Consider the following 57,531-nt stretch of genomic DNA (forward strand, 5'->3'; position numbering starts at 1 on the left):
ATGCCCTCGCCCCCCACCGCCAGACCCTCCCGGCCTGACGCCGGCAACGCCTTCGGCGGGTGGCCGGGCGGAGTTCGGGGGCTTCGCGCGGCGTGCGGCCTTTGGGCGGGGGATGCCTCCGGCGGGGGCTGCGGAGTTCGGGGCCATGCCCTCGCCCCCCACCGCCAGACCCTCCCGGCCTGACAACCGGCAACGCCGGGGGCCGTTGCAGGACGGCTTTGCCGGGGTCGGGTGGGTGGGGTGGCTGGCGGTCCGGTGGGCGCCGGTGGTTGCGGCAGCCGTCAGCGCTTGGCCGAGGAGGCTGATTGGGCGGCGAAGGCGCCGGCCAGGACGAGGGTGCCGCCGGCGAGTTGGGGGACGCCGAGGTGTTCGCCGAGCAGGACCCAGGCGAGGACGGTGGCGACCACGGCTTCGAGGTTGGCGATGACGCCGGCGACGGGTGGGGAGAGGTGCTGCACCGAGGCGATGCCGGTGAGGTAGGCGAGGACGGTGGCGATCAGGATCATCCAGAGGGCGGGGACGAGCGCGGGGAGCTGGTGGCCGTTCATGGTGACGGAGCGGGTGAGCAGTGACCAGTCGGCGGTCCAGGGGCGGGTGAAGGCGGTGAGCAGGATCGCGCCGATCAGCAGGCCGTACGCGGAGACGGCCAGGGGGTCGACGGGGCCCTCGCCGTCGCGGCCGGCGTCGGCGAGGACGAAGTAGCCGACCTGGCAGCAGGCCGCGCCGAGGGCGAAGAGGACGCCGAGCGGGTTGAAGGAGAGGCCGTGCCAGACCTCGACGACGCAGGCGAGGCCCGCCACCGCGACGCCCGCGCCGGCCATCTCCCGGCGGGAGACGGAGCGGCGCTGCACGAATCGGACGTAGGCGAGCAGCAGCGGCGGGCCCAGGTATTCGATCAGCATGGCCACGCTGATCGGGATGCGGGAGATCGCCGCGAAGTAGCAGGCCTGGACGCCGGCGACGGCGAGCAGGCCGAAGCCGATCAGCAGGCCGGGTCGGCGCCGCACCGCGTCGCGGTGCTTCCAGGCGAGGGGCAGCAGCACCAGGGCCGCTCCGGCGACCCGCAGCCAGACCGTGTGGGTGGGGGACAGCCCGGCTTCGATCAGCGGTTTGGCCGCTGTCCCGGACCCGCCGAAGGCGACCGCGGAGACCAGTGCCAGCACCAGGCCCAGCTTGGCGGTGCGGCGGGTCGGGGTGGGGGAGGAGCGGTGTTCGGTCAGGGGGAGATCGGGCGCCGGGCGCGGGTCGAGCGACATGGCGGAGGGGTCCGAGCTGCTGTGCATCGCCGCATTGTGTCAGCCCGGACCCCTCCGCCGTAAGGTGCTATCCCGCAGGTTGGTCCTGAGTCCCGAGCAGTCCGCCGGTGCCGCCGGTGCCCGGGGAACTGCTCGGCGCGGGCGGCGAGCTGGGGCCCCCGCTGGGCTTGGCCGACGGGCTGCGGCTGGGCCGCGGCTGGCCGCCGTTGCCGTTGCCGGTGCCGTCGGTGGGCGGCGAGCTCGGGCTGCCGTTGCCGTCGCCGGTGCTCCCGCCGGCGGACGGGGACGGCGCCGAGCTCACGCCGTCCGAGGTGGACGGGCTCTGGCTGGGCGAGGCGGACCCGGACGGCGCGGACGGGACGGTGGTGGACGGCGTCCGGGCCGGGCCGGAGAAGGAGCTGACCGGCTGCCCGGCCAGCGCGGACTTCATGTAGGCCGTCCAGATCTGCGCCGGGAACTTGCCGCCGGCCGCGCTGCCCGCGCCGCCGACCCCGTCCAGGGTGACCTGCTTGCCGGTGGTCGGGTCCTGGCCGAACAGGCCGACCACGGTGGTCAGTTCGGGCGTGTAGCCGGCGAACCAGACCGACTTGGAGTCGTCGGTGGTGCCGGTCTTGCCGGCCGCCGGGCGGCCCAGCGCGGCGGCCCGGTAGCCGGTGCCGCCCTGGTCGTCGATGACGCCCTGGAGGATCGCGGTGGTGCTGCGGGCGGCGTTCTTGGAGATCGCCTGGGTGGCCTTGTGCTCGGGCAGCGAGACCTGCTCGCCGCCGGACTCCAGCGACTTCACCAGCCACGGGGTGATCTGCTGGCCGTCGTTGTCGAGCGCGGCGTACACACCGGCGAGTTCCAGCACGCTGGGGCTGGCCGAGCCCAGCGGGATCGACGGGACGGCCTTCAGGCCCGGGGTGTCGGCGGGCAGGCCGAGCGCCACCGCGGTGGAGCGGACCTTCTCCAGCCCGGTGTCCTGGGCGAGCTGCGCGAACACCGAGTTCACCGACCAGTCGGTGGCCTGCTGAAGGCTTATCTGACCGTACGAGCGCTCACCCTCGTTCGGCGGCGCGTAGGGCACGCCCTTGGCGCCGCGCACGGCCCGCCGGTTGGTGCCGTCGTAGATGGTGTCGGCGCTGATCCGGTCGCCGTACTGGGTGCGCGCCCCGGAGTCCAGGGCGGCGGCCAGCGCGATCGCCTTGAAGGTGGAGCCGGCCTGGTAGTCGGTGCGGGTGGCGTTGTCGATCCAGTGCTTGGTGGCGTCGGTGCCGCCGTACAGCGCCACCACCTGACCGGTCTTCGGGTCGACCGACACCGCGCCGGCCTGCGCGGCCGCGTCCACCTTGCGGCTGTCCGGCTTCAGGTTGTCGATGAGCTGGGCCTGCACCGCGTCCTGCAGCTGCTGCTGCTTCTTGGAGTCCACGGTCAGCGTGATGGTGTAGCCGCCCTGGGCGAGCTGGGCGTCACTGACGATGTTGTTGTCGGTCAGGTACGAGGTGGCGGCGGCCACCAGGTAGCCGGCCTGCCCCGACAGGCCCGGCGCGGACTTCGGCGACTGCACTTCCGGGAAGGTCAGCTGCTTGCGCTCCTCGGCGCCCAGCCAGTTCTTCGTCACCATGCCGTCGAGCACGTAGTTCCAGCGCGCCATCGCCTTCTGCTTGCCGTTCTCGGTGGCCGAGGACACGTCGTACGCGCTGGGCGCGTTCAGCAGGGTCGCCAGGTACGCGCCCTGGGCGGCGTTCAGCTGGCTGGCGTCCACCCCGAAGTAGGCCTGTGCGGCGGCCTGGATGCCGTACGCGCCGCGCCCGTAGTACGAGGTGTTCAGGTAGGAGGAGAGGATCTCGTCCTTGCTCTGGGTGGCGTCCACCTTGAACGCGATGAAGACTTCCTTCACCTTGCGGCTGATGGTCTGCTTCTGGTTCAGGTACGCGTTCTTCACGTACTGCTGGGTGATCGTCGAACCACCCTGGGTGGCGCCCCCGGAGGCGGTGTTGAAGGCGGCGCGGGCCATGCCCTTGAAGTTGACCGCGCCCTCCGAGTAGAAGTTGCGGTCCTCGGCGGCCAGCGCGGCGTGCTGCGCGTCCTTGGAGACCTTGTCCAGTGGCACGTTCTGCCGGTTGGTCTGCCCGGTGCGGGCCAGCAGCGAGCCGTCGGAGTACAGCCAGGTGTTCGACTGGGCGGTGGCCTGGGCGTGCGCGTCCGGCACCTTGACCAGGGCGACCCCCAGGGCGAACAGGCCGATCCCCAGCAGCACCGAGGCCGCCAGGCCGACCAGCGTCATCCGCCAGGTGGGTATCAGCCGGCGCCAGCCGGTTCGTTTCGTGCGTTCACGGGGCTTTCGAGGCAACGGAGACCTTCCCGCAGGCCCCGGACGGGCTGCTCGCTCGGGCGATGACATGAACCTCGCCAGCTTGATCGATCGACTTGTCAGATGTTAGGGACCTATGTCCTATTTCTCCTAAGACGATCTTTAGATCCCACTTAGTTGCGTGTCTTCCGCCTCGTCGGACTCCTCAACGAGCGGACCCGTACGGGGACATGGCCGGACCGATCACACGATCGAGACCCTGCTCGGAGAAACGCCGAAGGCCCCCCGCTTTCGCGAGGGGCCTTCGACCGTCTGTGCGCCGCCAGGGACTCGAACCCCGGACCCGCTGATTAAGAGTCAGCTGCTCTAACCAACTGAGCTAGCGGCGCTTGCTGACGAAGAGAACATTACACGCCTTCCGACCTGCGGCGAAATCGGGTTCCCCGGGCCTGCGTGCGGAGAAACGCCGAAGGCCCCCCGCTTTCGTGAGGGGCCTTCGACCGTCTGTGCGCCGCCAGGGACTCGAACCCCGGACCCGCTGATTAAGAGTCAGCTGCTCTAACCAACTGAGCTAGCGGCGCCTGCTGACCTGGAGAACATTACATGCCCGGCGCCGATCCGCCGAATCGTGACGGCCCGGCCACGCACCGTGCCCGCCGGGTCAGCGCGGGGGCGGGAGCCTGGCCAGGAACACCTCGAAGGCGGTCGACCGCACCCGGTTCGCCCCGTCGAACGGATAGTTCATCTCCTTGATCGCGATCAGCGACAGGCCGATCAGCCCGGCCAGCGACACCACCATCGCCAGGTGCGCCCAGGTGTTGGACAGACCGAACAGGAAGGTGAAGGCGATGGTGACGATCGCGCCGGCGATCAGCGCCGCCCACAGCAGCGGCGGCACGCAGTCCTCGATCTGGCTCAGCCGGGCGCGGCGCTTGCTGGCCAGGCCGTCCACGTGCTGCACCAGGTTCTGGTAGATCGTCGACTCCCGGTCGTCGCCGGGCGCGAAAGCCAGCGCGGACTCCCGGATCTGGTACATCAGCGCGGTCGCCGCCGGGTCGCTCCGATGCCCGGTCATCTGCTGCCACTCGGTGTTCACCACCGCGTGCGCGTAACCGAGCGTCAGGCCCTCCAGTTGGGCGCCCTCCGGCAGCGGCATCTGCCGGGACATCCAGTAGACCCCGGCGAGCTCGTCCGCCTCCTCGAAGGTCGTCGCCTTCGCGGCCGAGGTGTTCTCCCACACCACGATCACCACGAAAGCCACCAGGACCGCGTAGAAGGCGCCGACCGCGGCGAAGATGAACCCCGCCACGTCGTTGCAGTTCTCCCGGGCCGGGACGGGCGCGTACCGCTGCACCAGGACCATGCAGGCGGCCGTGGCCACCAGCATGCCGATCAGGATCGCCCCATCGGCCCAGTTCACGAAGACCCCCACTGACTCGGTGCAGACCTCTGCGCATGACCGTCATCGGGCCACGGGCGGCCGGGCGAGCGGGGACGGTCCGAGCGGCCGGGTCGCTGCGCCGCCGGACAGCGCGGTGATCGCGAGGGGGCCGGCGGGCGGACGCGGGGCGCAGCGGCAAGACCGCCCCCCATTGTCCGCGCCGTCCTCCTTGACCTTCCGCGTTGCCCGTGAAGCGCCTCGTCCGTCCTCCATCCGCAGAGGAATCTATCGGGCCAAACAGGGCGGACGGGACAAGCTGCGCACCACACGCCCCGGACGGCCCCAGCTGTCACCCGGATCGCGCACTGCGGCGTCAACTCTGCCTGACGGACGGGCAAATCGGCCCGAACCGGGCCAATCGGCGTGCCGGGCACGGTCCGTGCGCCGTCGCGCCCCGGATGTCAGGATCGGGGGAGTGCAACTCCCCGGCCGCGCGTGCCTCCTGCCGCGCGGCCCCGTCGTGAAAGCAGGCCGATGACCTCCGCCCCCGACCGCTACCGCCCGGTCCGCCGGATGCTGGCCCGCGACCAGGGAGAGTCCCACCGGGTCTCCACCCCGCTGGAACTGTTCTTCGACCTGTGCTTCGTGGTGGCCATCGCCCAGGCCGGCCGCGAACTCGCCCACGCGCTGGCCGCCGGACACTTCTCGGTCGCCGTGACCGGATACCTGATGGCCTTCTTTGCCATTTGGTGGGCTTGGATGAATTTCACCTGGTTCGCCTCCGCGTACGACGTGGACGACGTTCCCTACCGGCTCACCACGCTGGTCCAGATCACCGGCGTGCTGGTGCTCGCCGCGGGCGTGCCGCGACTCTTCGGGGACCAGAACCTCGACCTGGTGGTGGCCGGCTACCTGCTGATGCGGCTGGCCATGGTCACCCAGTGGCTGCGCGCTGCCCGCGGCGAGAGCGGGCCCGCCCGGACCGCCGCGCTGCACTACGCCGTCGGCATCACGCTCGTCCAGGCGTTCTGGGTGGTGCTGCTGTTCGTCCCGCACGGGGCGCGCGCCCCGCTGTTCGCGGTCGGTGTGCTCGCCGAACTCGCCGTCCCCGTCCGGGCCGAGATGCACAACCGCACCCCGTGGCACCGGCGCCACATCGCCGAACGGTACGGCCTGTTCACCATCATCGTGCTGGGCGAGACGGTCGCCGCCGCCACCGTGGCCATCCAGACCGCGCTGGACGAACACAAGGCCGTCGCCGAACTGCTGCCGATCGCCGGCGGCGGACTGCTGATCTGCTTCGGCGCCTGGTGGATCTACTTCGCCGACGACGCCCACCCCTACCTGAACTCCGCCCGGCAGGCACTGCCCTGGGGCTACGGCCACTTCGCGGTCTTCGCCTCGGCGGCCGCCGTCGGCGCCGGCCTGGTGGTCGCCGTCGAACACGCCGTCGGCACCACGCACCTCACCGACCGGGCCGCGACCGCCGCCGTCACCGTCCCCACCGCGCTGTTCCTGTTCACCGTCTGGGCCCTGCACTCGCGCCGCCACCAGCGCGGCGCCGCCCAGGCGGTCCTGCCGCTGGCCGCACTGTCGGTGCTGGCTGCGACGCTGGCGGGGGACGCCGGCGTGCCACTCGCCGGCGCCCTGGTGGCAGTCGCCGTCGCCATCGGCACCGCCCTGTCCGCGCAGACCGAGAGACGGAGTTGAGCACCCCGTGCGCCTGGAAGACCTCCCCTACGCCCACCTGCTGCAACGCCACAGCGGACCGCTGCGGGCCGACACCCGCTACGACACCGTCCACTTCGACGACCTCGACCTGACCGGGCAACTCGGCGGCGCCACCTTCCTGGAATGCGCGTTCACCGGCATCCGGGTGGAGGACGCGAAGCTGCGCCGGGCCGGCTTCAACGAGGCGTGGCTGCACGGCGGGCGACTGGTCGGCGTCGACCTCGCCGAGAGCGACTGGCAGGACACCGAGATCGACTCCACCGTGCTGGCCGGCATCTCCGCGTACAGCTCGGCGATCCGCCGCACCGTCTTCCGGCAGTGCAAGCTCGAAGCGGTCAACCTGCGTGGCGCGACGCTGCGCGACGTCGCCTTCGAGGACTGCCTGCTGCGCGACGTCGACCTCGCCGACGCGAAACTCACCGACGTGACGTTCCCCGGCTCCACCCTGGACGGCGTCCGCCTGCGGGGTGCGACGCTCAAGGGGGTGGACCTGCGCCGGGCCGCGAGCCTCGACCTGCCGGACGGGCACCTGGGGCTGCGCGGGGCGATCATCTCGACCGGGCAACTGCTGGATCTGGCACCGCAGTTCGCGCAGGCGCTGGGGATCTCGGTGAAGGACTGAGGGGAGGGCTCCGGGCCGTCAACGGCCCTGCGGGTACCTGCCGTTCATCTGGTGAACAGTCCAACAATCCTTCGGTGAAAGTCATGGCCATGTCGCCCCGGCTGCGTGAAGATGCTCGGCGTTCGACACGAGGTGTCTGAACAACATCATCAGCAGCCGAAGGGACGGGCGGTCAAGGTGGCAGAGCTGAGTCGTAGGAAGTTCATGGCGCTGTCGGCGAGTGCGGCGGCCGGTGCGGCGGTGGCCGGGTCGGGAGTGGTGGGCGCGGCGGCTCCGGCGGTCGCGGCGCCGGCGGGGACCACGGGGACGATCACCGACGCCAAGCATGTGGTGATCCTGATGCAGGAGAACCGCAGCTTCGACCACTACTTCGGGACGCTGAAGGGCGTGCGCGGCTTCGCGGACCGTTCGGCGATCCAGATATCCGGTGGCTACAGCGTGTTCAACCAGCCGAACCTGCTGGGCCGGCAGTACCCGTGGCAGTTCAGCGCCACCAAGCCGGCCGGCGGCGCGGACCCGGCGCGGCTGGCGCAGTGCAACGGCGACCTGAGTCACGCCTGGTCCGATCAGCACAACGCCTGGAACGGCGGCAAGCTGGACTCCTGGGTGTCCGCCAAGGGCACCGTCCGCACGCTGGGGTACCTGACCAGGGCGGACATCCCGTTCCACTTCGCACTGGCCGACAACTGGACGGTCTGTGACGCCTACCACTGCTCGGTGCTGAGCGCGACGGGCCCGAACCGCACGTACCACTGGTCCGGCCAGATCGACCCGTCCGGCGCGGCGGGCGGCCCGGCGTACGACGGCGGTGACGAGTCGGGGCTGCGCTGGCAGACGTACGCGGAGGCGCTGGAGAACGCGGGGGTGAGCTGGAAGGTCTACCAGAACGCGGCGGACAACTACGGCGACAACGCTTTGGCCTACTTCACCCAGTTCTCCTCCGCCCCGGCGGGCAGCGCCCTCGCGGTGAAGGGCATGGGGTCCGTCCCGAAGGTGACCAACAGGACCCCGGACGACATCGTGGCGGCGATCAAGGCGGACGTGCTGGCGGGCACCCTGCCGCAGGTGTCCTGGATCGTGCCGGACCAGGCGTCCTCGGAGCACCCGTACGCCACGCCCACCGACGGCGCGCACTTCGTGCACAACGTCATGGACGCGCTGAACGCCGACCCGAACGTCTTCAACTCCTCGATCCTGTTCATCAATTACGACGAGAACGACGGCTTCTTCGACCACGTCCCGCCGCCCGCCGCGCCCGCCGGGACGGCCGGGGAGTTCTACAACGGGGTCAACATCGGCCTGGGGTTCCGGGTGCCGATGCTGGCCGTCTCGCCGTGGAGCCGGGGCGGGTGGGTGTCCTCGGAGACCTTCGACCACACCTCGGTGCTGCGCTTCCTGGAGAAGTGGACGGCCGCCCTGGGCAAGCCCGCGACCTGCGTGAACATCTCGGCGTGGCGGCGCAGGATGTGCGGCGACCTGACCGGCCTGTTCGACTTCGCCAATCCGGTGTACGGGATGCCCGCCCTGCCCGACACCTCGGCGACCATCGGCCTGGCCGCGTGCGGTCCGCTGCCGAACCCGGCGCCCGTCAACAACCAGCTGCCCGCGCAGGAGGCCGGCACCCGTCCGGCCCGGGCGCTGCCGTACCAGCCGGTGGCGAACCTGGACCATCTCGAGTTCGGCTCGGCCGGCGTGACGAAGGTGTGGATCGCGATGTCCAACGCGGGCAGCGCCACCAGCCACTTCGCCGCCTACGCCAACGCCCACCGCTCCGGCGGGCCCTGGCAGTACACCGTCGATCCCGGCGCGGCGACCAGTGACTTCTTCAACTGCGGCATCGGCTACGGCTCGGGCAAGTACGACCTGACGGTGATCGGCCCCAACCGCTTCCTGCGCCGCTTCACCGGCGACACCACGGCCGCCGGCAGGAACGTCGCCGTCACCGCGACCTACGCGCCCGCGCCCGACACCGGCAAGCTCGCCGTCTGGTTCAAGCTCGCCAACACCGGCAGCACGCCCGTGACCTTCACCATCACCTCCACCAACTACCGCACCGACGGCCCCTGGACGTACCAGGTCGCCGCCGGGGCCACCACCAGCGACTGGTTCAACGCGGCGGCCTACACCAATGGCTGGTACGACTTCACGGTGACGGTCAGCGGCGACGCCGGCTGGTCGCAGCGCTTCACCGGCCACCTGGAGACCGGGGCCGCCTCGGTCTCCGGCTGACGCGCGATCACACCGCACGCAGGCCGTGCGCGGCGAAGATGTCGCGCGCGGCCTGCACCTGCTCGGGGGTGGGGGTGGGGGTGTCGGCGAGGGTGAATTCGCGGCCCAGCGCGGCCCACTTGGACTGGCCGAGTTTGTGGAACGGGAGGACGTCGACCCGGGAGACGTTGCCGAGGGAGGCGGCGAAGGCCGCGACCCCGGCGATGTTCTCGGGCGGGTCGGTGAGCCCGGGGACGAGGACGAAGCGGAGATGGACGTTCTTGTCGAGGCCGGCGAGGCGGCGGGCGAAGTCGAGGGTGGGTTCCAGGGGCCGGCCGGTCAGCCGGCGGTAGAGCGCGCGGTCCCAGGACTTGATGTCGAGCAGCACCAGATCCGTGTCGGCGAGCAGCGCGTCGCTCGCCCGGGCGCCGAGGAAGCCTGAGGTGTCGAGGGCGGTGTGCAGGCCCAGCTCGTGCTTGAAGCGGTGCAGCAGCTCGCCGGTGAAGGCCGGCTGGAGCAGGGGTTCGCCGCCGGAGAGGGTGGCGCCGCCGCTGCCGGTGGCGTGGATGAAGCCGGTGTACTTGGCGGCCTCGGCGAGCACCTCGTCCGCCGTCGTGCGGGTGCCGCTGCGCATCCGCATGGTGTCGGGGTTGTGGCAGTACAGGCAGTTCAGCGGGCACCCGGCGAGGAAGACCACGAACCGGGTGCCGGGGCCGTCCACGCCGGTCGACAGGTCCCAGGAGTGCACCGAGCCGCCGGCCTTCACAGTGGTGGGGAGCATGGTGGTGCCTCCTGGGAGCTGTCGGCGGGTGCTCAGAGCGAGCCGTGGAAGGTGCGGTTGACGACGTCCAGCTGCTGTTCCCTGGTCAGCCGGACGAAGTTGACCGCGTAGCCGCTGACCCGGATGGTCAGCTGCGGGTACTTCTCGGGGTGCGCCATGGCGTCCAGCAGCGTCTCCCGGTTCAGCACGTTGACGTTCATGTGGAACCCGCCGACGGCCGTGTACCCGTCGAGCACACCCGCGAGGTTCTGGATCCGCTCCTCGCGGGTGCGGCCGAGGGCGTCGGGCGTGACGGTGTTGGTGAGCGAGATGCCGTCCTCGGCCGCGCTGTAGGGGAGTTTCGCCACCGACAGGGCGCTGGCCACGTAGCCGTGGGTGTCGCGTCCGTTCATCGGATTGGCGCCGGGGGAGAAGGGTTCGCCGGCCCGGCGGCCGTCGGGGGTGGCGCCGGTCTTCTTGCCGTAGACCACGTTCGAGGTGATGGTCAGGACCGACTGGGTGTGCTCGGCGCCCCGGTAGGTGGGGTGCTTGCGCACCTTGCGCATGAACTCCTCGACCAGCCGCACCGCCAGTTGGTCCGCCCGGTCGTCGTTGTTGCCGTACGCCGGGTACTCGCCCTCCACGCGGTAGTCGACCACGAGGCCGGACGCGTCGCGCACGGGCCGCACCGTCGCGTACTTGATCGCCGACAGCGAGTCGGCCGCCACCGCGAGACCGGCGATGCCGCAGGCCATGGTGCGGCGCACGTCGCGGTCGTGCAGGGCCATCTCCAGGCGCTCGTAGGCGTACTTGTCGTGCATGTAGTGGATGACGTTCAGCGCGTGCACGTACGTCTCGGCCAGCCACTCCAGCTGCCGGTCGAAACGGGCCGACACCTCGTCGTAGTCCAGGACCTCGGACTCGATCGGGCCGGTGTCGGGGCCGACCTGCTCGCCGCTGATCTCGTCCCGGCCGCCGTTGATCGCGTACAGCAGCGTCTTGGCGAGGTTGACCCGGGCGCCGAAGAACTGCATCTGCTTGCCGACCTCCATCGCGGAGACGCAGCAGGCGATCGCGGTGTCGTCGCCGAAGCGCGGGCGCATCAGCTCGTCCGACTCGTACTGGACGCTGGAGGTGTCGATGGACACCTGTGCGCAGAACTCCTTGAAGCCCTGCGGGAGTTGCGGCGACCAGAACACCGTCATGTTGGGCTCGGGCGCCGGGCCCAGGTTGTACAGGGTCTGCAGGTAGCGGAACGAGGTGCGGGTGACCAGCGGGCGGCCGTCGGTGCCGATGCCGCCGATCGACTCGGTCACCCAGGTCGGGTCGCCGGAGAACAGCTCGTCGTACTCGGGGGTGCGCAGGAAGCGGACGATCCGCAGCTTGATGATGAAGTCGTCGATCAGCTCCTGCGCCCGGCGCTCCGTCAGCCGGCCCTCGGCCAGGTCGCGTTCCAGGTAGATGTCCAGGAAGGTCGAGGTGCGGCCGAGCGACATGGCCGCGCCGTTCTGCTCCTTCACGGCCGCCAGGTAGGCGAAGTACAGCCACTGGATCGCCTGCTGGGCGGTGGCGGCCGGTCCGGAGATGTCCTGGCCGTAGCTCGCGGCCATCGCCTTGAGCTCCGTCAGGGCGCGGATCTGCTCGGCCAGCTCCTCGCGCTCCCGGATGGTGTTCTCCAGCGTGCGCGGGTCGTGCGGTGCGGCGTCCAGCTCGGACTTCTCCGCGCGCTTGGCGGCGATCAGCCGGTCCACGCCGTACAGTGCCACCCGCCGGTAGTCGCCGATGATCCGGCCCCGCCCGTACGCGTCCGGCAGGCCGGTGACGACGCCTGCCTTGCGGGCCGCCCGGATCTCGGGGGTGTAGGCGTCGAACACGCCCGCGTTGTGGGTCTTGCGGTGGACGGTGAAGACCTTCGCCAGCTCCGGGTCCACCGGGTAGCCGTACGTCTCCAGCGCGCCCGCGACCAGCCGCCAGCCGCCGTTCGGCATGATCGCCCGCTTCAGCGGGGCGTCGGTCTGCAGGCCGACGATCAGCTCGTTGTCCCGGTCGATGTACCCGGGGGCGTGCGCGGTGATGGTGGACGGCGTGTCCCAGGAGACGTCCAGGACGCCCTTGGCGCGCTCCTCCGGGAACAGGTCGGTGATCCGCTTCCAGACCGCCGCGGTCCGCGCGGTCGGGCCGGCCAGGAAGGCGGCGTCGCCCTCGTACGGGGTGTAGTTCTGCTGGATGAAGTCGCGGACGTCGATGGCGTCCCGCCACAGGCCGCCCTTGAAGCCGTCCCAGGCACCGCTGTGGATGCGCTCCGCGTGCTGCGTGCTCATTGCCTCGCTCCCGCCTCTCGCCTACGAGCACTAGTGTGAAGCCGTTCACAAGCTCGGATGGGGCTCGAAAAGTCCTGATCAGGGGGACTTTGGTCCCCGAACGGGCCAGGGCCCTCACACCGCCCGGTCGTCGCCGTAGTACGCCTGGGTCATCAGCCGCCGCATCTCCCGCAGCATCGGCAGCCGCGGATTGGCCGGCGCGCACTGGTCCTCGTACGCGTTCATCGCCTGCTGCTCCAGCCCGGCCAGGAACGCCGCCTCGTCCACCCCGGCCTCCTTGAACGAGCGCGGGATGCCGACCCGTTCGCGCAGCTCCTCGACCGCGAGCGCCAGCGACTGAACACCCTGCTCGGGGGTGTCGGCGGGCAGACCCAGCATCCGGGCGATCTGCCGGTAGCGCTCCGGAGCCACATAGCTCTGGTACTTCGGCCAGCCGGTCACCTTGGCCGGCGCCGAGCCGTTCCAGCGGATCACGTGCGGCAGCAGCAGCGCGTTGGTCCGCCCGTGCGCCACGTGGAAGGTCGCGCCCAGGGTGTGCGCCATCGCGTGCACCGCGCCCAGGAACGCCGAGCCGAACGCCATGCCCGCGATCGTCCCGGCGTTGTGCATCCGCTCCCGCGCCACCTGGTCGTTCGGGCCGTCGTGGACCGCCGCCGCCAGGTTCTCGAAGATCAGCCGGATGCCCTGGAGCGCCAGGCCGTCGGTGAAGTCGTTGGCGTACACCGACACATACGCCTCGATGCAGTGCGTCAGCGCGTCGAAACCGGAGTCGGCCGTCACGGTCGGCGGGAGGTCCCTCGTCAGCACCGGGTCCACGATCGCCACCGTGGGAGTGAGCGCGTAGTCCGCCAGCGGGTACTTCTGCCCGGACTCCGGGTCGGTGATCACCGCGAACGGGGTGACCTCGCTGCCGGTGCCCGAGGTGGTCGGGATGCACACCAGCTTCGCCTTCTCGCCCAGGTCCGGGAAGGTGAAGGCCCGCTTGCGGATGTCGAAGAACTTCTCCCGCAGGTCCGCGAACTCCACCTCCGGGTGCTCGTACATCAGCCACATCACCTTCGCCGCGTCCATCGGCGAACCGCCGCCCAGCGCCACGATGGTGTCCGGCCGGAAGCCGCGCATCAGCTCCGCGCCCTTCTCCACCGTCGCGATGCTCGGGTTCGGCTCCACGAAGTCCACCACCCGCACCTCCACCGGCTCCGGGCGCCGGCGCAGCACCTCCCGGACCCGTTCCAGGTGGCCGATCTCCACCATCGTCCGGTCGGTGACCACCACCACCCGGTGGGCGCCGCGCATGTCCGTGAGGTAGCCGAGCGAGCCCCGCTCGAAGAAGATCTTCGGCGGGACCTTGAACCACTGCATGTTGGTGTTGCGCCGCCCGATCCGCTTGACGTTGATCAGATGCAGGGCCGAGACGTTCCCCGACACCGAGGTGCGGCCCCAGGACCCGCAACCCAGCGTCAGCGAGGGCAGGAACGCGTTGTACACGTCGCCGATGCCGCCCTGCGAACTCGGCGCGTTCCAGATGATCCGGCACGCCTTCACCCCGGCGCCGAACTCCTCGGCGAACGCCGGATCCTCGGTGTGCACCGCCGCCGAGTGCCCCAGACCGTTGAACTCCACCATCCGCGCGGCGAGTTGGACACCCTGCGCACGCGTCTGGGCGCGCAGCACCGCCAGCACCGGGCAGAGCTTCTCCCGGGTCAGCGGCTCCTCCTCACCCACCCCGGCGACCTCCGCCAGGATCACCGAGGTGTCCTCCGGCACCTCGAAGCCCGCCGCGCGCGCGACCGCCTCGGCCGACTGCCCGGCCACCGCCGGGTTCAGCTTCGCGCCCGCACCGGTGCCCGCGCCGAACAGGTGCCGCTCCAGCAGCACCTTCTCCTCCGGGCTCGCCAGGTACGCCTTCAGCACCCGGAACTCCGCGAGCGCCGCGTCGTACACCTCCTCGTCCAGGATCACCGCCTGCTCGGAGGCACAGATCATCCCGTTGTCGAAGGACTTCGACAGCACGATGTCGTTCACCGCGCGCTTCAGATCGGCGCTCTTCTCCACATACGCCGGAACGTTGCCCGCACCCACGCCCAGCGCCGGCTTCCCGCACGAATACGCCGCCCGCACCATCGAGTTGCCGCCGGTGGCGAGGATCGTCGCCACCCCCTCGTGCCTCATCAGCGCGTCCGTCGCCGCCATCGACGGACGGTCGATCCACTGCACGCAGTGCGCCGGGGCGCCCGCCGCGATCGCCGCGTCCCGGACGATCCGGGCCGCCTCCGCCGAGCAGCGCTGCGCCGACGGGTGGAAGGCGAACACGATCGGGTTGCGGGTCTTCAGCGCGATCAGCGCCTTGAAAATGGTGGTGGAGGTCGGGTTGGTCACCGGAGTGAGCGCGGCGACCACGCCCACCGGCTCGGCGATCTCCACGATCCCGTCGATGTCGTCCCGGGCGATCACCCCGACCGTCCGCATGCGGGCCATCGAGTGCGTGACGTGCTCGCAGGCGAAGACGTTCTTCACCGCCTTGTCCTCGAACACCCCGCGCCCGGTCTCCTCGACGGCCAGCGCCGCCAGCCGGGTGTGCGCGGCCAGCGCGGCCAGCGAGGCCTTCTTCACGATCCGGTCCACCCGCTCCTGGGTGAGACCCGCGTACTCCCGCAGGGCCTTGTGCCCGTTGCGGACCAGGGTGTCGACGGCGGGGTGCTCGGTGCTCTCGGTGCTCTCGGCGTTCACGGTGCTCGCTGCGACGGCGGCGTTCGCGTGGCTCTCGGCGTTCACGGCGCGGGACGACTGGCCGGACATGGCGCGGCTCACCTCTCGGGGTGTGGCTGCGGGGCGCCCGGCGGCACTGCCGGGACCGGTTGACCTCCTCAGCGTCGGGCCGTGGGCCGTGCGGCGGCTACGGCCGTTGGGCGCGATCCACCCGGGACCATCGGCCTTCTCCCTTGCGGCGCACGGCAGTTCGGGACCGGCCCCGGCGTGTCGGCGGTCTGCGCCGGGCGAGTGAGCCGGAGGTCGTCCGGGTGCGGGGCCCGGGGGCCGGTGCGAGGGTGGGCGGAGCCCGCACGGGTGCGTGTGACCGATCCCCGGCGGCGTACCGTGACAAGTGAGGCACCGAAGCAGGGGGGACGCCCACCCGAGGAGGAGACATGGGCATCTTCGACAGGTTCCGCCACCACCCCGCCCAGCCCACCCCCGACCCCGCCGAACGCGCCGCCCTCGCCCACGACGAGGCCGCCGACGCCTTCGGCGACCGCGCGGAACGCGCCCGCGACGAGGCGGAACGCCGCGTCCAGCAGGAACGCGAGGACCGCGAGGCCGCCGAGAACATGACCGCCGAGGGCGACCCCTGGGGCTGACACCCCACCCGCGAACACGGCGCTCCTGCCACAGCAACTGACCGTCTCCACCGAACGGCCGGCCCCGCCCGGGGTCGGCCGTTCGGCGTTCCGGGCCTACGCCCGCGGCGGCAGGGGCGGGCGGCGCAGGTCCGGGCGGGGGGTGGTGGGGGGCGGGGGTGCGGCGGCGGGGGTGGTGGCGAGGAGGTCGAGGGCGAGGGTGACGGCGGCGGCGAGGTCGGTGTGTTCGCCGCGGGCCCAGTCGCGGGGGGTGCGGATGACCTCGATGTCGGGGGCGACGCCCTGGTTCTCGATGGAGAAACCGATGCCGCCGGCGAACCAGGAGGCGTTCTTCGGGACGGAGATCTGGGTGCCGTCGCCGAGGGCGTGCCGGCCGGTCATGCCGACCACGCCGCCCCAGGTGCGGGTGCCGACCACCGGGCCGAGCGCGAGTTCCTTGATCGCGGCGATGATGACGTCGCCGTCGGAGCTGGTGGCGTGGTCGGCGAGCGCCACCACGGGGCCGCGCGGCGCGTCCCGGGGCCAGCGGACGGGCTGCCGGCCGCGGGTGAAGTCCCAGGCGAGGACGCGGCGGCGGAGCTTCTCCAGGACCAGCTCGGAGACGTTGCCGCCGGCGTTGCCGCGGACGTCCAGCACCAGGGCGGGGTGGGCGAGTTCGGAGCGCAGGTCGCGGTTGAACTGCGCCCAGCCGGAGCCGCCGAGATCCGGGATGTGCAGGTAGCCGCACACGCCGTTGCTGAACTCCCGTACCAGGTGGCGGCGTTTGGCCACCCAGTCCTGGTAGCGGATGGGCCGTTCGTCGGTGAGCGGGGTGACGGTGATCCGGCGCCGCTGCTCGCCGTGGCGGATCGTCAGCTCCACCGTGGTGCCGCCGGTGCCGGCCAGCAGCGGCGTGGGCCCGCGCACCGGGTCGGGCGGGCGGCCGTCCACGGCGAGCAGCTCGTCGCCGTCGTGCAGGCCGTAACCGGCGAGCGGCGCACGGGCCTTGGGGTCGGAGGACTCGCCGGGCAGGATCCGGTCGATCAGCCAGCGGCCGTCCGGGTCGCGGTGCGCGTTGGCGCCGAGCAGGCCGAGCGGCAGCTGGGCGAGCGCAGGGCCCTCGCCGCGCCGGGACGGGGTGACGTAGGCGTGCGAGGTGCCGAGCTCGCCGAGCAGTTCGCGCAGCAGGTCGGCGAAGTCGTCGGGGGAGGCCACCCGTTCCACCAACGGGGCGTACTGGTCGGTGAGTTCGTCCCAGTCGAGGCCGCACATGCCGGGGTCCCAGAACTGGTCGGCGACGATCCGGGCGGCCTCGGAGTAGGACTGCCGCCACTCGGCGGCCGGGTGCACGGTGTGGGTGATCCGGCGCAGGTCCACCGGGACGGGGGCGGTCGGCGCGGCCAGCGGGTACAGCTTGAGCGAGCCTCCCGAGAACACCGAGATCGCCGAGCCGTCGGCGGACACCGCGAAGCCGTCCAGCTGCTCGACCAGGGTGCTGCGGCGGCCCCGGGCCAGGTCGAAGAACTCCAGCGCCGGGCGGCCGGAGGTGTCCTCCGGGTTGGCGAAGGTCTGGCCGAGCGCGCCGGAGATCGGCCAGCGCAGCCACACCACGCCGCCGCGCACCGCCGCCGTCGCCGAGTACTTGGAGGCGATCACCGGGAACGGCACGAGGCGCTTGCTCAGCCCCTCCTCGGTCACCCGCACGGTGCCGTCGCCGGTGGCCTCCTCCGGGTCCAGGCCGACCGGCGGGCGGCCCTCGGCGGGGGAGGCGAACGGCGACGGGGTGTCGGCGGCCAGCGCCACCAGGTACGGGCGGCAGCCGAGCGGGAAGGACAGGTCGCCGGTGTGCACGTCGTGCACCGGGTCGAAGCCGCGCCAGGACAGGAACACCAGGAACCGGCCGTCCCGGGTGAACACCGGATGCTCGTCCTCGAACCGGCCGCCGGTGACGTCGACGATGTGCTCGGGACGGTCCACCCGGGCCAGCCGGACGGCGCGCAGCGAGCGGCCCGCGACCGGCTGGGACCAGGTCAGCCACTGCGAGTCCGGGGAGAACGCCGGGCTGGAGACCGGGCCGAACCGGGACGCGGCGACCTCGGTGACGCCGCCCCCGGCGGTGTCCACCAGCAGCAGCCGGCCGTCCGAGCAGGCCACCGCGAGCAGATTGCCGTCCGGGGCCGCGGACAGCTCCTGGACCCGGCCTATCCGGCCCGCCGCGATCCGCCGGTGCGGGGACGGGGCGTCCGCCGGGCCGTCCTTGCCCGGCAGCGGGGCCAGCTCGATGGCGTCCTCGCCCTCCGCGTCGGTGACCCAGGCCGCCCGGCCGGACCAGCCCAGCACCTGCGGCAGCCGGCAGCGCACCCCCGGGGTGTCGGCCAGCGCCCGGGCCGGGCCGTCGCGGTGGGTCAGCCAGTACAGCGAACCGCGCACGTTGATCACCCCGGCCCGGCCGGTGGCGTCGCAGGCCAGGTCCTTGACGTTGTTCGCGGCGCTCACCTGGTACGGGCGGCGGCCGGACCGGGCGCCGCCGAGCGGCACCTCCAGGCGGTGCGGAGCGGGCGCGTCCAGGCTGTCCAGCAGCCACAGGTCGCCGGCGTGCTGGTAGACGATCCTGGTGCCGTCGGTGGCGGCCTCCCGCGCGTAGTAGGTGGCGTGGTCGGTGTGCCGGCGCAGATCGGAGCCGTCCGGGCGCACCGAGTACAGGTTGCCGATGCCCTCGTGGTCGGACAGGAACGCCACCCGGGTGCCCGCCGGGGTCGCCACCGGCATCGGCGCGGCCAGGTGCCCCGGCAGGTCGGGCAGCAGCAGGTCGTGGTCCACCCACAGCCGGCCCTTCGCGCCGCCCCGGTAGCGCTTCCAGAACGCCGGCTCGTGCGGGGCGGCGTCCGTCAGCAGCACCGTGTGCTCCGCGCCCATCTGCGCGTCCGCGACCGGCCCCCACGGCATCCGGCGGCCCGGCGAGCCGTCCGGCGGCAGCTCCCACGCCCAGGTGTAGTGCGCGAACGGCTCGTGGTACGAGCTGACGGCCAGCACCTCCCCGTTCGGCAGCCACCCGCGCACCCGGGTGTCCAGGCTGCCCCAGTACGTCAGCCGGGTCGCCGGGCCGCCCGCCGCCGGGGCGGTGAACACCTCCGGGGTCAGCGCGAACCAGCTCGTCCAGGCCAGCGTCGTGCCGTCCGGCGAGATTCGCGGATGGCTCACCCTGGTCCGGTCGGCACTGACCCGCCAGGCCCGCCCCACCCCGCCGTCCGGCGTGAGCGGCGCGACCCAGACGTCGTCCTCGGCGGTGAAGGCGAGCAGACCGTCGCGTACATGGGGGAAACGCAGATATCCGGGCACCATTCCATGGTTCGACCCCACGCCGGGGGCCGCAACGCGGGCGGGTCCGGGGGCGCGCGGACGACCTGACACGTGCTCAACGAACGTGGCCCGCAGGTGCATTGACAGCTCCGGGCGGAGCCGGTTCAGTGGTCTGGTCCAACTCCCCAGGGTGCGTGCCGGTGCGGCGGCATGCCCCCGGGCCGGAAACCCCACAGCCCGGCGGGTGGGAGGCGGGCGTCCCCCACACAGAGGCAGGAGCATCCCCACATGCACACTCCCCGAAGGAAGCGGCTGATCGCCGCCGGAGCCGCCTGGGCGGTGGCGGCCGCGGGCGCCGTCGCGATCAGCTTCGGACTGGCCGGATCGGCCTCGGCCGGCGAATTCCTGGTCAACGGCGGCCTGGAATCCGGCACGCCGACCCCCTGGACCTGCAGCGGCACCACCGGCAGCGTCGTCACCGGCCACGCCCACAGCGGCAGCTACGCGCTGGCCGGCGCCGCGAGCTCCACCGACACCGCCCAGTGCGCCCAGACCGTCGCCGTCGCCCCCAACACCACGTACACGCTCAGCGCGTACGTCAACGGCGCGTACGTCTACCTCGGCGTCAACGGCGGCAGCTCGACCTGGACGCCCGGCACCGGCGGCGGCTACCAGAAGCTGGCCGTCAGCTTCACCACCGGCGCCACCCAGACCTCCGCCACCGTCTTCACCCACGGCTGGTACGGGCAGGGCACCTACTACGCGGACGACATCTCGCTGGACGGGCCGGGCGCGCCGAGCTCCACAGCTACTTCGGGTAAGGAGCCGTAGCCGCTGACGGGGCCGGCCGCCGGAAGGCGACCGGCCCCGGTTGTGCGGTGGGGGAGGTCGCCTGCGGCGGGCTTGGAGGGGGAGGGGAGTTGAGAAGTGGCAGTGGTTGCGGATGGGGCTGGTCGTCGGGTGGTGGCTGGCCTCGGGGTGTGGGGGAGGTCGCCTGCGGCGGGCAGGGGAGAGGGGGCTGAGCAGCTGCGGACGGGGCCGGTCGCCGGGAGGCGGCTGGCCACGGGTGTGTGTGGAATCTGCGGCGTCCTGCTTTCTTTCCCCGGCCCGCCGCAGGCGCTTGGGGGTCTGAGCGGCGTGGGTGCGGGCCGGCTGCCGCGGGGTGGCCGTCGGCCGCCGGGGCCTTGCTGCGCGCGGTGACGAAAACGAGGCTCTGCGTTGCCTGCTGTCTTTTCCTTCGTTCGTCCCTTCCCCCTGCCCGCCGCAGGCGGTTGCGGCGGGCTTCGGGATTCGTTCCATCCCTGCGGTCTCCCGTTCGCCGACCGCCACCGCAGGTGGTGGGCGGTCGCCGGGGTGGGGTGGGGTGCCTAGCCTGAGGGGAGGAGGTGGTGGTGATGCTGGGCGATGCGCCGTTGTGTGCGGTGATTCCGGTGACCGACATGGGGCGGGCGAAGCGGTATTACCGTGAGACGCTCGGGTTGGAGCTGGTGACGGAGGGGGCGGAGGACGTCACGTTCCGGTCCGGGGGTTGTGAGTTCTCGCTGTACGAGACGCCCTACGGTGGGCAGGCCAGTCATACGCTGGCCAGCTGGAAGGTCGCCGATCTGGACACCGAGATGACCGAACTGCGCGGTCGTGGCGTGGTGTTCGAGGAGTACGACCTGCCGGGGCTGAAGACCCTGAATGGTGTCGCCGAGGCGGACGGCATGCGGGCCGCGTGGTTCAAGGACCTGGACGGCAACGTGCTGTGCGTCAATGAGCGGCGTGCGGGGTGAGTAGCCCCTGGGAATGCCGAAGGCCCCCCGCTTTCGCGAGGGGCCTTCGACTGTCTGTGCGCCGCCAGGGACTCGAACCCCGGACCCGCTGATTAAGAGTCAGCTGCTCTAACCAACTGAGCTAGCGGCGCTTGCTGACGGGCAGAACATTACCTGGTCAGGGCCGGAAACACACAATCGGTCCGGTTGGGGCGGGAACGTATGCTGAACGCGGCCGTCCGCTTCTGCCGAGAGGACCCGTCGTGGGCCAGCTGACCCTGCTCTTTCTGGTGCTGCTTGCCTCCGTGGTGACGATGCCGCTGGCGCGGAAGAGCAGAATTCCGCAACCGGTGCTGATGACGCTGGTCGGTCTGGTGTTCGCGCTGGTGCCGCAGATTCCCAATGTGGCGATCGACCCGGAGTTCATCCTGCCGCTGGTGCTGCCGCCGCTGATCTTCGCGGTGGCCCGGCGTTCCTCGGTGCGCTACTTCAAGGCCAACATCCGGTCGATCCTGCTGCTGGCCGTCGCGCTGGTGATCGTCACCACCACCGTCGTCGCGGGCGTGTTCTCCTGGCTGGTGCCGGCCGCGCCGCTCGCGGCGGCGGTCGCGCTGGGCGCGCTGGTCTCGCCGCCCGACCCGGTGGCGGCGGTCGCGGTGGCGGGTGAGGTCGGGCTGCCGCGCCGGCTGGTCTCGGTGCTGGAGAGCGAGGGACTGTTCAACGACGTCACCGCGATCGTCATCTACTCGCTGGCGGTCGAGGCGGTGGTCGACGGCGACCTGTCGGCGGGGCACGCGCTGCTGCGCTTCCTGCTGTCCGCGGTGGTCGCGGTGGTGGTCGGTGTCGGCCTGGGCTGGGCCAACGCCAAGCTGGCCGGGCTGCTGGAGGATCCCACCCAGCAGGTGGCGCTGAACCTGCTGGTGCCGTTCGCCGCGTACGTCCTGGCGGAGGAGGCGCACGGTTCGGGCGTGCTCGCCGTGGTGGTCTGCGCGCTGTATCTCGCGGACCGGGCCACCGACGCCGACGACGTGTCGTACCGGCTGGTCGGCAACGCGTTCTGGGAGATCGTCGAGACCCTGATCACCGGCGTCGCGTTCGGCCTGATCGGCCTGGAGCTGTCCACCGTCCTGAAGGACGTCAAGGACACCTGGCACACCATGCTCGGCGACACCGCGATCGTGATCGCCGCGGTGGTGCTGGTCCGGCTGCTGTGGCTGCTGCCCGCCGCGTGGCTGTCCAAGCGGCTCAGTCACGGCGACGAGGACACCCCGATCAGCTGGCGGGAGACCGTGGTGCTGTGGTGGTCCGGGATGCGCGGTGTCGCCACCGTCGCACTGGCCCTCGCCATCCCGCTGACCCTGCACAACGGGCTGGACTTCCCGGCCCGCAACGAGATCATCTTCATCGCGTTCAGCGTGGTGCTGTTCACCCTGGTGGTCCAGGGCCTGACGCTGCCTTACGTGGTGAAGCTGCTCGGCCTGGACAGCGGCCACGACGCCCACGAGCAGGCCGTCCGGGACCTGTGGTGGCGCGCCGCCAAGGCCGGGCTGCACCGGCTGACCGAGCTGGAGGAGCAGGACCAGCTGCCGCCGGAGATCACCGAGCGCCTGCGCGAGCGCCAGCACGACCGGCTGGCCCGGCTCTGCCCGGACCGGTACGAGGAGGAGGAGGCGCTGGAGGCGAAGCGCCGCGGCAAGAAGTGGCGGCAGGCGTTCGCGGTCGAGCAGGAGATGATCGCCGCCTCCCGCCGCGAGGTGCTCGTCGCCCGCGGCGAGGCCGGCGCCGACCCCGAGATCGCGGACCACGTCCTGCGGACGCTCGACCTCCAGTCGGCCAGGAAGTGACGGCCCGTCGACCGCCCGGGGGGCGGGCCGCCGGAAGTCCCGGTTCGGCGGCCCGCAGGGCATAGGGTTGGGCCGGGCAAGGCCGTCGACGGAGCCGGCACCCCGCACCGTACCCGCCGGACCTGGGGCCTGTCTTCAAACCCGCGCCGCAGCCCTGCGGCGTCTGGTGCGTGCTCTCGGCGTGCCGGGTGGAAGGCCTCGTACTGGGTGTACTTGGCCTTTCGCCCGGTGCGGCGAGAGTGCGTGCCAGGCGTTGTGGGGCAGGCGGGGGTTTGAAGACAGGCCCCAGCGAAACCCTCCCGCCGGAACCAGCCGGTATCTGCACCCGCATGACCCAAGGAGCAACCGATGTCGGACACCCCCGCCAACGGCCGGACCCCGTTGGACCGCACCCCGCAGTGGGCCGCGCTGGGGAAGCACCGGGCCGAGCTCGGCGACCAGCACCTGCGCGAGCTGTTCGCCGCCGACCCCGACCGGGGCAGCCGCTACACCCTCCAGGTCGGCGACCTGTTCATCGACTACTCGAAGCACCTGGTCACCGACCGCACCCTGGACCTGCTGCGCCGCCTCGCCGCCGCCACCGGCGTCGCCGAGCTGCGGGACGCGATGTTCCGCGGCGAGAAGATCAACACCACCGAGAACCGCGCCGTCCTGCACACCGCGCTGCGCGCCCCGCGCGAGGCGGTCGTCGAGGTGGACGGGGAGAACGTCGTCCCGGCCGTGCACGCCGTCCTGGACAAGATGGCCGACTTCTCCGAGCGGGTGCGCTCCGGTGCCTGGACCGGTCACACCGGCAAGCGGATCCGCAACATCGTCAACATCGGCATCGGCGGCTCCGACCTCGGCCCCGCGATGGCCTACGAGGTGCTGCGTTCCTACACCGACCGCGAGCTGACGGTCCGTTTCGTCTCCAACGTGGACGGCGCCGACCTGCACGAGGCAGTGCGCGACCTGGACGCCGCCGAGACGCTGTTCATCGTCGCCTCGAAGACCTTCACCACCATCGAGACCGTCACCAACGCGGTCGCCGCCCGCAGTTGGCTGCTGGAACAGCTCGACGCGGGCGAGGCGGCCGTCGCCAAGCACTTCGTGGCGCTGTCCACCAACGCGCAGGGCGTCGCCGACTTCGGCATCGACACCTCCAACATGTTCGAGTTCTGGGACTGGGTGGGCGGCCGCTACTCGTACGACTCGGCGATCGGCCTGTCGCTGATGATCGCGATCGGTCCGGAGCGCTTCCAGGAGATGCTGGCCGGCTTCCGGCTGGTGGACGAGCACTTCCGCACCGCGCCCGCCGAGCAGAACGTCCCGCTGCTGCTGGGTCTGCTGGGTGTCTGGTACGGCGCGTTCTTCGACGCCCAGGCGCACGCGGTGCTGCCGTACTCGCACTACCTGTCGAAGTTCACCGCGTACCTCCAGCAGCTCGACATGGAGTCCAACGGCAAGTCGGTGGACCGCGACGGCCACCCCGTCGGCTGGCAGACCGGCCCCGTGGTGTGGGGCACCCCCGGCACCAACGGGCAGCACGCGTACTACCAGCTGCTGCACCAGGGCACCAAGATGATCCCCGCCGACTTCCTCGGCTTCGCCCGCCCCGTCGGCGACCTGCAGCCCGGCCTGGTCGCCCAGCACGACCTGCTGATGGCCAACTTCTTCGCCCAGACCCAGGCGCTGGCGTTCGGCAAGACCGCCGAGGAGGTCGCGGCCGAGGGCGTGCCCGCCGAGCTGGTCCCGCACAAGACCTTCCGCGGCAACCACCCGACCACCACCATCCTGGCCGACGAGCTCACCCCGCACGTGCTCGGCCAGCTGATCGCCCTCTACGAGCACAAGGTGTTCGTCCAGGGCGCGGTCTGGAACATCGACTCCTTCGACCAGTGGGGCGTCGAGCTCGGCAAGGTGCTGGCCAAGAAGATCGAGCCGGTGCTGCTGACCGGCCAGGGCGGCGAGGCGCTGGACGGCTCCACCGCGTCCCTGGTCGCCCGCTACCGGGAGCTGCGCGGCCGGTGACAGACGCCCAAGGGCCCCGGGGATCCCCGGGGCCCTTGGCGTGTCCGGGGTCAGTTGATGCGGGTCAGCAGGGAGTCCGCGTGCGCCGAGATGAGCGCGCGGGCCAGCTCGGGGTCGGGGACGGCGAGGGCGTCGGCGAGGGCCTGGTGCTCGGCGTGGTCCTCGGCGGCGTGCGCGCTGCTCGCGGTGGCGGCGGCGGAGATGCGTATCTGACGGTCCCACAGGGTTTCGTACAGGGAGGTCAGGACGGGGTTGCCGGCCGCCCGCAGCAGCGTCAGGTGGAAGTGCCGGCCGGCCTCCACCGGGTGCGGGTCGCGGTGTTCGCAGGCGGCGCGCAGCTCGGCGGCGGCGGCCGTCAGCGCGGCCGGGCCGCGTTCGGCGAGGGCATCGACGGCGGCGCGTTCGAACAGCACCCGGGCGGCCAGCACGTTCCGGGCCTCGCCCGGGGCGATCGGGACGACCTGCGCGCCGCGCTTGGGGTACAGCCGCAGGAAGCCCTCCGACTGCAGGCGCAGGAACGCCTCCCGGACCGGGGTGCGGGACAGGCCCAGCTCGATCGCGACCACACCCTCGGAGAGCAGCGTGCCGCCCGGCCAGGTGCCGTCGAGCAGCCGGGTGCGGACGTGCTGGTAGGCCCGCTCCGCGGTGGGCTGCGGGTCGGTGGACTGCGCCTCGCTGGGGCGCGGCTCGGCTTCGGTCACCACGCCATTCTGCCACGCATCCCACTCTTGCATCTAAGCTTGCATCTATGATGCGGGTATGCCCCCGAACGCCCCCCGCCCCCGAGCCGCCCTGTTCGTGACCTGCCTGGGCGACACCCTGTTCCCCGGCACCGGCCGCGCCACCGTCACCCTGCTGCGCCGCCTCGGCGTGGAGGTGGACTTCCCGCCCGGCCAGAGCTGCTGCGGGCAGATGCACTTCAACACCGGATACCGCAAGGAGACCGCCAAGCTGGCCCGGCACTTCGTGGACACCTTCGGCGACTACGACGAGATCGTGGTGCCCTCGGCGTCCTGCGCGGGCATGCCCGCCGAGGCCTACCCGCTGGCGGCCGCAGGTGACCCCGGCCTGGCCCGGGCCGTCGCCGAACTCGCGCCCCGCGTCGTCGAGTTGACGCAGTACCTGACCGACCGGCTGGGCGTCACCGAGGTCGGCGCGTACTTCCCGCACCGGGTCACCTACCACCCGACCTGCCACAGCCTGCGGGCCACGAAACTGGGGGACCGGCCCCAGCGACTGCTGCGCGCCGTCCGGGGCATCGACCTCGTGGAGCTGCCCGCGCAGGAGGAGTGCTGCGGATTCGGCGGCACCTTCTCGGTGAAGAACCCGGCGGTCTCCGGCGCGATGAACGGCGACAAGGCCCGGCACGTGCGCGAGACCGGGGCATCCGTGCTGGCCGCCGTCGACAACTCCTGCCTGATGAACATCGGCGGCCGGCTCGACCGGGACGGCCACCCGGTGCGCACCCTGCACCTGGTGGAGATCCTCGCCCGAACCGAACAGGACGGGCCACTGCCCTGCATCCCCATGGTGGAGAGTGCACGATGACGAGGTCCTTCCTGGGCTGGCCCGCGTTCCCCGAGGCCGCCGAACGCGAGGTCGGCAACCAGCAGTTGAGGGAGAACGTGCGCCGCGCCACGCACACCATCCGGGGCAAGCGGGCGGTGCTGGCCGCCGAACGCCCCGACTGGGAGGCACTGCGCGAGTCCGCCGCCGCGATCAAGGACCAGGTGCTGGCCAACCTGGAGGAGTACCTGCTCCAGGTCGAGGAGAAGGTCACCGCCGCCGGCGGCACCGTGCACTGGGCGCGGGACGCCGCCGAGGCCAACCGGATCGTCACCGACCTGGTCCGGGCCACCGGCGAACGCGAGATCGTCAAGGTCAAGTCCATGCTCACCGAGGAGATCGGCCTCGACGCCGCCCTCGAAGCCGCCGGAATCAACGCCCGCGAGACCGACCTCGCCGCCACCATCGTCCAACTCGGCGACGACCTGCCCTCGCACGTGGTGGTGCCCGCGCTGCACCGCAACCGCAGCGAGATCCGCGACATCTTCGTCCGCGAGATGGGCCGGCACGGCCGTCCCGCACCCGACGGGCTCACCGACGAGCCCGCCGAACTCGCCGAAGCGGCCCGGCTGCACCTGCGGGAGAAGTTCCTCGGCGCGAAGGTCGCCGTCTCCGGTGCCAACTTCCTGGTCGCCGAGACCGGCACCCTGGTGGTCGTCGAATCCGAGGGCAACGGCCGGATGTGCCTCACCCTCGCCGACACCCTGATCTCCGTCGTCGGCATCGAGAAGACCGTCCCGAGCTGGCAGGACCTGGAAGTCTTCCTGCAACTGCTCGCCCGCAACGCCACCGGCGAACGGATGGCCCCCTACACCAGCACCTGGACCGGGCTGGGACCATCGAAGGGGGCTGACGGCGACGGCCCGGCGGCCTTCCACCTCGTCCTGGTCGACAACGGCCGCACCCGCGCCCTCGCCGACCCGACCGGCCGCCAGGCGCTGCGCTGCATCCGCTGCGGCGCCTGCATGAACATCTGCCCCGTGTACGAGCGCACCGGCGGCCACGCCTACGGCTCCGTCTACCCCGGGCCGATCGGCGCCATCCTCAACCCGCTGCTCAAGGGACTCGACGACCCGCAGACCGCCTCGCTGCCCTACGCCTCCACCCTGTGCGGCGCCTGCAACGAGGTCTGCCCGGTGCGGATCCGCTTCACCGACGTGCTGCTCGACCTGCGCGCCCAGGTCGCCGACGGCGGACAGCACCCCCTGGAACGCGCCGCGCTCGGCACCGTCGGCGGCGTGATGGAGCATCAGGCCGCCTGGAAGGCCGCCGTGAAGGGCATCGGACTGGTCGGCCCGCTGCTGCTGCCCCGGCGGATCAGCCTGCCCGGACCGCTCGGCGGCTGGACCGACAGCCGCACCCTCCCCACCATCCCCCGGGAGTCCTTCCGCAGCTGGTGGAAGCGGACCGAAGGAGACACCAAGTGACCGACGCCCGCACCGAGATCCTCCGCCGGATCCGCGCCGCCGCCGTCCCGCCCGCGGCGGCCCCGCCCCGCCACTACCTGCGGCACGCCCCCGGCCTCGACGAGACCGACCGCCCCGCCGTACTCGCCCTGTTCACCGAACGGCTGACCGAGTACGGCGCCACCGTGCTGCGCGCCGACGAAGCCGGTACGGCGGTGGCGCAAGCACTGGAGGGCGCGCGGAGCGTGGTGGTGCCCGCCGGGCTGCCGGACGAGTGGACCGCCGGCTGGGACGGCGAGGTGCGGGCCGACCTGCCGCCGCTGAGCAACGCACAACTCGACGCCACCGACGCCGTCCTGACGAGCTGCACCGCCGCCGTCGCCGAATCCGGCACCCTGATCCTCGACGGCGGACCCGGCCAGGGCCGGCGCGCCGCCACCCTGCTGCCCGACCTGCACGTCTGCGTGGTCCGCGCCGACCAGGTGCACTCCGCACTGCCCGGCGCGCTCGCCGCACTCGACCCGGCGCACCCGCTCACCTTCGTCAGCGGGCCGTCCGCCACCGCCGACATCGAAATGATCCGGGTCAAGGGCGTTCACGGACCACGCCGACTGGTGGTGATCCTGCTGCCCTGACCTCCCGGTCTCAGCCCTGCGGGGTCGGCGCCACCGAGGCCGTCGGCCCCGCCGGGCGCGGCGCGGGACCGTGCTGCGCCGTGTACACCAGCCCGAACCCGAGCCCGGCCACCAAGGTCACCGCCCCCGTCCACGCGAACACCCGCCGCAGCCGCCGCTGGAGCTCCTCGTGCCGATGGGCACGCAACGCGGCCGCCTCGGCCTCGGCGAGCTCGGCGTCGAGCCAGGCGGCCCAGTCGGAATGCAGGTCGTCGGACGCCATGACCGGGACCTTAGCAGCCCTTTACGCGCACCCGACCGAGCGACGGCGCGGGCCCGCCACGCCCCCCGGGAACGCCGAAGGCCCCCCGCTTTCGCGAGGGGCCTTCGACCGTCTGTGCGCCGCCAGGGACTCGAACCCCGGACCCGCTGATTAAGAGTCAGCTGCTCTAACCAACTGAGCTAGCGGCGCTTGCTGACGTGGAAGACTTTAGCAGCGGCCGGCGCCGGAGCCCAAATCCGTTTCCGGCCGGAGTGCCGCCTGCCGGGCACCGGGGGTTCAGCGGGCATTCGGCAGCAGGTCGCCCGCCTCCCGGGGGGTGCGGGCGCGGGCGGCGCGGACGCAGGCCCACAGCACCACGGACGCGCCCGGCAGCCAGGGCTCCCGGGTGTCCGGGGCGACGATCCAGCGGCCGCCGGCCAGGTCGGTGGAGTCCATCGCCCGCTGCACCGGGGGGACGGTCACCGCGTCGCCGATGCCGTGGCAGAGCAGCGGCGGAACGTCCCGGGCCCACTCCTCCCAGGCCAGCAGGGTGCGCAGCCGGGCCGCCGTGCCCGGCTGCGCGAACAGCAGGGTGCGGCCGCGGAAGCCGGCCACCGGGCCGCAGCCGGGGCCGGACGCCCACAGCTCGTCGAGCACCCGGCGGCCGAACACCGCCGGCATGCTGATCACATCGAAGACCCGGCCGCACGGCAGGACGGCGGGCACCCACGGACGGGCCTCCCACAGCGCGCGCATGCTGCTCGGGTACTCGCTGGCGGAGGCCAGCCACGCCTCCCCGGCGACACTGACGTACTCGACGGATTGATAGGTCCAGATGTCCACCCGTCCAGCCTGGACCTGCCACGCCCGGAGTCACGCCGAAAACCGCGTTCACCGCACACCGGCGGCGGCGAGGGCGTACCATCGCCCGCCGCATATGCCAGCGGCCTGGTGGCGGTTACTCCTCCGGGCCGCGGCGCTGCAGGGTGCGGCCGTACTCGACCATCTTCAGCGCGTAGTCGGGCGCCCACTCGGCGCGCTCGGCGATCTGCTCCACGGAGAGCGCGTCGAACCGGCGCGGGTCGGCGAGCTGGGCCGCGGCGATCGCCTGGAAGTCCATGGCGCGCTCCGCCGCGGCGCGGAACGCCAGCGTCAACTCGGTGGAGCGGGAGAGCAGTTCGGCCGGATCGGCGATCGACTCCAGGTCGAAGAAGCGCTCCGGCTCGGGCTCCTTGCCCTCCGGTTCGAAGATCAACTGGGCCGGGCGGATCCGGCGCCCCCGATCGCCAGGCCCCGGCACGGCCGGTACGGCAGCCGGAACCGGCGTACCGCTCTGGTCGGACGCCTGCGGGTGCGAGTCGGGCATGGCGGGGCACCTCCGGGGTGGTGAAGGGGAAGACGGCCGTCGTCCATTGTCGCGCGAAGACCGCAGGTAGCGGAACGGTGCGCCCCCGGTTGCTATTCCCGCGCACCGGCGCGCGGCACCCGTCGCACTCCCCGGCGCGTGGCACCCGACACGCGCCCGGGGGGCATCAGGACAGGCGCACCCGGTGCTCGGACAGCCGCGCCAGCACCGCGTGATTCGCCTCCCAGCCGTCCGGGAATTTCACCGCCACCCCCAGCTGCACCGGCTCCGTCGACGGATGCTCGTCCAACAGCTCCGCGATGCCCGCCCGGGCCACCACGATGCACGCGTGCCGGTGCCGGGACGCCAGCACACACAGCCGGCCCGTCTCCAGGTGGAAGGCCGTCGCGTCCGGGCGGCCCGACAGCGGATGCAGCACCACCGTCACGTCGTACTCCCGGCCCTGGAGGCGGTTCGCGGTGTCCACCGTCACCGCCTCGCCCAGCGCCGGATCCACCGGCACCCCCAGCCGGGCCAGCTCCGCCCGCACCGCCGCCGCCTGGTCCCGGTGCGCCGTCCCCACCGCCACCCGGCCCGCCGTCAACGGCGCCGAACCCTGCTCCGAGACCGCCGTCAACTCCCGCTCCAGCAGCCGCTGCACCGTCCGCGCCACCGCCGCCACCGCCTGCGCGTCGGTCCGCACCGTGTGCCGGGCCGGCAACTCCAGCAGCGCCCACCCGCTCTCGGCCGCCTCGTCGATCGCCGCGTCCACCGCCGAACCGTCCGCCCGCACCCCCGGACGCAGCGTCCGCTCACCCGGGCCGGTGCCCGAACGGAATGGCGTGTACGGGTAGAACGCCGAGGAGATCAACGGCGCCGCCGACGCCGGCAGCCGCCAGGACACCGGCAGCCGGTGCGGCCGGATCGCCGGATTGTGCGCCAGCAGCGTCACCACCGCCGAGCTCGACGGGTCGTACGACAGGCCCGCCCACTGGTCGGTGCCCACCACCGTGAACGGGTCCAACTGACCCGGATCACCCACGAACAGCGCCCGCTCGAACAGCCGGGCCACCGCCAGCAGCGCGTCCGAGCGCATCTGGTACGCCTCGTCCACGATCGCCTGCCGCCACGGCTGCTCGGTCTTCACCCACTGCCACTTCGCCGCCGTGGAAATCACCACGTCCTGCTCCAGCAGGTCCGCGACCTTGTCCTTCGCGGTGACATTCGCGTGCCGCAGCGCCTCCGGCGCTGGCCTGGAGTCGCTCGCGTGCAGCCGGCCGATCGAGATGTCCGGGGCCTTCGACGCCAAGCGGTCCACCAGGTCGTCCACCTGGCTGTTGGTCTGCGCGACGATCATCAGCCGCTCGCCCGCACCCACCAGCTCCCGGGCCGCCCGCACCACCAGCGTCGACTTGCCCGCACCCGGCGGCGAATCCACCACCACCCCGCGCGGGGCACCCGGCCGCGGCCGCACGACCGCGTCCAGAATCCCCGCCACGGCTCGGTCCGCAGCCTCGCCCGGCGACAACGCGCCCGTCGCCGCCGCATCCTGAGGGTCGGTCACCAGCTCTCCAGAGAAACTCATCCGCACGTCATTCCCACTCGTCCGAACCGGCCGGTGAATCCTCGCCGACCACCGGCGGACCGCCGTGCGTCCACGGAGTGTCCGCCGGCTCCGGCAGCGGCGCCGACTGGCGCGGCGTCAGCTCGAACAGCGTGAACACCACCTGGCTGCCCACCTCCGGCACACTGCCCGGCTCCGGATCCTTCCGCCGGCCCATGCCCGACAGCAGCCGCACCACCACCTCGCCCGGCGCCGACGAAACCACCTCCGCCCGCTGCGCCGGCTCCGCGTGCGCCCGGTACACCTCACGGCCCGGGTCCGCGTGCGGACGGTCGCCCGTGCGCACCACCAGCAGCGGACGCGGCTTCGGCGAACGGCCCTCGGACCACTCCGGCACCACGTCCACCACCTCGCCGGCGAACGCCTCGCCCGCCAGCCGGCGCTCCGCCATCGCCAGCGGATCGTCCAGCGCCTCCTGGATCTCCAGCTTCGCCTGCTCCCGCTCGCGCTGCGCCAGCTTGCGGGCCGCCGTCACCGCGTCGTCCCGGCGCGGCTGCGGCGGCTCACCCGCCGCCACCCGGTCCCGGTGCATGGTGAACGACCAGCGGTCGCCCTCCCAGCGGTCCGCCAGATGACCGGCCGGCGGCAGCTCCCGCAGCAGATCCAGCCCGCGCCACACGTCGTGCCAGGTCGGCAGCGTCGCCGCCAGCAGCACCCGGGCCAGCTCCGCCCGGGCCCGCTCGACCAGCCCCGCCGCCCGCTGCGACTCCGCACCGTCCCGCGCGGCCTCGGCCCGCTCCCGCACCGCCACCGCGGCGTCGTGCCGCAGGATCGCCGGGGCCAGCACATGCTCGTCGAACCGCGGATCCGTCGCCGGACCGGCCGGCGGATGCACCAGCAGACCGTCCGCGTCGCGCGCCGACTCCACCCACTCCGCGGCCGCCGCACCCGTCACCGCCGGCTCCAGGCCCGCCGGCGGCAGGTGCCAGGCCAGCCGGGCCGCCAGGTGCTGGTCCTCCAGGTTCGACTGCCCCGTCGCCCAGTGCCGCGCCAACAGACCAGTCATCGCCAGCAGCATCGACGAACCCGGCACCTGCGCCCGGTCCGTCAGATGCGTCAACCACCGCCCCAGCAACGGGACTTGGGTCGGCGCCGGATACTCGCCCGGATCCGGGTCCTGGGCCGTCCGGCGGAACCGGGTCGAACGCCCCAGCAACGCCAGATGCGCCACCCCCGCCGCGTTCGGCACGATCAGCTGCGGCGCGTCCAGGCACAACTCCCGCACCACCGGCACCTTCTCGCCGCTCACCGGGTCCTTCTCCGAACCCTCCAGCAGCTCCACCTGCTCGCCGAACGACTCCAGGTACGGCACCACGTCCGCCGCCATCGCCGCCAGGAAGTCCGAACGCTGCGTACGGTTCAGCGGCTGCGGCACCAGATGCAGCCGCGGCGCGTCCCGGTCCGTGCCCAGCAGCACCGCCAGCGGCGCACCCGCCTCACCCGCCGCCGCCAACGGCACCAGCACCATCGGACGCTCCGACAGCTGACGGTGCCGCACCGTCGCCACCGGCTCCGCCCGCTGGGCGCGCACCGCCTCCAGCCGCGCCAGCGTCGACAGCAGGCTCACCGCACGCCCCCGAGCTGTGCGTCCCCGAGCTGCGTGCCCGCGAGCTGTGCGCCGTCGAGCTGTGTGCTGTCGAGCTGTGCGCCCCCGAGCGCCAAGGCCTCCGCCCGCAGCCGGGCCGCGTACGCCAGCCGCTCGGACGCCTCGTCCAAGCCCAACTCCGCCAGCAGCGAAGGCTCCAGGCCCGCCTCGACGCCCCGCTCCGCCGCCGCCAGCGCCGCCTCCACCGTGCGCAGCGAACCCAGCTCCCCGCGCACCCCGCGGCCCAACTGCTCCACCGCACCCGCGCAGCGGGCCTGCGCCCGGCAGTGGAAACCCAGCTCGCAGGTCGAAATGCACTCCGGACCGTACGCGGCCGGCACCGCCGCCACCGCCTCGGCCAACTCCTCCACCGGACGGGTCGGCGCACCCGAATCGTCCCGCGCCAGGTCGAAGCTCACCCCCTCCGGCAGCGCCGCCAACAACTGCTCCACCCTGGTCATCCGGGACAACTGCCGCCGGGTGGTGGACAGCTCGCGCCGCACATCGACCGGCACCGCGACCGGACGGTTGGAGAAGTCCTTCGGGCAGACCAGCAGCGCCGTCAACTCCGGCGCGCCCGGCAGCTCCTGCACGGCATGGGGGTACCCCCGGCCGAAGGCTGGGGGAGGATCGGCGGACGGCTCACGGTCGGCCAGCCGGGCCGCCGCCTCCTGCAGGGCCAGCACGTACACCGCGGCCTGCCGGGCCGCCGCACCCACCTTCGCCGGATCGGCCGCACCGTCCAGCACCGGAAAGGACTTGATCTCCACCACGGTGCACCGGCCGCCGTGCACCACCACCGCGTCCGGCTCCAGGTACGCCGGGCTGCCCGCCACCTCCAGCCGCAGCATCGGATGGTCCAGCAGCGTCCAGGCCGCCGGATCGGCGGACGCCTCGGCCAGCGCCGCCAGCGTCCGCTCCGCGCGCACCGCCGGGGACTGCGAGGGCAGCAGATCCGGCACCCCGAGCGAAGCCACCTCCGCCTCCGGCACCCCCAGCAGCCGGCGCAGCGGCTGCAACAGCACCGCGTAGCCGTCCTGCTTCAGCCGGGACTCGAACTGGAGGCCGCGGCGGATCGCGAACGGCGACTGGCCGAACGGCGCGGGCCGGCCCAGCCGGTGCGCCAGCGCGGTCTTGTCCACCCCCGCCGCGTCCAGCAGCGCGCGGCGACGGCATCCGGGATTGGCGGCGAGTGCGGCGAGGGCCCGGGCATCGAGACTGCGCTGCGGCGCGGGGCCGCGCAGCTCGGAGAGCCGCCGCAGCGACGGGGAAGCCTGCCCCAAGTGCGAGACGTTCATGGTGCGGCCCAGTCTCGCATCCGGTGCCGACAAAGCGGAGCCGGTCGCTCGATCCGGCCGGTCCGGTGGGGGATCATGGGCCCGGTGGTCCGCAACGGCGCGGCCGCGCACCGCAGTCCTCGAAGCCCTTCGCGCTCCCTTCGCGCCCACGTCGAATGAGGTAGCCCCCATGCCCGCCCGTATCGTGCTGGTCCGCCACGGCGAGACCGCCTGGTCGGTCACCGGTCAGCACACCGGCCGCACCGACATCCCGCTCACCGACGCAGGCCGCACCATGGCCCGCGCCCTCGGTGAGCGCCTCGGCCGCTCCCCGTGGCACGGCCTGCCCACCGCCGCCGTCTACACCAGTCCGCTCTCCCGCGCCCGCGAGACCGCCGAACTCGCCGGTTTCGGCGACCGCGCCGTGGACCGCCCCGAACTGCTGGAATGGGACTACGGCCAGTACGAGGGCCGCACCGGCGCCGACATCCGCGCCACCGACCAGCCCGGCTGGCTGATCTGGCGCGACGGCGTCCCCGGCGGCGAGAAGCTCTCCGAGGTGGCCGCCCGGGTCGACTCCTTCCTCGCCGAACTCAACGGGCGGCACGGAGTCCCCGACGCCGACACCACCACGATGCACTGCGCCGACTGCGAGGTCGTGCTGTTCGCGCACGGCCACCTGCTGCGCATCCTCACCGCCCGCTGGCTCGGCCTCGCCCCCGAGCACGCCCAGCGCTTCAAGCTCGGCACCGCCTCGCTCTCCGTGCTGTCCTGGGAGTACGGGCTGCCCGCCGTCGAGATCTGGAACGACCACAGCCACCTTGAGAACGCCTGACGTTCGCCGGGGCCGGCGGTGAGTCAGGCCGCGACAGTGCTGTCGTAGCCCTCCAGGAACTCCCGCACCTCCGCGACGGAGGAGTGCCCGCGCAGGCGGTCCGCGGTGTGCGCCAGCATGCCGCGGATCCGCGCCGAGCGGACCTGGCCGAGCATCGCCACCGCCTCCGCCCCCTGCACGGCCGCGCCCGCCAGATCGCCCCGGCCCAGCCGGTCGTGCGCCAACTCGGCGATGTACAGCGCCCGGTTGCGGACGAAGTGCGGGTGCTGCAGATCGACCGCCTGCTCGGCCCGGACACTCGCCCGCTCGAACTCGCCGAGTACCGACCAGCACTGCGCCTCCTGGCCGGCCAGCTCCGCCTCGCCGAAGAAGGACATCCACTCCGGATCGGCGTCCCGCGGCCCCCGGTCGAACAGCGCGTACGCCCGGGACAGCGCCTGGTGACAGGCCCCCCGGTCGCCGAGCAGCGCCCAGGCGCTCGCCTCGCGCAGCGTCAGCAAGGAGCGCAGCCGCTCCGAGCCCAGACCGACGGCCGCGGCCTGCCCGGCCTGGGCGGCCCGCAGCGACTCCCGGGCCTGGCCGGAGTCCCGGGCCAGGAAGGCGATGTTGCTGAACACGTGCGCCTCCAGGTTGGTGTCCTGGGCCATCCGGGCGGTCGCCAGCGCCTCCGAGTAGAACGACCTGGCTTCCATCAGCCGGTTCGAGTCGTGCGCCAACCAGCCCACCGAGATGGCGAGTTCGCCCGCGCCGCACTGCAGGCGGCGCTCGGTCTCGGTGTTGTACGCGCCGTCGTTGAGCAGCACGTAGGCGCTGCGCAGCGACTGGCCGGCCAGCTCGAACAGGGCGTCCGCGCCCTGCACGTCGTCCAGCAGCCGGATGTCGCGGACCGCCTGTTCGACGCCGCGCACCTCGGCCGCGCCGACCCGGCGGCGTTCCTCCGGCGGTGGGGCGATGGGCAGTGTCGGGGGCGTGGGTGCGGGCTGTGGTGACCCGTTCACGCCGAGCGCGGTCGCCACTGCGGCGGGGCAACCGTTCAGGAACGTACGGCGAAGCACGTCGTCCTCCTCGTCAGGCCGATGCGAGGCGTCCGGCGGGCCCACCGGGGCGGCAGGTCCGGCGGCCGGATCGCTGGGGGGATCGGTGAGGGGTTGCGCGGTGGGGCAGGCAGCCGGGTGGCTTGTCGGTTCGGTCGTCGGCCCGATGGGCGGGTCCGTGTTCGGGGCGGTGTTCGGGGCCGTGTGCGGGTCCAGGTTCGGGTCGGCGGTTCGCGGGCGGCGGCGGACCGCCTTGCGCGGGGCGAACCCGAGGTCGGCCAGCGACTTGCCCGGCCACATGTGCCGGAACACCCGCTGGTAGGCGTAGTTGGGGCAGCGGATCTCGCCGGCCTCCACCCGCCCGACGTAGCGCGCGTCGCAGGACACGTGCTCGCCGATCTCCCGGGCGGCGCGGCGGACCAGCGTGGCGAACTCCCTCGGTGAGAGATCGCCGCGCAGCTCCCGCATCGCCTGGTTGGGGACGGTCGCCGGCCGGGGCCCGCTGGTCCGCGTGGCTGCCATGCTGCACTCCGAGGTCGTACCGGCGCGGTCGCGCCGGCCTCGATGCGAGGGCCGTCGCGTCGGCACGACAGTACCCGCAGTCACTCGGCGTACACGGCGAGTTGTCGGCTGAGATCGGGTCAATTGCGGACAATACGGACGCAGTTGCCGCGTTCCGCCATGAAATGCCATGGCTTGCCGTAAGGGAGGCCGTGGCCTGGAGGGGTGGTCGCGCGTTGTCCTGATACATGGACGCCGGCGGTACGGGCCCCCTCCCGTGCCGGCCCCCGCTGCCCGACCAGGTGGCGGAGCACCATCCGGCCGTCCACGCGACCCCAGGTGACAGGAGGTCCCCCATGGCCACCGGAGTTCCCCAGTACCGCCGCCCGGCTGCCCCGGCCGTGCTGCCCGCCTCCGCCGTACTGCCCGTCCCATCGGCGGTACCGGCCGTGTCGGCCTGTGCCGGCGGTGGTTCGGGCGGTGGCGTGGTCGGGAGGGTCGCGCAGTACGACACGGTGACGGTGCAGGTCCGGCACGGGCTGGAAGCGGTCGACATCCTGCGGCTGCGGCGCGCCTGCGGGGCCGTTCTGCAGACCTCCGGCGGCTCCGCGATCGCCTTTCTCGTCCCGGCCGGCACCGCGCTGCGCTGGCATCTGCCCGGTTCGAGCTGTACCCCAGGGGCAGACCTGCTCCCGCCCACCGATCCGGGTTGGATCATCCCGCCCGCCGGCCCCCAGCCCTGCGCCCGCCCCACCGACGCCTGGGTGCTCCGCTCGGCCCTCTGCGAAGCGGCCACCACCCTCACCGCGGGTGGCCTGGGCCCGCTCTGAGCCGTTCCGGCGTGCCGCCCGGTGGCCTGAGCCCGCTCTGAGCCGTTCCGGCGCGAGGCCCGGTGGTCCGGCCCCGCTCTCCGCGATCAGGGTTTGGGAGATCATCGGATAATGGCCGCATGGGCCGTTCACGTACCACCCCCGCCCCCGCCGTCCCCGGTCGCGCGCACACCGAAGGCCCGCTGACCGCGACCGTCGCCTCCGGCACCGCCGAACTGCGCCCCGACCGTGACCGGCCGCACGCCTGGCAGCTCGTCCTCGACGGCGCCCCGCAGTCGCTGGTCGACCTCGCCGACCCCACCCACCTCGGCTTCGAGTACCAGCGGCGGATCGGCCACCTGATAGACCTCGCCGCCCCCGCGAGGCAGCCGATATCCGTGCTGCACCTCGGCGGCGGCGCGCTCACCCTGGCCCGCTACACCGCCGCCACCCGGCCACGCTCCCGGCAGCAGGTCGCCGAGATCGACACCGCGCTCACCGAACTCGTCCGCACCGAGCTTCCGCTCGACCGCACCTGGCAGATCAAGGTCCGCGGCGGTGACGCCCGCGCCGTCCTGGACCGCACCCCCGAGGGTTCCACCGACCTGGTGATCGCCGACGTCTTCGCCGGAGCCCGGGTCCCCGCGCACTGCGCCACCGTCGAATTCGCCCAACTCGCCGCGCGCGCCCTCACCGGCACCGGCCGCTACACCGCCAACATCACCGACGGCGGCCAACTCGCCTTCGCCCGCGCCCAGGCCGCGACCCTGCTGGCCGTCTTCCCCGAGGTCTGCCTGATCGCCGACCCCGCCGTCCTGCGCGGCAAGCGCTTCGGCAACCTCGTCCTGGCCGCCGCCCACACCCCCCTCCCGCTCACCGACCTCACCCGCCGCCTGGCCGCCGACCCCGCCCAGGCCCGCCTCCTCCACGCCCGCGACCTCACCGATTTCGTCGCCGGCGCCACCCCCGTCCCCGACACCGAAGCCGTCCAGTCCCCGGCCCCACCCCCGAGGGCCTTCGGCTGACCGGTCAGCGCAGCAGCGAGCCCGGATCGAGATCGAGCCGGAAGGGGTCGGTGAGCGCCATGCTCTCGCCCGGCTGGACGGTCCGGTCTAGGTAGTCGCCGTGTTCCAGCTGCCCGAGGTGGAGGCGCGGAGCGGGGGCGAGGTCGAGCCGCCAGTAGTGCGGGATGCCCGCTGCCGCGTAGAGGCCGGGCTTCGTCCTGCGGTCGATGATCCGGGTGGACGGGGACGCGATCTCGACGGCCACCACGACATCGTCCGCGTGCAGGACGGCACCGGCCTCGGCGGCTGCGGCGGCGTCGGCGACGACCAGGTCGGGGATCAGCAGGCCGTCCGGGACGAGGACGTTGACGGCTTCCAGCACCTCGAACGGCGCGCCGGCGGCCGCGATGGCAGCGTCCAGGAGCGCCCACATGCGCGAACTGGCGCGCTGATGCGGGACGCCGGGGTTGGGGCTCATCAGTAGCGCACCCCCGACCAACTCGATGCGATGGCGGGTGTCCTCGGGTAGGGCCAGGACGTCTTCGACCGTCCACGGCCCGAAGTGATCGGAAAGGGCAACGCTCATGATCCTTCCTACCTCCCTTCGGCGCCGATGAAGCAGCGTCTCCATTGTCGCCATCGGCACTGGTCGGCGATACCGGTTGTTGGGGAGACGATCAGTGCCCGCCGGGGAGGCCGCGGTGCTTGTACGTGGCGGCGGCGGTGAGGAGGAGGCCGGCGGCGATGGGGAGGAGGACGGCGGTGGTGGAGTCGCTGTCGTCGGGGTCGGCGGGGGAGGCGGTGAGGCTGAGGGCGGCGTCGTCCTGGGGAGTTGAGGGGGGCGGGGGGAGTCGGTCGGGGGTGGCGGTGGTGAGGTTGTCGACGTGCCGGCGAGTGGGGAGCGGGGTGGCCTCGGCGGCGGGGTCGTCGGGGGTGTGCGGGGCAGGGGCCTTGGCGGCGGATTCGCCGGGGCGGCCGGGGCGGTCGCGGGAGGCGCGGTCGTCCTCGGGGCGGGCCTGCGGGGGGACGGTGGAGAGCAGGCGGGTGGCGATGGCGAAGGCGTCGGGGCCGTCGGAGTGCTGGCCGGGGAGTGGGAGTTCACCGGTGCCGAGGTGCTGGTGCAGGACGGCGCCGAGTTCGCCGACCGCACCGTCCAGCGTGGGGGCGGTGCCGCCGAGCAGGCCGTGCTCGGCGGCGGGCGCGGCCGGCCCGGGGGTGAGGGCGCGGCTGGCGGGGCCGGCCCGGCCGGTTCCGGTGGCGTGGGCCTCGGAGGTGTCGAGGGCCAGGCCCAGTAACTGGGCGGCGAGCATGCCGCTCGCCGCCAGCGCCCGGGGCCGGCCCCACCGGTGCCGGAGGGTGTCCGAACGTCGCGGCCGCTTCGCGTGATTGGTTCGCACACCAGGGGAGAACGAGCGGGACCCCGCACGGTCACGCCCGCCGCTCACACTCCGTCACATCGGGCGGTGAACAGGCGCGTTCAGCCGAGCCCTCCGCGCCGGATCACCTCCGCGTACCAGCGGGCGCTGGACTTGGGGGTGCGTCGCTGGGTCCCGTAGTCGACGTGCACGATGCCGAAGCGCTTGCTGTAGCCGTACGCCCACTCGAAGTTGTCCAGCAGCGACCAGAGGTAGTAGCCGCGGACGTCCGCCCCGGCGGCGATCGCGTCGGCCACCGCCGCCAGGTGCAGGTGGAGGTAGCGGATCCGCTCCGGGTCGTCGATCCCGCCGTCCGGGCCGACCACGTCCTCGTAGGCGGCGCCGTTCTCGGTGACCATCAGGGGCAGGCCGAAGTCGCGGTGCATGCCGATCAGCGACTCGGACAGGCCGGTGGCGTCGATCGGCCAGCCCATCGCGGTGACGTCCTCGTTGGCGAGGTGGAAGACCACGTCCTCGGCGCCGGGCCAGGGACTGTGCGCACTCTCGCCGTGGCCGCCGTTGTGCGCGGGGTCCGGGGTTTCGGCGTCCTTGCGGGGGGCCGAAACGATGGTCGGGGTGTAGTAGTTGAGGCCGAGCAGGTCGATCGGCCGACCGATCTCCGCGAGGTCGCCGGGCCGGATCAGCTCATCCCAGTCGACGATCGCGGCGGTGTCGGCGAGCAGGTCGGCCGGGTAGCCGCCGCCGAACAGCGGGCCGGTCCAGATCCGGTTGCCGACCGCGTCGATCCGGCGGGCCGCTTCCCGGTCCTCGGCGCTGTCGGTGAGCGGGCGGACCAGGTGCAGGTTGTGCGAGACGGCGATCTGCGCGGAGGCGGGCAGCAGCTCGCGCAGCGTGCCGACGGCCAGGCCGTGGCCGAGGTTGAGGTGGTGGGCGGCCTTGAGCGCCTCGGCCGGGTCGGTGCGCCCGGGGGCGTGGACGCCGGAGCCGTAGCCGAGGAAGGCGCTGCACCAGGGTTCGTTGAGGGTGCTCCAGAGCGGTACCCGGTCGCCGAGCGCGCGGGCGGCGAGTGCCGCGTACTCGGCGAAGCGGTGGGCGGTCTCGCGGATCGGCCAGCCGCCGGCGTCCTCCAGGTCCTGCGGGAGGTCCCAGTGGTAGAGGGTGGCGACGGGGGAGATGCCGTGCTCCAGCAGGGTGTCGACCAGGGCGCGGTAGAAGTCGAGTCCGCGTTCCACGGCGGGGCCGCGGCCGGTGGGCTGGATCCGCGGCCAGGACAGCGAGAACCGGTACGAGGTGAGGCCGAGGTCGGCCATCAGCCGGACGTCCTCGCGGAAGCGGTGGTAGTGGTCCACCGCGACGTCTCCGGTGTCGCCGTTCGCGACCTTCCCGGGGGTGTGGCTGAAGGTGTCCCAGATGGACGGGGTACGGCCGTCCTCGGCGGCGGCGCCCTCGATCTGGTAGGCCGCGGTGGCCGCGCCCCAGGCGAAGCCGGGCGGGAAGACGACCCCTGGGGCCCCGGCGGTCGCTGCGGCGGCGTGGGCGGCGGTGGTCGGATCGGTCGTGGTCATTCGGGAGCGCTCCCATGGCTGAGGGGTGGACAGGGCGGGGGTGCCGGGCCTTCCGGAGGATCAGCTCTTGACGGCGCCGGACGTGATCCCGCCGACAATGTGCTTCCCCAGAACGGCGAAGATCAGCAGCAGCGGCAGGGTGCCGACCAGCGCGCCGGTCATGATCACGGCCTGGTTGATGTCGTGCCCAGAGCCTCCGCCGATCGCCGAGAGCGCGACCTGCACGGTCGGGTTCTGCTGGGTGAGGACCACGAACGGCCAGAAGAAGTCGTTCCAGGACTGGACGAACACCAGCATGCCGAGCACCGCCATCGCGGGCCGGGCCACCGGGAACACCACGTGCCAGATGATCCGCAGGCTGTGCGCCCCGTCCACCCGGGCCGCCTCGATCAGCTCGAACGGCACTGCCTCGGACAGGAATTGGCGCATGAAGAACACACCGAACGCGGCCACCAGCGAGGGCAGGATCACCGACTGCAGGTGGTTGCCCCAGTCCAGCTTCGTGATGATCCGGTACAGCGGGATCACACTGAGCTGCGGCGGAACGGTCATGGTGGCGACCACCAGGGTGAGCAGCGCGTTCCGGCCGCGGAAACGCAACTTGGCGAAGGCGAAGCCGGCCAGCGTGGAGAACAGCACCGTGGACAGCGCCACACAGCCCGCCACCACGGTGGAGTTCAGCAGCGCGGTGCCCATGTCGGCCTGCTCCCAGGCGGTGGAGATGTTGGCCCACAGCCGGCCGCCGGGCACCATCGGCGGCGGCGACTGGGCCACCCGCTCGCCGGTGTGCGAGGCCGCGACGAAGGTCCAGTACAGCGGGAACAGCGAGACCACCGCGGCGACGGCCAGCAGCAGGTGGGCGACCGGACCGGCCTTGTCCTGGTCGCCGGCGCCGCGCCGGAACAGACCTCGCGGACGTTCCTGCCGGGCGGGCCGCGTGGTGCGGGCCGAAGGGGTGGACAGGGTGACGGCCATCTCAGCCTCCCAGCTCGTGGCGCTTGCGGTAACGGGCGATCAGGAACTGCACCAGGCCGATCACCAGCAGGATCAGCAGCATCGTCCAGGCCACCGCCGAGGCCCGTCCCAACTGCCGTGACGGCCAGCCCAGTTCGTACATGTACAGGCCGAGCGTCTGGAACTGGTGCGCGGAGCCGCCGGAGACGCCCACACCGCCGCCGAACAGCAGCGGCTCGCCGAACAGCTGGGTGGCGCCGATGGTCGAGACGATGACGGTGAACAGGATGGTCGGCCGGATCGACGGGACGGTGATCCGGGTGAACTGCTGCCAGCGATTGGCCCCGTCCAGACTCGCCGCCTCGTACAGGTCCTTCGGCACCGCCTGCATCGCGGCCAGGTAGATCAGCGCGTTGTAGCCCGTCCAGCGCCAGGTGACGATGGCGGAGACGGCGATCTGCGAGGGCCAGGTGTCGGCGTACCAGTTGATGTGGTGGATGCCGACCGCGTCCAGCGCCCAGTTGATGAACCCGTAGTCCGGGTTGAACAGTTGGACGAACACCAGGGTCGCGGCGGCGATCGAAGTGGCGTACGGGGCGAGGATCGCCACCCGGAGGAAGCCGCGGGCCCGCATCCGGTGGTTCAGCAGGTGGGCGAGCCCCAGCGCCATCAGCAACTGCGGGACGGTGGAGATCACCCCGATCGTGAAGGTGTTGCGCAGCGCCGTCCAGAACTGGTCGTTGGACCACAGCCGGGTGTAGTTGCCGAGGCCCTTCCACTCCATCACGTCCGGCTTCAGCAGATCGACGTGGTGCAGCGACAGCCAGCCCGTCCAGATCAGCGGGAACAGGCCGAAGGCGGCGAAGCAGAGGAAGAACGGGGCGATGAAGGCGTACGGCGAGGCCTTCAGGTCGAGCCGGTACAGGCGGGAGCGCCAGGCGGGGCGCCCCGGGGGGACGGGTGGGGTCGCGGCGGGGGCGTTGGTGGCCACGTGGGGCTTCCTTCCCGGGGTGGCGAGGGGCGGCGGAGCGGAGCCCGGCCGGGCAGTCGGTGACCGGGGCAGCGGCCGGGTCAGTGGCCGACCTTGTCGTCGACCAGCTTGGTGACGTTGCTCCACGCCTTGGCCGGGTCGGTGCCGTGCTCCTCGATGTCGAGGACGCCGTTGTCGGTGATGATCGTCTTCACGTTGCCGTCCTGCTCGCCGATCGGCGCCGGCGTGACGGTCTGCGCGGTGGTGGCGAAGATCTGGCCGGTCGGGGCGTTGTTGAAGTACTCGGCCCTGGCGCCCTGGACGGCGGGCTGCTGCAGACCGCCCACGGTGGACGGCAGGTTGCCGACCTTGGTGAACACCTTCGCCTGCTGCTCCGGCGCGGTCAGCCAGGCGGCCAGCGCGGCGGCCTCCTTGGTGTGCTTGCCGGACTTCGGGACGGTCAGGAACGCGCCGCCCCAGTTCGAGGCGAGCGGCGGGGCCGCGACGTCCCACTTGCCCTTGCCGGCGTCGCCGGAGTACTTGCTGATGATGCCGGTCATCCAGGACGGGCAGACCACGGTGGCGAACTTGGCGTTCGCGAACGCGGCGTTCCACGGGTCCTGGAACTGGCGCAGACCGGCGCTGATCCTCGCCTGCGAGGCGGAGACCGCCAGGTCCCAGGCATTCTTGACGCCCGGGCTGGCCTTGTAGACCAGCTTGCCCTCGGCGTCCGAGTACTGCAGGGGCTCGGCCGACAGCGCGGCGTTGAACAGGCCGGAGGCGGAGTCGGTGAAGAACGTGCCCGCCGGAGCCTTCGACTGGTAGCTCCTGCCCGCCTCGACGAACTTCGACCAGTCGCCGGCCCACAGCTTGCCGACCTCGGCGCGGTCGGTGGGCAGACCGGCCTGCTGGAACAGGTCGGTGCGGTAGCAGATCGCCATCGGGCCGATGTCGGTGCCCAGCCCGATCAGCGCGCCCTTCGGGGTGGTGGCCTGCTTCGCCTTCCAGCCCAGCCAGTTGGCCGGGTTGACGCCCTCGGACTTGCCGAGGTCCACGAACTTGTCGCCCAGCGTGTTGGCGGCCTGCGCGATGTACCCGACCTCGACCGCCTGGATGTCGGCCAGACCGCTGCCGGACGCCAGGTGGGTGGTCAGCGCGTCCCAGTACTTCTGGCCGTCCTGGACGGTGTCGTACTTGATCGTGACGTTCGGGTGCGCGGCCATGTACTCGTCGTACAGGCCGGCCTCCTTGTAGCCGAAGGTGCCGAAGTCGCCGACGGTCAGGGTGATCTTCGCGTTGGCGTCGCCCGAACCGCTGCCGTTGCCGCTGCCGCTGCCGCTGCCGTTGCCGCTGCCGCCGTCCGAGCCGGACGAGCAGGCCGTGAGCAGCAGGGCGGAGGTGGCCAGTACGGCGGTGGCGAGGACGGCGGCTCTGCGGGGGCGGGAGGTGGTGCGCATGGGGGTGAACTCCTTTGTCCGGGTGGTGGGTCCGGGTCTTCCGGGGTGGAGCGGAGAGGTTCTCGGAGGTTCTTGGATGTTCTTCGTGCGCTGATTTCCGACTAGAGTGCGGGAGTGCTGTGGGAGCGCTCCCACACTTGGCATGCCGGAAGGTTGCTGGGTCGCCGGGGTGAGTGTCAAGACATGGCGACGCAAACGTTGCCGGAGCGTTTCCGGTTGCGACGGCCCGGCGCGGGGCCGGCCTTCGGGCTGCCCGGAAGCCGAAGCGCGGTGCGCCCCGGAGGGTCGTGAACGGCGCGGGACCGGCCACAATGAACAGTCCGTGCGGGCGCCGGACGGACCCCACCGGAACCGTGCTGCCCGCCCCGTCCGTCCCATCCGTCACAGAGACCGAGAGGTGCAGCGATGAGCCCGACCGCACAGCGCCCCGAAGCGCTCCACCCGGGCGCCGGCGGCAGAGCCACCGCGCGCCCCACCCTGGAGGAGGTGGCCGCACTGGCCGGCGTCGGCCGCGGCACCGTCTCCCGGGTCGTCAACGGCTCGCCCCGGGTCAGCGCCAAGGCCCGCGAGGCCGTCCAGAACGCCATCGCGGAACTCGGCTACGTCCCCAACCGGGCCGCCCGCACCCTGGTCACCTCGCGCACCGACTCCATCGCGCTGGTCGTCCCAGAGGCCGAGACCCGGCTGTTCTCCGAGCCGTACTTCTCCGACATCATCAGCGGCGTCTCGGCCGAACTCGCCGAGACCGACATGCAGTTGCTGCTGATCCTGGTCCGCAACCAGCGCGAGCGCGAACGCCTCTCGGCCTACCTGACCGCCCAGCGGGTCGACGGCGTCCTGGTCGTCTCGGTGCACCGCGACGACCCGCTGCCCGCCCTGCTGGAGAGCCTGGAGATCCCGTCCGTGCTGGCCGGCCGGCGCGGCGACCTCGAGCCGCTCAGCTACGTCCACGCCGACAACGCCGGTGGCGCCCGGATGGCCGTCCGGCACCTGCTGCGCCGCGGCTGCCGCCAGGTCGCCACCCTCACCGGCCCGCTGGACATGGAGGTCGCCCAGGCCCGCCTCGGCGGCTACCGCCGGGCCTTGGAGGAGTCCGGACACCCCTACGACGAGGAACTGGTCGGCCTGGCCGACTTCACCGAGGAGGGCGGCCGGGTCGCGATGCGCGAACTCCTGGAACGGCGGCCCGAACTGGACGGCGTGTTCTGCGCGTCCGACGTGATGGCGGCCGGCGCGATGCAGGTGCTGCGGGCCGCCGGCCGGCGGATCCCCGACGACGTCGCGGTGATCGGCTTCGACGACTCGATCGTGGCCCGGCACACCGACCCGCCGATGACCAGCGTGCGCCAGCCGATCGAGGAGATGGGCCGCACCATGGCCCGGCTGCTGCTGGACGAGATCGCCGAACGCGGCCGGGCCCGGCGGCAGGTGGTGCTGGCGACCGAGTTGATCGTCCGCGAATCCGCCTGACCGCCGGGGCGGGTGGCTGCCGGGGGTGGGTGGTTGGTGGGCGGGTGACCGCCGGGGCGGGTGGCTGCTCGGGCGGGTGACCGCCGGGGCGGGTGGCCGCTGGGCGTTGCGGCCTGCGCCTCTGTGCGTGGGGCGGGTGACCGCCGGGGCGGGTGGCCGCTGGGCGTTGAGGCCCGCGCCTTTGTGTGTGGGGCGGGTCAGGAGTTGGGGCGCAGCGTCCAGAGGATCTCCAGCACGCCGGTGACGGCGCCGTCCTCGCGGGTGATCTCCACGGTGATCGGGAACTCGGGGCGCTTGCCCTCGTCCAGCTCGGCGAGCACCTCGGCGGCCGGGCGGCCCAGCGTGGCCGTGGCCGTCACCACACCGCGGGCGAGCTTCTTGAAGGAGATCTCGCCGACCGTGGGCAGCGGCACCGCGCGGCCCATCTGGTCGCCGAACGCGGCCAGCACGATCGCGCCGCTCGCCGACTCGGCCAGGGTGAACATCGCGCCCGCGTGCGGCCCGCCCACGTGGTTGCGGTACTCCGGCAGGTCGGGCAGCCGCAGCACGGCCCGCTCCGGGGTGGTCTCCAGGTACTCCAGCTGCAGGGTCTTCACCATCGGGACGGTGTCGGTGAGCAGCTGGCCGATCGCAGTAGTGGTCATGGCGCTGATGTTACTGACAGGTAGCTTCGGCGTCCACGATGGATCGGGCCGACGTGCGGGCCGATGCGCCGCTGATGCCCTGTCAGGTGTGTGTCCGTCCGGCCGGGCCGGGCCAGTGGGGATTCGGGCCCGGCGGGCCGACGGCCGGAGTGGACCGGCTGACGACCGGTGCGGGCCGGCCGACGACCGGTGCGGGCCGGCTGGGGGCCGGTGTTGACACATGCAAGAAGGGCCCTGGCCAATTCCCTTGGCCAGGGCCCTTCTTCGATGGGGTGAGCGACGGGACTCGAACCCGCGACCACCTGGACCACAACCAGGTGCTCTACCAACTGAGCTACGCCCACCATCTGTCCGGCGCTTTCCCGCTTTCGCGTTCCCGCTCCGACAGGAAGAACTCTACAGGATGCTGAGCAGTGCTTGCGCCACGGTTTTCCGGAGCGCCCGGACCCGAGCCCTGGTCAGGTGGTGGGCACCTGGTGGCGGGCGGCGATCTCGCGGGCGGTGTCGCCGTCCGGACCGGGCTGCGGGACGAACACCGCCTCGCGGTAGTACCGGAGTTCGGCGATCGACTCGCGGATGTCCGCCAGCGCGCGGTGGCTGCCGCCCTTCTGCGGGCTGTTGTAGTAGGCGCGGGGGTACCAGCGGCGGGCCAGTTCCTTGATCGAGGAGACGTCCACTATCCGGTAGTGCAGGTGCCCCTCCAGCTCCGGCATGTCCCGGGACAGGAAGCCGCGGTCGGTGGCCACCGAGTTGCCGCACAGCGGCGTCTTGCCGGCCTCCGGCACGTGCTCGCGGATGTACGCCAGCACCCGCTCCTGGGCCTCGGCCATGGTCAGGCCGTCCGCGAGCTCGTCGAGCAGGCCCGAGGCGGTGTGCATCTCCCGCACCACCTCGGGCATGTTCTCCAGCGCCTCGGCGGGCGGGCGGATGATCACATCCACGCCCTCGCCGAGCACGTTCAGCTCGGAGTCGGTCACCAGGGCGGCGACCTCGATCAGGGCGTCCCGATCGAGGTCGAGGCCGGTCATCTCACAGTCGATCCATACCAAGCGGTCATTCACGCCCCTCAGCCTACGGCGCGGTCGCGCGCCCCCGACACCGCACGCGCGCCGTCCGGACCGAAGTCCGCCGTCCCGCGCGCCCCGCGCTCCGGCCCGGTCTCCGGACGGTGTGCCAGCCGCTGACCGCGGGCGCTCGGCTGCTGGCCGTCCGGGTCCTCCGCGATCGCATGCTCCACCGGCCGGTCCTTTCGCTCCGCACCGTCGAGCGGATTGGCACGGTCGGAACGGTCGGCCGGGGACGAGCCGCGACCTCCCGGGTACGCCGCGCTCGGCCGCACCGGCTGGCCCGGCGACGGCTGCGCGTGCGCATGCGCGGGCGGGGGGCCCTGATGGGCACTCGGGTACGGGACGCCCGGCTGCCCGCCCGGCTGCGCCGTACCCGCGCCACCGGCGGGGCGGGCGGCGTACCGCGGGTCGCCCGGACGCTCGTTCAGCCGCGAACCCAGCACCCCCGCCGGCGGACCCGCCTGCGGCGGCACCAGCGGCCGCTGCCGAGGCCGCCCCGCCGCACCGGCAGGACCACCCAGGCCCGGACCGCCGAGGCCGGAACCGCCCACGCCCGGGCCGTTCACCCCGCCCGCGCCCTGACCATGCGCCATCCCGAGGTTCCCGGAGGGACCCTGGCCGTGCTGGCCGTGCCCGCCCGGACCCGCCCCGCCCGGCCCATTGCCCAGCACACCCGCCGCGCGCTCGGCCGGAACACCCGCCGAGGGCACCGTCGAGCTGCCGGCCGCCGGACGCCGGGCCCGGAAGGTGGTCCGGTACGCGGCCGGGGAGACACCCAGCTGGCGGCGGAAGTGACCGCGCAGCGCCACCGGGGAACGGAAGCCGCAGCGACGGGCGACGTCGTCCACCGACAGGTCGGAGGTCTCCAGCAGCCGCTGCGCCTGCAGCACCCGCTGGGTGATCAGCCACTGCAGCGGGGCGCTGCCGGTGAGCGTGCGGAACCGGCGGTCGAAGGTGCGCCGCGACATGTAGGCGCGGGCCGCCAGGACCTCGACGTCGAACTGCTGGTTGAGGTTCTCCAACGCCCAGGTGACCACCTCGGCCAGCGGGTCGTTGCCGATCTCCTCAGGTAAAGACTGATCGATGTACTGGGCCTGACCTCCGCCACCGCGCCGGTTGGGCACCACCAGCCTGCGGGCGAGCGCGTTGGCGGCCTCCGCGCCGTGGTCGCTGCGGACCACGTGCAGACAGAGGTCGATGCCGGCCGCGGTGCCGGCGGAGGTCAGCACATCGCCGTCGTCCACGAACAGTTCGCGCGGATCGACGTGGACCCGCGGGTAGCGCTTGGCCAGCGTCGGCGCGTACATCCAGTGGGTGGTTGCCGGGCGCCCGTCGAGCAGCCCCGCCGCTGCCAGGACGAAGGCGCCGGTGCAGAGGCCGATGATCCGGGCCCCCTCGTGGTGCGCCTTGCGCAGGGCGGCGATGGCCTCGACCGGCGGAGGCTGCGAGATCGAACGCCAGGCGGGCACCACGATGGTGCCGGCCCGGGACAGCGCCTCCAGCCCGTACGGTGCGGTGAGGGTCAGTCCGCCGGTGGTGGTCAGCGGCCCCTCCTCGCCGGCGCACACCAACAGCCGGTAGCGGGGGACTCCGGCGTCCTGGCGGTCCACGCCGAACACCGACAGCGGGATCGAACTCTCGAAGATCGGCGCCCCACTGAACAGCAGCACCGCGACGGTCTCACGCCGACGCCGCCCGGCAAGCTTGCGCGGAGCGCCCAGCACGCCCGGGCCGGTGGCGGCGAGTGCGTCGGACCCGGAGCCGGATCCCGAACTGCCGCCCACGGACGAGGGATTGGAAGGGCCGACGGCGAGGCTGCCGTGACCGGCGAGCGGGGCGGCAGGCTGCTGGACCGGAGCCGAGGTGTACTGACCCGAAGTCAGCGCACCGCAGCCGCCCTGGGGTTGATGGCCATTCGAACCACCACCGAGTGAACCGGGAGCGGTACCACCGAACTTGCCGAGTCTCGCTCCGCCACCGGGAAGGACCGACGGCTGGCGGCCGCCTTCAGGACCCGCGTCGCTCCTGCTCACCCTGCTCAAGGCGCTCCAGCCCCCTCGGTGGTGTGGTGGTCTCGGCTGCCGCTCTGCGAGCCAAGATCGAATCTACTTGGTGGACCGTTGCTGTTGTGACAAGTTCACCATCCGACGCTATGTCGACATGGCAATTTGGCGTGAAGCATTCGATCACGAAGCGTGGCACCCGTCGACCCCGCTGTGAAGGGGGCGCGGACAACCGTGGCTGGTTGTCGCACGACCTGTTCATGATTCACCCGCCGCCGACACACCTGTCGGCCGCTGTGTGCTGCGGCTTTGCCCGAACAGCGGGCCCGGCCCGCAAGTTGGCCGAAAACGTACGGTTCAAATCGGGGGCGTGAACCTACTCCTCACGCGCCACAGCGCACACCTGAGCCAAGATCCCCGCGCCCCGTCAGCCCCCCGGCCCAACCCGAATCGGCCACCTCCGACCGCCTCCCACCTCACACTCCGTCACTTCGTACCCCCCATTTCCCTCCCGTCACTCCAGCCCCACGGGCCCCACCCGCCCCACCACCGCCATCGGCCGGCCAACCCCTCCGGCGCCACATGCCGTCGGGGCGCGCGCCGCACATTCGTCCGAATCCAACCCCCTTGCAGGGAGGGCCGCTTGCGCCCTTGGGTTGCCCTGCCGGGCGCTCTCGCGACTGCGTGCTGTGCGGGCTCAACTTGCCTGCCGGGCGGGCGGGTTGACCGCTCGCGAGAAGCGGCGCCGACCACGTGCGCTGCCGCTCTCCCGCGCGGCTGGTCTCTGTGCGGCTGGTCTCCGCGCGGCTGGTCTCTGTGCGGCCGGTTTCTGCGTGGCTGGTCTCTGCGCTGCCGCTCTTCCGTGCGGCTGGTCTCTGCGCGGCCGAGTCGGGTAGGCAACTCGACCTCGGTGGACGGGAGTTCGGGATCCCTCAGGAGCTCATCCGGCGGCAGCTGAGATGTCGCTCCAGTGGCCCTGGACCGAGGACTGGGCCTGAGGCTGGGCCCGCTCCTGGGCGATGGACGGCCGGACGGATGGTGTGACGGCGGAGGCGGCGGGGCCAAGAGGTGTCAGCGGCACTGCCCGGGTGAACGATGCGGGCTGGGCGGCAGGCGCGGTCGGCCCGCTCGGGGCGGGGGAGGGGGCCAGTCGGGAGGCCGGGACGGCGATACGGGTCCGGGGCGGCCGCTTGCGGCCGGGCGTCCCGGTGGCGAAGTTCCGTGCGGCGGTGGGGCGTTCGTCCGTGCCGAGGACCAGGCGCACCGCCTCCGGAAGGTCCGGTGCGCTGACGGTCGGACGGTAGCCGCGCTCGGCCCACGGGCGGCCGTGGTGCAGCCAGACACTGCGGAGCCCGGTGGCCTCCGCCCCGGCGATGTCGGACGGACCGTAGTCACCGACCATCCAGGCCTGGGCGGTCCAGTCCCCCACCGGGCGGAACCCGCAGCGCCGGGCCGCGATTTCGAAGATCAGCGGATCAGGTTTGACGCAGCGGGCCTCCTCCGAGATGACCCAGCCGTCCACCAGGGCGGCGAGCCCGGTGAGTCGGATCTTCTCCAACTGCGGCAGCGTCCCGCCGTTGCTGACGATCCCCAGCGTCCACCCTGCCTCGCGGGCCGCTCGTAACACACTCGAATGCGAATCCGGGCAGCTGATATGGGAGTTGATGCTGCGGCGATAATGCCCGAGCATCGACTCGACCGAGCGATCGATGCCGTAGCGGCGCTTTGCCGCGCCCAGTACGGTGCTGCGCGGCACGTAACCACTGCCATCGAGCATGACCAACCAGTCGAGGTCACCGGCGGGCAGGCCGTTCTCGGCGAGGAAGTCCTCCGCCCAGGCCCGGAACGCGGCATCCCTGGGCAGCAAGGTGTTGTCGAGGTCGAGCAGCAGCAGCGGCATGTCGAGCATGCTGCCAGCGGGCGCCCCATATGCAGGTGGCAATTGCCAAAGGCGAATTGAATTCCCACGAATTGGCCGAATCCGGCCGCTACGGTCCCAACTCGGGTCATGATCGCCCGAATCCCCCTTCTGCGCCCCCCAACTGCCTTGCGCGGCCCATGTTGACCATTCACCTGCACCGTCCACGGGCAGGCGCGATCTCTGGCGATGACAGTCGGATCACGTTGTGTGCCTGCCCTGTTGCGCGTACGGCGGCTCGTCGGTCAAGCTCCATGGAACTCGCCGCAGAAGGGGCGCGCACGCCGGCGTGTGATTCCCCCACAAGCGGGAACCTGGTCGTACCGAGGGCTTCGCCGCTGGGTGCGGCCCAATCCGCGCCGTACTCTGAAAGGCACAGGTCGCCAACGGTGGTAGTCGTTTCCGAACGGTCCGCCACCGCGGTCGTGCCTCCCCCCGGGCCAGGGCGGTCCGCCGCCGTGTCCCCCTGTGCAGGCCCATCCCGGTTGAAGAGTTTTGAGCCATGGCTGGTCGAGAGCCTTCCCGTTCTGCCCACGGCAGTTCGCGGGACGACAGGTCCGCTGCCGAGCTCCTCGGCACCCCGCCGGGAGCCGACCCGGCGCGCCGCCCCAACACCGACGCCACCGTTGACGAAGGCAGCCGCCGAGCCCGCGACCCTGACGCCGCTGGGCGCGGCGGTACCGACGTGCGCGGGCGCGGTGGCACCGACGTACGCGGGCGCGGTGCGGCCGATGGACGCGGGCGCGGTGGCACCGACGTACGCGGGCGCGGTGCGGCCGATGGACGCGGCCGCGGTGGCACCGACGTACGCGGGCGAAGTGAGGCCGATGGGCGCAGCATCGCCGAGGACGTGCCCGAGCGTTCTGACCGGACGGGCGCCGCTGGCCCCTCCGTCCCTTCTGGCTGGACGAGTTGGGCGGCTTCACGGGGGCGTGCGGGCGTGTTCGGACGCCCCGCCCGCCGACGGCGTCCGGACCGGCCGGGGCCCGACGAGCCAAGGCACCCGACCCCTGCCACTCCCGGCTCGGCGGCTGATCCCGCCGCCGCCCCACGATCCGGTACTGCGGAGGACGCGATGACCGACAGTTCCCGTCCGACCGTCGGCCGCCGTGATGGTGAAGGCGAACCGCAGCTCCAGGAACACGGCTCCCGTGCCTGCGACCCGCAGTTCCAACACGGCGTGGTGGTCGGCTTCGACGGCTCGCTCTCCAGCGAACGCGCCCTGGCCTACGCCGTCGGCATGGCCCGCCGCTCCCAGTGCGGCCTGGTGATCGTCCACGTCGCCAACCGTCTTCCCGCCACCGTCTGGGCCGGCTGCGAACCGCCCGTCTTCGTGGACCTCCCCGACCAGCGCACCGAGATCCTCGGCCTCGAACTCGCCTGCGCCGACTTCCTCTCCGGCGTCCCCTGGATCCTGGTCGAACGGGGTGGGGACATCTGCCACGAGATCGAGGAGGTCGGCCGCGAGTACGCCGCAGATGCCATCGTGGTCGGCAGTACCCACGGGCTGTTCGGGAAGATCTTCGGCTCGGTCTCCGGCCGCCTCGCCCGCCGCGCGAACCGCCCGGTCATCGTCATCCCCTGACCGACCCGACTGGCTCCGTTTCCGCCCTGCCTGCCCTGCCCGCGCGGCCGCCCACCCGGGCCCGTCGCATCTTGGCCGCGCCCTCTGATCTCTCGCCCCGCACCTGCCGGCGCCGCTGTCGGATCATGGCCGGATGCGGGTGGGAGGAACCGGCCACCTGGGGTTCGGGAAGGCTCGCGGCGCGGGGGCGCCCGGCAGCCGGATACAGCCGAATGGATCGTTCCGGCGTCGGGGTGTGCGTCACATCGGTTATCGGGCCGGGGTGTGGTGAACCATTCGCAGGCGACCAGTCGTCATATCTTCTTACTGGCTGTGGAGTGGCGCGCGGCCACAGCCGCGACTCGCCGTCACATGTCCCCTGTAATCGGAGCTGCCCTCCTGGTGCCGGCCGTCCTCGGGGCCTGGACCCCGGGCCCCGGCACCACCCGAGGCGGGGAGGTACGCGAAACCCTGACGCTCAGCGTCAGCACCAACACCAGTACCGACCTCGGCGTGCGGCTTCGCGCCTGAGGTGGCCACCCGGACCTACCGCCTCACCAACCACGCCGAGCACCAGCTCGCCGACCTCGTGCTGAGCGACTCCCAACTGCCGGGCGGCCAAGCCCAATGCGATGCGGCCGAAGCATCCCGCCGGACGGCAGCCTCGACTGCACCGCCTCGTTCACGGCCACCGGCGGATCCCAGATCGTTCAGGTCACCGCCACTGCCGAGGCCGTCGCCGAAGCCACCGGCCCGACTGCCGCAGGCCCACGCCGATGCAACCGCCGGCTACCTGGGCATCGCCGCCGGTCTTGTTCTCACCCGGGTGGGAGTGCCCACCGGCACCGGCCTGTCCCACCGGTCCGTGCCGGAGGCGGCGCCGACCGTGCTGGAGGGGTGCCGACCATGGGTAACCGCCGTGCCTCGCCGAGAGCGCTGACCGCGGTCCGCGGGACCGTTGACCTCCGGTACCGCCTGGAGACGTTCGGCGATGTTCCGATCACCGACATCTCCGTGGTCGAGGGCTGCCCGGCATGGGAACAGTGAGCTGTTCGGGCCCCGACGGCGGCCGCACCCTCGCCCCCCGGCAGGGCGTCGACTGTCAGGCCTTCGGGACCGCCCTCCCGGGCCACCAGATCGGCACGGCGCACGCTCAGGGTCTGGCGGACGACGCGACCGTCGGACCGGACGGCAAGCTCCAAGCACCACGCCAGGTCTCCGCCGACGCGGCCGGAGCCTATGACGGGTTCAGCCCCACCCCGCCAGCCGCAGAACCGGCACCCACCACACCTGGCGGAGCAACAGTCCCAGGCGCCGGCGTGACCACAGGTACAGGCACTGGGACCGGGAACCGCCACTGGTACGGGTGCAGGCGTCGGCACTGCCACCGGTACGGGGGCAGGGGCAGGAGCCGCTGCGGGCTCGGCCGGCGTTCCTTGCGCTGCCGTTCCTTGCGCTGCCGTTCCCGGTGCCGGAGGCGTCGGCGCGGCTGCTGGAGTGGCGGCGGCTCCGGCGGGGCTACTTCCTGTGCCCGTTCTGGGTGCAGGGGCCGCTGCTGCGGCCGCGCCCGGTCAGCAACCCCTCGCGACCCCGGGCCAGCCCGCAGCAGCGGCCCCTGCGGGCCAGGTGCTGGCGCCGTTCCTGCCCGGGACAGCACCAGCACTGCTGCCTGGTGGGACGGCCTTCGCGCTACCGGCCTCGCTCTTTGCAGTGCCGGGTACGGTCGGCGCCGCAACTGGCCTTGGCGGAAACCGGGTTGGGGTCGGTGCGGCCAACCCGGGGGAGGGCTTGGCGAGTGGTGGGGCGGCACTCGGTCCGGTCTCGGGCGCGACTGCCGGACGGAGTGAGGGGACAGCCTCCGGGCCGAACCAGGGTGCGCGCTTACGGGCGCGAGCCCTGGATCGAAAGCGTCGGCCGGCGGGCAAATCGCCGGGCGGGCAGATACAGGCCGAGCCCGGGAACGAGGACTGGACGCCTCAGGAGGGGGAGGGCAACCCGTGGGACACCGAGGTAATGATGCTGCCGTTGGCGATCCTCCTTCCTGTGCTGTGTGTTGGCGGCAGCGTTCTCCGCGCGGGGGCGGTGGCGACGGTGAGCGCGCACGGAGAGATGATCCGACCGGCCGGTGGCGGGACCGTGACCGACCTGGTGATGTCCGGGGTTGTCGATGGCGCAACTGTTGTCGAGTCAAGGAACGGTGCACAGCAGACGGCCGCGCTTGCCGTCCGGCCGTCTGCGACCGTCCACGGCGGCCGGATCGGCGCGGTGCAGGGGGCCAGGGTGGCGGGAACGGACGGTGGCGATGCTGATCGTCGCGATCGCCGCCGTGTCGGGTGCGGCGCTCGCGCTGGTGATCGGCCTGCTGTCGGGGCAGACCAGGCGGGCGCGGGAGGGGTCCACGACACCGCAGGCGCTGTCCTTTGCCGGGGCGGCGATCCTCGGCTTCTTCGCGCTCTTCCTGGGCTTCAGCATCGCCGGCACCTGACACCAGCTCAACTCGGCCCGCCAGCACACCTACGAGGAGTCGCGGGCTCTGGCGAGGCCTACTGGAACGCCGGCGTTCTGCCGGCCGCTGACCGGGCGCTGGTGCGGGACGGGCTACGGAACTACACCAGGGTGGTGATCGACGACGAGTGGAAGGCGATGCAGCACGACACCGGCAAAGCCAGGTCGCCTGGCAGGCGGTCGACGAGGTGCGGGCCGCAGTCGATCACGCCACGGTGCAGACCGCGGCGGCAACGAGCGCGTGGACCGATGTGCTGCGCAGCCTGTCCGAGGTCAACGCCATGCGGAACGCGCACTGGGTGATATTCGTGCGTCCGTGCCGGTGGTGGCGATCGGCGGCCTCCTGGTGGGCGCGCTGTTCGTCCTGGCCACGCCGCCGGTGATCGGCCTGATGGCCAACACGCGCAATCTGATGCTGATGTGTTTCGTGGGTGCCTCCGTGGCGTTCGGGGTGAGCATGGTGGCGGTGATGAGCGGGCCGTTCTCCGGCGCGGTGCGGATCCAGCCGACCGCTTTCCAACTGGCGTTGGAGCGCTTCGACCAGATCGACACCGACGCCAGGACGTCGGCTCTGCCGCCGTTTCAACCTTGGCCGGCGGACCGACCTGCGGGTAAATCAGGACGCGGCGGGTCCGGACGCTCCTGCAGGTGCTGGGCCGTCAACAGGGTTGTGTCAGTGCGGGGTTCAGGAGTTCACGCCGAGCTCGCGCGCGATCAGCATGCGCTGGACCTCCGAGGTGCCCTCGCCGATCTCAAGGATCTTGCAGTCGCGCCAGAACCTGGCGACCGGGTACTCGTTCATGAAGCCGTAGCCACCGTGGATCTGGGTCGCCTCGCGAGCGTTGTCGACCGCAGCCTCGGAGGCGTACAGCTTGGCAATGGCTGCCTCCTTCTTGAAGGGCTCGGAGTGCAGCAGCCGGGAGGCGGCGTCCCGCCAGGCCAGGCGGGAGGTGTGTGCGCGCATCTCCATGTCGGCGAGCTTGAACTGGATGACCTGGTTGGCGCCGATCGGCCGGCCGAAGGCGCGGCGGGTACCGGCGTAGGACAGTGACTGGTCGACGCACCCCTGGGCCAGGCCGGTGGCCAGGGCCGCGATGGCGATGCGGCCCTCGTCGAGGATGCGAAGGAACTGGGCGTAACCGCGGCCCTGGCGGCCGAGCAGGTTGGCCGCAGGAACTCGGCAGTCGGTGAAGGACAGTTCGCGGGTGTCGGAGGCGTTCCACCCGACCTTCGAGTACTTCTTCGACACCTGGAACCCGGGAGTTCCAGTGGGGACGATAATGGAGGAGATTTCCCTCGTGGGCGAGTTATTTACGCCCTCATCACTCGAATGTGCGATCGGTTCGGTCAGTGCGGTGACG

Annotated in this window: 43 protein-coding genes, 5 tRNA genes and 2 pseudogenes (1 of these 50 cut by a window edge); 18 read left to right on the forward strand and 32 right to left on the reverse strand. The window is 72.3% G+C overall.

The features are described 5' to 3' along the window. Positions 1–281: 281 nt before the first annotated feature. From ACZ6R9_RS25245 to ACZ6R9_RS25265, 5 genes are all read right to left on the reverse strand, one after another. Entirely contained in the window at positions 282–1,220 is a 939-nt protein-coding gene (locus ACZ6R9_RS25245) for an EamA family transporter (protein ID WP_380483810.1), read from the reverse strand. Positions 1,221–1,323: 103 nt separating this feature from the next. Further along, positions 1,324–3,522 (reverse strand): transglycosylase domain-containing protein, encoded by a 2,199-nt coding sequence (locus ACZ6R9_RS25250; protein WP_380483722.1) that lies wholly within the window; start codon positions 3,520–3,522, stop codon positions 1,324–1,326. 342 nt (positions 3,523–3,864) lie between these two features. After that, a tRNA-Lys gene (locus tag ACZ6R9_RS25255) sits at positions 3,865–3,938 on the reverse strand. Between the two features lie 118 nt (positions 3,939–4,056). Further along, positions 4,057–4,130, reverse strand: a tRNA-Lys gene (locus ACZ6R9_RS25260). 80 nt (positions 4,131–4,210) lie between these two features. Then, complete coding sequence (locus tag ACZ6R9_RS25265) at positions 4,211–4,969, reverse strand: bestrophin-like domain (RefSeq protein ID WP_465540483.1); 759 nt, start codon at positions 4,967–4,969, stop codon at positions 4,211–4,213. Positions 4,970–5,464: 495 nt separating this feature from the next. Between ACZ6R9_RS25265 and ACZ6R9_RS25270 the strand changes: the two genes are divergently transcribed. The 3 genes from ACZ6R9_RS25270 (at position 5,465) to ACZ6R9_RS25280 (ending at position 9,512) form a co-directional block, all read left to right on the forward strand. Beyond that, positions 5,465–6,640 carry a low temperature requirement protein A gene (locus tag ACZ6R9_RS25270; protein WP_465540485.1) on the forward strand — a complete coding sequence of 392 codons (1,176 nt, stop codon included), beginning with the start codon at positions 5,465–5,467 and terminating at the stop codon, positions 6,638–6,640. Between the two features lie 7 nt (positions 6,641–6,647). After that, on the forward strand, positions 6,648–7,283 hold the full coding sequence (locus ACZ6R9_RS25275; protein WP_380488822.1) for a pentapeptide repeat-containing protein: 636 nt from the start codon (positions 6,648–6,650) through the stop codon (positions 7,281–7,283). Positions 7,284–7,460: 177 nt separating this feature from the next. After that, positions 7,461–9,512, forward strand: a complete 2,052-nt coding sequence (locus tag ACZ6R9_RS25280) for a phosphocholine-specific phospholipase C (RefSeq protein ID WP_465540487.1) — start codon at positions 7,461–7,463, stop codon at positions 9,510–9,512. Between the two features lie 7 nt (positions 9,513–9,519). Here the strand turns inward: ACZ6R9_RS25280 and pflA are convergent, their stop codons facing one another. The 3 genes from pflA to adhE form a co-directional block, all read right to left on the reverse strand. Beyond that, the gene (gene pflA, locus ACZ6R9_RS25285) at positions 9,520–10,272 is read right to left on the reverse strand and encodes a pyruvate formate-lyase-activating protein (RefSeq protein WP_465540489.1); all 753 of its coding nucleotides are present in this window, start codon (positions 10,270–10,272) and stop codon (positions 9,520–9,522) included. A gap of 32 nt (positions 10,273–10,304) precedes the next feature. Next, positions 10,305–12,572, reverse strand: a complete 2,268-nt coding sequence (gene pflB, locus ACZ6R9_RS25290) for a formate C-acetyltransferase (protein ID WP_380488817.1) — start codon at positions 12,570–12,572, stop codon at positions 10,305–10,307. Positions 12,573–12,686: 114 nt separating this feature from the next. Next, the gene (gene adhE / locus ACZ6R9_RS25295) at positions 12,687–15,371 is read right to left on the reverse strand and encodes a bifunctional acetaldehyde-CoA/alcohol dehydrogenase (RefSeq protein WP_465540491.1); all 2,685 of its coding nucleotides are present in this window, start codon (positions 15,369–15,371) and stop codon (positions 12,687–12,689) included. A 347-nt stretch (positions 15,372–15,718) separates the two neighbouring features. On the opposite strand from adhE, the gene ACZ6R9_RS25300 reads away from it, so the two are divergent. Then, entirely contained in the window at positions 15,719–15,928 is a 210-nt protein-coding gene (locus tag ACZ6R9_RS25300; RefSeq protein WP_380488815.1) for a hypothetical protein, read from the forward strand. Positions 15,929–16,024: 96 nt separating this feature from the next. Here ACZ6R9_RS25300 and ACZ6R9_RS25305 read toward each other — a convergent pair whose 3' ends face one another. Further along, positions 16,025–19,249, reverse strand: coding sequence for a S41 family peptidase (locus ACZ6R9_RS25305; protein ID WP_465540492.1), 3,225 nt, complete (start codon positions 19,247–19,249; stop codon positions 16,025–16,027). A 246-nt stretch (positions 19,250–19,495) separates the two neighbouring features. Between ACZ6R9_RS25305 and ACZ6R9_RS25310 the strand changes: the two are divergent. Together ACZ6R9_RS25310 and ACZ6R9_RS25315 are read left to right on the forward strand one after the other, a co-directional pair. Further along, positions 19,496–20,029 (forward strand): annotated as a pseudogene (locus ACZ6R9_RS25310) (carbohydrate binding domain-containing protein); the annotation flags it as partial. A gap of 572 nt (positions 20,030–20,601) precedes the next feature. Beyond that, positions 20,602–20,982, forward strand: coding sequence for a VOC family protein (locus ACZ6R9_RS25315; RefSeq protein ID WP_380488825.1), 381 nt, complete (start codon positions 20,602–20,604; stop codon positions 20,980–20,982). 57 nt (positions 20,983–21,039) lie between these two features. Here ACZ6R9_RS25315 and ACZ6R9_RS25320 read toward each other — a convergent pair. Next, positions 21,040–21,113 (reverse strand) — tRNA-Lys (locus ACZ6R9_RS25320). Between the two features lie 111 nt (positions 21,114–21,224). Between ACZ6R9_RS25320 and ACZ6R9_RS25325 the strand changes: the two genes are divergently transcribed. Beyond that, positions 21,225–22,805, forward strand: coding sequence for a Na+/H+ antiporter (locus tag ACZ6R9_RS25325; RefSeq protein WP_380488812.1), 1,581 nt, complete (start codon positions 21,225–21,227; stop codon positions 22,803–22,805). A gap of 348 nt (positions 22,806–23,153) precedes the next feature. Next, complete coding sequence (gene pgi / locus ACZ6R9_RS25330; protein ID WP_380488811.1) at positions 23,154–24,815, forward strand: glucose-6-phosphate isomerase; 1,662 nt, start codon at positions 23,154–23,156, stop codon at positions 24,813–24,815. 50 nt (positions 24,816–24,865) lie between these two features. On the opposite strand, the gene ACZ6R9_RS25335 is transcribed toward pgi, so the two are convergent. Then, positions 24,866–25,516, reverse strand: coding sequence for a GntR family transcriptional regulator (locus ACZ6R9_RS25335; protein WP_380488810.1), 651 nt, complete (start codon positions 25,514–25,516; stop codon positions 24,866–24,868). Positions 25,517–25,574: 58 nt separating this feature from the next. Here ACZ6R9_RS25335 and ACZ6R9_RS25340 point away from each other — a divergent pair, with 58 nt between their 5' ends. Genes ACZ6R9_RS25340 through ACZ6R9_RS25350 form a run of 3 tightly spaced genes read left to right on the forward strand, consistent with a single transcriptional unit; the run spans position 25,575 to position 28,422 of the window. Then, positions 25,575–26,363 carry a (Fe-S)-binding protein gene (locus tag ACZ6R9_RS25340; protein ID WP_465540495.1) on the forward strand — a complete coding sequence of 263 codons (789 nt, stop codon included), beginning with the start codon at positions 25,575–25,577 and terminating at the stop codon, positions 26,361–26,363. Continuing rightward, entirely contained in the window at positions 26,360–27,808 is a 1,449-nt protein-coding gene (locus tag ACZ6R9_RS25345; protein ID WP_465540497.1) for a LutB/LldF family L-lactate oxidation iron-sulfur protein, read from the forward strand. The genes ACZ6R9_RS25340 and ACZ6R9_RS25345 overlap by 4 nt, the downstream gene beginning before the upstream one ends. Continuing rightward, positions 27,805–28,422, forward strand: coding sequence for a LutC/YkgG family protein (locus ACZ6R9_RS25350; protein WP_465540499.1), 618 nt, complete (start codon positions 27,805–27,807; stop codon positions 28,420–28,422). The genes ACZ6R9_RS25345 and ACZ6R9_RS25350 overlap by 4 nt, the downstream gene beginning before the upstream one ends. A gap of 10 nt (positions 28,423–28,432) precedes the next feature. Here ACZ6R9_RS25350 and ACZ6R9_RS25355 read toward each other — a convergent pair whose 3' ends face one another. The 7 genes from ACZ6R9_RS25355 to ACZ6R9_RS25385 all read right to left on the reverse strand — a co-directional run bounded on the left by ACZ6R9_RS25355 (position 28,433) and on the right by ACZ6R9_RS25385 (position 34,515). Further along, positions 28,433–28,684 carry a hypothetical protein gene (locus ACZ6R9_RS25355; protein WP_380488806.1) on the reverse strand — a complete coding sequence of 84 codons (252 nt, stop codon included), beginning with the start codon at positions 28,682–28,684 and terminating at the stop codon, positions 28,433–28,435. 115 nt (positions 28,685–28,799) lie between these two features. Beyond that, positions 28,800–28,873: transfer RNA gene (locus ACZ6R9_RS25360), tRNA-Lys, on the reverse strand. A gap of 87 nt (positions 28,874–28,960) precedes the next feature. Further along, positions 28,961–29,506 (reverse strand): bifunctional DNA primase/polymerase, encoded by a 546-nt coding sequence (locus ACZ6R9_RS25365; RefSeq protein WP_380483724.1) that lies wholly within the window; start codon positions 29,504–29,506, stop codon positions 28,961–28,963. A 115-nt stretch (positions 29,507–29,621) separates the two neighbouring features. After that, positions 29,622–30,029, reverse strand: coding sequence for a hypothetical protein (locus ACZ6R9_RS25370; protein WP_380483726.1), 408 nt, complete (start codon positions 30,027–30,029; stop codon positions 29,622–29,624). Positions 30,030–30,195: 166 nt separating this feature from the next. After that, complete coding sequence (locus tag ACZ6R9_RS25375; RefSeq protein ID WP_380483728.1) at positions 30,196–31,572, reverse strand: AAA domain-containing protein; 1,377 nt, start codon at positions 31,570–31,572, stop codon at positions 30,196–30,198. A 28-nt stretch (positions 31,573–31,600) separates the two neighbouring features. Further along, entirely contained in the window at positions 31,601–33,199 is a 1,599-nt protein-coding gene (locus tag ACZ6R9_RS25380; RefSeq protein ID WP_380483730.1) for a hypothetical protein, read from the reverse strand. Then, positions 33,196–34,515 (reverse strand): hypothetical protein, encoded by a 1,320-nt coding sequence (locus ACZ6R9_RS25385; RefSeq protein ID WP_465540502.1) that lies wholly within the window; start codon positions 34,513–34,515, stop codon positions 33,196–33,198. The genes ACZ6R9_RS25380 and ACZ6R9_RS25385 overlap by 4 nt, the downstream gene beginning before the upstream one ends. A gap of 169 nt (positions 34,516–34,684) precedes the next feature. Here ACZ6R9_RS25385 and ACZ6R9_RS25390 point away from each other — a divergent pair, with 169 nt between their 5' ends. Further along, positions 34,685–35,329, forward strand: coding sequence for a histidine phosphatase family protein (locus ACZ6R9_RS25390; RefSeq protein ID WP_380483735.1), 645 nt, complete (start codon positions 34,685–34,687; stop codon positions 35,327–35,329). Positions 35,330–35,352: 23 nt separating this feature from the next. On the opposite strand, the gene ACZ6R9_RS25395 is transcribed toward ACZ6R9_RS25390, so the two are convergent. Further along, a complete protein-coding gene (locus ACZ6R9_RS25395; RefSeq protein ID WP_465540504.1) occupies positions 35,353–36,885 on the reverse strand; it encodes a tetratricopeptide repeat protein in 1,533 nt (510 codons plus the stop codon). A gap of 335 nt (positions 36,886–37,220) precedes the next feature. On the opposite strand from ACZ6R9_RS25395, the gene ACZ6R9_RS25400 reads away from it, so the two are divergent. Together ACZ6R9_RS25400 and ACZ6R9_RS25405 are read left to right on the forward strand one after the other, a co-directional pair. Further along, positions 37,221–37,694 (forward strand): hypothetical protein, encoded by a 474-nt coding sequence (locus ACZ6R9_RS25400; protein ID WP_380483739.1) that lies wholly within the window; start codon positions 37,221–37,223, stop codon positions 37,692–37,694. A gap of 119 nt (positions 37,695–37,813) precedes the next feature. Next, positions 37,814–38,698 carry a spermidine synthase gene (locus ACZ6R9_RS25405; RefSeq protein ID WP_380483741.1) on the forward strand — a complete coding sequence of 295 codons (885 nt, stop codon included), beginning with the start codon at positions 37,814–37,816 and terminating at the stop codon, positions 38,696–38,698. Between the two features lie 4 nt (positions 38,699–38,702). Here the strand turns inward: ACZ6R9_RS25405 and ACZ6R9_RS25410 are convergent, their stop codons facing one another. The 6 genes from ACZ6R9_RS25410 to ACZ6R9_RS25435 form a co-directional block, all read right to left on the reverse strand. Further along, positions 38,703–39,263 carry a Uma2 family endonuclease gene (locus ACZ6R9_RS25410; RefSeq protein WP_465540506.1) on the reverse strand — a complete coding sequence of 187 codons (561 nt, stop codon included), beginning with the start codon at positions 39,261–39,263 and terminating at the stop codon, positions 38,703–38,705. Positions 39,264–39,354: 91 nt separating this feature from the next. Further along, positions 39,355–39,987 (reverse strand): hypothetical protein, encoded by a 633-nt coding sequence (locus ACZ6R9_RS25415; protein ID WP_465540507.1) that lies wholly within the window; start codon positions 39,985–39,987, stop codon positions 39,355–39,357. A gap of 167 nt (positions 39,988–40,154) precedes the next feature. Then, positions 40,155–41,618 carry a GH1 family beta-glucosidase gene (locus tag ACZ6R9_RS25420; protein WP_465540509.1) on the reverse strand — a complete coding sequence of 488 codons (1,464 nt, stop codon included), beginning with the start codon at positions 41,616–41,618 and terminating at the stop codon, positions 40,155–40,157. Between the two features lie 60 nt (positions 41,619–41,678). Next, the gene (locus ACZ6R9_RS25425) at positions 41,679–42,593 is read right to left on the reverse strand and encodes a carbohydrate ABC transporter permease (RefSeq protein WP_465540511.1); all 915 of its coding nucleotides are present in this window, start codon (positions 42,591–42,593) and stop codon (positions 41,679–41,681) included. A 1-nt stretch (position 42,594) separates the two neighbouring features. Then, positions 42,595–43,563, reverse strand: coding sequence for a carbohydrate ABC transporter permease (locus ACZ6R9_RS25430; protein WP_465540513.1), 969 nt, complete (start codon positions 43,561–43,563; stop codon positions 42,595–42,597). Positions 43,564–43,643: 80 nt separating this feature from the next. After that, positions 43,644–44,999: an extracellular solute-binding protein gene (locus tag ACZ6R9_RS25435; RefSeq protein ID WP_465540514.1), complete on the reverse strand. Its 1,356-nt coding sequence runs from the start codon at positions 44,997–44,999 to the stop codon at positions 43,644–43,646. A 405-nt stretch (positions 45,000–45,404) separates the two neighbouring features. Between ACZ6R9_RS25435 and ACZ6R9_RS25440 the strand changes: the two genes are divergently transcribed. Next, a complete protein-coding gene (locus ACZ6R9_RS25440) occupies positions 45,405–46,469 on the forward strand; it encodes a LacI family DNA-binding transcriptional regulator (RefSeq protein ID WP_380483754.1) in 1,065 nt (354 codons plus the stop codon). A 197-nt stretch (positions 46,470–46,666) separates the two neighbouring features. On the opposite strand, the gene ACZ6R9_RS25445 is transcribed toward ACZ6R9_RS25440, so the two are convergent. The 5 genes and pseudogenes from ACZ6R9_RS25445 to ACZ6R9_RS25465 form a co-directional block, all read right to left on the reverse strand. Continuing rightward, positions 46,667–47,113 carry a DUF4442 domain-containing protein gene (locus ACZ6R9_RS25445; RefSeq protein ID WP_380483756.1) on the reverse strand — a complete coding sequence of 149 codons (447 nt, stop codon included), beginning with the start codon at positions 47,111–47,113 and terminating at the stop codon, positions 46,667–46,669. A gap of 268 nt (positions 47,114–47,381) precedes the next feature. After that, positions 47,382–47,457 (reverse strand) — tRNA-His (locus ACZ6R9_RS25450). Positions 47,458–47,571: 114 nt separating this feature from the next. Then, positions 47,572–48,174, reverse strand: coding sequence for an oligoribonuclease (gene orn, locus ACZ6R9_RS25455; protein WP_380483757.1), 603 nt, complete (start codon positions 48,172–48,174; stop codon positions 47,572–47,574). Positions 48,175–48,901: 727 nt separating this feature from the next. After that, positions 48,902–49,904 (reverse strand): annotated as a pseudogene (locus tag ACZ6R9_RS25460) (helix-turn-helix domain-containing protein); the annotation flags it as partial. 1,219 nt (positions 49,905–51,123) lie between these two features. Then, positions 51,124–52,092, reverse strand: a complete 969-nt coding sequence (locus ACZ6R9_RS25465) for an HAD family hydrolase (protein WP_465540517.1) — start codon at positions 52,090–52,092, stop codon at positions 51,124–51,126. Between the two features lie 1,084 nt (positions 52,093–53,176). On the opposite strand from ACZ6R9_RS25465, the gene ACZ6R9_RS25470 reads away from it, so the two are divergent. The 3 genes from ACZ6R9_RS25470 (at position 53,177) to ACZ6R9_RS25480 (ending at position 56,150) form a co-directional block, all read left to right on the forward strand. Then, the gene (locus ACZ6R9_RS25470) at positions 53,177–53,686 is read left to right on the forward strand and encodes a universal stress protein (protein ID WP_465540518.1); all 510 of its coding nucleotides are present in this window, start codon (positions 53,177–53,179) and stop codon (positions 53,684–53,686) included. A 351-nt stretch (positions 53,687–54,037) separates the two neighbouring features. Then, positions 54,038–54,196: a hypothetical protein gene (locus ACZ6R9_RS25475; RefSeq protein WP_465540520.1), complete on the forward strand. Its 159-nt coding sequence runs from the start codon at positions 54,038–54,040 to the stop codon at positions 54,194–54,196. A 1,765-nt stretch (positions 54,197–55,961) separates the two neighbouring features. Beyond that, entirely contained in the window at positions 55,962–56,150 is a 189-nt protein-coding gene (locus ACZ6R9_RS25480; RefSeq protein ID WP_380483763.1) for a hypothetical protein, read from the forward strand. Between the two features lie 293 nt (positions 56,151–56,443). On the opposite strand, the gene ACZ6R9_RS25485 is transcribed toward ACZ6R9_RS25480, so the two are convergent. Together ACZ6R9_RS25485 and ACZ6R9_RS25490 are read right to left on the reverse strand one after the other, a co-directional pair. Then, positions 56,444–56,722: a hypothetical protein gene (locus ACZ6R9_RS25485; RefSeq protein ID WP_465540522.1), complete on the reverse strand. Its 279-nt coding sequence runs from the start codon at positions 56,720–56,722 to the stop codon at positions 56,444–56,446. 133 nt (positions 56,723–56,855) lie between these two features. Next, positions 56,856–57,531 carry the 3' portion of an acyl-CoA dehydrogenase family protein gene (locus ACZ6R9_RS25490; protein WP_465540524.1) on the reverse strand. It continues 515 nt past the right edge of the window, so 676 of the gene's 1,191 nt are visible here — the last part of the coding sequence; its start codon lies off the right edge, out of view; it ends in the stop codon at positions 56,856–56,858.

Source organism: Kitasatospora sp. NPDC048662 (assembly GCF_055587065.1).

What these genes read in the sequence shown, in the direction of transcription:
- ACZ6R9_RS25445 (WP_380483756.1), bottom strand. Translation starts at nt 47,113, where the DNA reads ATGACCACTACTGCGATCGGCCAGCTGCTCACCGACACCGTCCCGATG.
- ACZ6R9_RS25370 (WP_380483726.1), bottom strand. Translation starts at nt 30,029, where the DNA reads ATGCCCGACTCGCACCCGCAGGCGTCCGACCAGAGCGGTACGCCGGTT.
- ACZ6R9_RS25400 (WP_380483739.1), top strand. Translation starts at nt 37,221, where the DNA reads ATGGCCACCGGAGTTCCCCAGTACCGCCGCCCGGCTGCCCCGGCCGTG.
- adhE (WP_465540491.1), bottom strand. Translation starts at nt 15,371, where the DNA reads ATGTCCGGCCAGTCGTCCCGCGCCGTGAACGCCGAGAGCCACGCGAAC.
- ACZ6R9_RS25435 (WP_465540514.1), bottom strand. Translation starts at nt 44,999, where the DNA reads ATGCGCACCACCTCCCGCCCCCGCAGAGCCGCCGTCCTCGCCACCGCC.
- ACZ6R9_RS25410 (WP_465540506.1), bottom strand. Translation starts at nt 39,263, where the DNA reads ATGAGCGTTGCCCTTTCCGATCACTTCGGGCCGTGGACGGTCGAAGAC.
- ACZ6R9_RS25345 (WP_465540497.1), top strand. Translation starts at nt 26,360, where the DNA reads ATGACGAGGTCCTTCCTGGGCTGGCCCGCGTTCCCCGAGGCCGCCGAA.
- ACZ6R9_RS25465 (WP_465540517.1), bottom strand. Translation starts at nt 52,092, where the DNA reads ATGCTCGACATGCCGCTGCTGCTGCTCGACCTCGACAACACCTTGCTG.
- pflB (WP_380488817.1), bottom strand. Translation starts at nt 12,572, where the DNA reads ATGAGCACGCAGCACGCGGAGCGCATCCACAGCGGTGCCTGGGACGGC.
- ACZ6R9_RS25385 (WP_465540502.1), bottom strand. Translation starts at nt 34,515, where the DNA reads ATGAACGTCTCGCACTTGGGGCAGGCTTCCCCGTCGCTGCGGCGGCTC.
- ACZ6R9_RS25390 (WP_380483735.1), top strand. Translation starts at nt 34,685, where the DNA reads ATGCCCGCCCGTATCGTGCTGGTCCGCCACGGCGAGACCGCCTGGTCG.
- ACZ6R9_RS25395 (WP_465540504.1), bottom strand. Translation starts at nt 36,885, where the DNA reads ATGGCAGCCACGCGGACCAGCGGGCCCCGGCCGGCGACCGTCCCCAAC.
- ACZ6R9_RS25440 (WP_380483754.1), top strand. Translation starts at nt 45,405, where the DNA reads ATGAGCCCGACCGCACAGCGCCCCGAAGCGCTCCACCCGGGCGCCGGC.
- ACZ6R9_RS25420 (WP_465540509.1), bottom strand. Translation starts at nt 41,618, where the DNA reads ATGACCACGACCGATCCGACCACCGCCGCCCACGCCGCCGCAGCGACC.
- ACZ6R9_RS25405 (WP_380483741.1), top strand. Translation starts at nt 37,814, where the DNA reads ATGGGCCGTTCACGTACCACCCCCGCCCCCGCCGTCCCCGGTCGCGCG.
- ACZ6R9_RS25270 (WP_465540485.1), top strand. Translation starts at nt 5,465, where the DNA reads ATGACCTCCGCCCCCGACCGCTACCGCCCGGTCCGCCGGATGCTGGCC.
- ACZ6R9_RS25470 (WP_465540518.1), top strand. Translation starts at nt 53,177, where the DNA reads ATGACCGACAGTTCCCGTCCGACCGTCGGCCGCCGTGATGGTGAAGGC.
- ACZ6R9_RS25415 (WP_465540507.1), bottom strand. Translation starts at nt 39,987, where the DNA reads ATGCTCGCCGCCCAGTTACTGGGCCTGGCCCTCGACACCTCCGAGGCC.
- ACZ6R9_RS25475 (WP_465540520.1), top strand. Translation starts at nt 54,038, where the DNA reads ATGTCCCCTGTAATCGGAGCTGCCCTCCTGGTGCCGGCCGTCCTCGGG.
- ACZ6R9_RS25250 (WP_380483722.1), bottom strand. Translation starts at nt 3,522, where the DNA reads ATGACGCTGGTCGGCCTGGCGGCCTCGGTGCTGCTGGGGATCGGCCTG.
- pgi (WP_380488811.1), top strand. Translation starts at nt 23,154, where the DNA reads ATGTCGGACACCCCCGCCAACGGCCGGACCCCGTTGGACCGCACCCCG.
- ACZ6R9_RS25340 (WP_465540495.1), top strand. Translation starts at nt 25,575, where the DNA reads ATGCCCCCGAACGCCCCCCGCCCCCGAGCCGCCCTGTTCGTGACCTGC.
- ACZ6R9_RS25315 (WP_380488825.1), top strand. Translation starts at nt 20,602, where the DNA reads ATGCTGGGCGATGCGCCGTTGTGTGCGGTGATTCCGGTGACCGACATG.
- pflA (WP_465540489.1), bottom strand. Translation starts at nt 10,272, where the DNA reads ATGCTCCCCACCACTGTGAAGGCCGGCGGCTCGGTGCACTCCTGGGAC.
- ACZ6R9_RS25355 (WP_380488806.1), bottom strand. Translation starts at nt 28,684, where the DNA reads ATGGCGTCCGACGACCTGCATTCCGACTGGGCCGCCTGGCTCGACGCC.
- ACZ6R9_RS25305 (WP_465540492.1), bottom strand. Translation starts at nt 19,249, where the DNA reads ATGGTGCCCGGATATCTGCGTTTCCCCCATGTACGCGACGGTCTGCTC.
- ACZ6R9_RS25425 (WP_465540511.1), bottom strand. Translation starts at nt 42,593, where the DNA reads ATGGCCGTCACCCTGTCCACCCCTTCGGCCCGCACCACGCGGCCCGCC.
- ACZ6R9_RS25300 (WP_380488815.1), top strand. Translation starts at nt 15,719, where the DNA reads ATGGGCATCTTCGACAGGTTCCGCCACCACCCCGCCCAGCCCACCCCC.